Source organism: Micromonospora sp. LZ37 (assembly GCF_059359015.1).
In genome coordinates this window covers 111,892-168,446 of sequence record NZ_JCADBL010000009.1, presented here as the reverse complement: position 1 = coordinate 168,446, position 56,555 = coordinate 111,892, and the positions used below count along the sequence as shown (strand labels likewise).

General features: G+C 73.0%; 51 protein-coding genes and 1 pseudogene (2 of these 52 only partly in view). 29 read left to right on the top strand and 23 right to left on the bottom strand.

Features of this window, described 5'->3' with window-relative positions; translation table 11 throughout:
- From AC5L3Z_RS19630 to AC5L3Z_RS19610, 5 genes are all read right to left on the bottom strand, one after another.
- Positions 1-744, bottom strand: partial view of an AfsR/SARP family transcriptional regulator gene (locus tag AC5L3Z_RS19630; RefSeq protein ID WP_494843992.1) — the 5' portion only. It extends 2,079 nt beyond the left edge of the window; the window shows 744 of its 2,823 coding nt (coding positions 1-744); it begins with the start codon at positions 742-744; its stop codon lies off the left edge, out of view.
- Positions 745-871: 127 nt separating this feature from the next.
- The gene (locus tag AC5L3Z_RS19625) at positions 872-1,351 is read right to left on the bottom strand and encodes a sigma-70 family RNA polymerase sigma factor (RefSeq protein WP_494843990.1); all 480 of its coding nucleotides are present in this window, start codon (positions 1,349-1,351) and stop codon (positions 872-874) included.
- Positions 1,352-1,510: 159 nt separating this feature from the next.
- Positions 1,511-4,330 carry an AfsR/SARP family transcriptional regulator gene (locus tag AC5L3Z_RS19620; protein ID WP_494843988.1) on the bottom strand — a complete coding sequence of 940 codons (2,820 nt, stop codon included), beginning with the start codon at positions 4,328-4,330 and terminating at the stop codon, positions 1,511-1,513.
- 368 nt (positions 4,331-4,698) lie between these two features.
- Positions 4,699-5,454, bottom strand: coding sequence for a formylglycine-generating enzyme family protein (locus AC5L3Z_RS19615; protein WP_494843986.1), 756 nt, complete (start codon positions 5,452-5,454; stop codon positions 4,699-4,701).
- A gap of 61 nt (positions 5,455-5,515) precedes the next feature.
- Entirely contained in the window at positions 5,516-6,910 is a 1,395-nt protein-coding gene (locus AC5L3Z_RS19610) for an MFS transporter (protein WP_494843984.1), read from the bottom strand.
- 347 nt (positions 6,911-7,257) lie between these two features.
- On the opposite strand from AC5L3Z_RS19610, the gene AC5L3Z_RS19605 reads away from it, so the two are divergent.
- From AC5L3Z_RS19605 to AC5L3Z_RS19595, 3 genes are read left to right on the top strand one after another with little or no spacing between them, the layout of a single operon-like run.
- Complete coding sequence (locus AC5L3Z_RS19605; RefSeq protein WP_494843982.1) at positions 7,258-8,712, top strand: PQQ-dependent sugar dehydrogenase; 1,455 nt, start codon at positions 7,258-7,260, stop codon at positions 8,710-8,712.
- Positions 8,709-9,275: a hypothetical protein gene (locus AC5L3Z_RS19600; protein WP_494843980.1), complete on the top strand. Its 567-nt coding sequence runs from the start codon at positions 8,709-8,711 to the stop codon at positions 9,273-9,275. The genes AC5L3Z_RS19605 and AC5L3Z_RS19600 overlap by 4 nt, the downstream gene beginning before the upstream one ends.
- Entirely contained in the window at positions 9,272-10,060 is a 789-nt protein-coding gene (locus AC5L3Z_RS19595) for a TVP38/TMEM64 family protein (RefSeq protein WP_494843978.1), read from the top strand. Before AC5L3Z_RS19600 ends, AC5L3Z_RS19595 begins: the two co-directional genes overlap by 4 nt.
- Before the next feature lie 130 nt (positions 10,061-10,190).
- Here AC5L3Z_RS19595 and AC5L3Z_RS19590 read toward each other — a convergent pair whose 3' ends face one another.
- A complete protein-coding gene (locus AC5L3Z_RS19590; protein ID WP_494843976.1) occupies positions 10,191-10,676 on the bottom strand; it encodes a MarR family winged helix-turn-helix transcriptional regulator in 486 nt (161 codons plus the stop codon).
- A gap of 107 nt (positions 10,677-10,783) precedes the next feature.
- Here AC5L3Z_RS19590 and AC5L3Z_RS19585 point away from each other — a divergent pair, with 107 nt between their 5' ends.
- The 8 genes and pseudogenes from AC5L3Z_RS19585 (at position 10,784) to aceE (ending at position 17,515) form a co-directional block, all read left to right on the top strand.
- Positions 10,784-11,833 carry an LLM class flavin-dependent oxidoreductase gene (locus tag AC5L3Z_RS19585; protein ID WP_494843974.1) on the top strand — a complete coding sequence of 350 codons (1,050 nt, stop codon included), beginning with the start codon at positions 10,784-10,786 and terminating at the stop codon, positions 11,831-11,833.
- On the top strand, positions 11,826-12,071 hold the full coding sequence (locus tag AC5L3Z_RS19580; protein WP_494843972.1) for a hypothetical protein: 246 nt from the start codon (positions 11,826-11,828) through the stop codon (positions 12,069-12,071). Before AC5L3Z_RS19585 ends, AC5L3Z_RS19580 begins: the two co-directional genes overlap by 8 nt.
- A complete protein-coding gene (locus tag AC5L3Z_RS19575) occupies positions 12,064-12,360 on the top strand; it encodes a GNAT family N-acetyltransferase (RefSeq protein ID WP_494843970.1) in 297 nt (98 codons plus the stop codon). Before AC5L3Z_RS19580 ends, AC5L3Z_RS19575 begins: the two co-directional genes overlap by 8 nt.
- Positions 12,357-12,803: a (4Fe-4S)-binding protein gene (locus AC5L3Z_RS19570; RefSeq protein ID WP_494843968.1), complete on the top strand. Its 447-nt coding sequence runs from the start codon at positions 12,357-12,359 to the stop codon at positions 12,801-12,803. Before AC5L3Z_RS19575 ends, AC5L3Z_RS19570 begins: the two co-directional genes overlap by 4 nt.
- Positions 12,785-13,456, top strand: a pseudogene (locus AC5L3Z_RS19565) (hypothetical protein); the annotation flags it as partial. The gene AC5L3Z_RS19570 and the pseudogene AC5L3Z_RS19565, both read left to right, overlap by 19 nt.
- On the top strand, positions 13,362-13,886 hold the full coding sequence (locus AC5L3Z_RS19560) for a hypothetical protein (RefSeq protein ID WP_494844168.1): 525 nt from the start codon (positions 13,362-13,364) through the stop codon (positions 13,884-13,886). The pseudogene AC5L3Z_RS19565 and the gene AC5L3Z_RS19560, both read left to right, overlap by 95 nt.
- 122 nt (positions 13,887-14,008) lie before the next feature.
- Positions 14,009-14,632 carry a GntR family transcriptional regulator gene (locus AC5L3Z_RS19555; RefSeq protein WP_494843966.1) on the top strand — a complete coding sequence of 208 codons (624 nt, stop codon included), beginning with the start codon at positions 14,009-14,011 and terminating at the stop codon, positions 14,630-14,632.
- A gap of 189 nt (positions 14,633-14,821) precedes the next feature.
- Positions 14,822-17,515, top strand: a complete 2,694-nt coding sequence (gene aceE, locus AC5L3Z_RS19550; RefSeq protein WP_494843965.1) for a pyruvate dehydrogenase (acetyl-transferring), homodimeric type — start codon at positions 14,822-14,824, stop codon at positions 17,513-17,515.
- Between the two features lie 126 nt (positions 17,516-17,641).
- On the opposite strand, the gene AC5L3Z_RS19545 is transcribed toward aceE, so the two are convergent.
- Complete coding sequence (locus tag AC5L3Z_RS19545; RefSeq protein ID WP_494843963.1) at positions 17,642-18,094, bottom strand: VOC family protein; 453 nt, start codon at positions 18,092-18,094, stop codon at positions 17,642-17,644.
- Between the two features lie 459 nt (positions 18,095-18,553).
- On the opposite strand from AC5L3Z_RS19545, the gene AC5L3Z_RS19540 reads away from it, so the two are divergent.
- The 3 genes from AC5L3Z_RS19540 to AC5L3Z_RS19530 all read left to right on the top strand — a co-directional run bounded on the left by AC5L3Z_RS19540 (position 18,554) and on the right by AC5L3Z_RS19530 (position 21,758).
- On the top strand, positions 18,554-19,411 hold the full coding sequence (locus AC5L3Z_RS19540; protein ID WP_494843961.1) for a hypothetical protein: 858 nt from the start codon (positions 18,554-18,556) through the stop codon (positions 19,409-19,411).
- A 154-nt stretch (positions 19,412-19,565) separates the two neighbouring features.
- Complete coding sequence (locus tag AC5L3Z_RS19535; protein ID WP_494843960.1) at positions 19,566-21,119, top strand: PP2C family protein-serine/threonine phosphatase; 1,554 nt, start codon at positions 19,566-19,568, stop codon at positions 21,117-21,119.
- Positions 21,120-21,197: 78 nt separating this feature from the next.
- Complete coding sequence (locus tag AC5L3Z_RS19530) at positions 21,198-21,758, top strand: TetR/AcrR family transcriptional regulator (protein WP_494843958.1); 561 nt, start codon at positions 21,198-21,200, stop codon at positions 21,756-21,758.
- Here the strand turns inward: AC5L3Z_RS19530 and AC5L3Z_RS19525 are convergent.
- Positions 21,755-22,627: a diacylglycerol/lipid kinase family protein gene (locus AC5L3Z_RS19525; protein ID WP_494843956.1), complete on the bottom strand. Its 873-nt coding sequence runs from the start codon at positions 22,625-22,627 to the stop codon at positions 21,755-21,757. The two genes, AC5L3Z_RS19530 and AC5L3Z_RS19525, sit on opposite strands and share 4 nt — an antisense overlap.
- Position 22,628: 1 nt before the next feature.
- Positions 22,629-24,194 carry an FAD-binding oxidoreductase gene (locus tag AC5L3Z_RS19520; RefSeq protein ID WP_494843955.1) on the bottom strand — a complete coding sequence of 522 codons (1,566 nt, stop codon included), beginning with the start codon at positions 24,192-24,194 and terminating at the stop codon, positions 22,629-22,631.
- Between the two features lie 46 nt (positions 24,195-24,240).
- Between AC5L3Z_RS19520 and AC5L3Z_RS19515 the strand changes: the two genes are divergently transcribed.
- From AC5L3Z_RS19515 to AC5L3Z_RS19505, 3 genes are all read left to right on the top strand, one after another.
- On the top strand, positions 24,241-25,767 hold the full coding sequence (locus AC5L3Z_RS19515; protein WP_494843953.1) for a glycerol-3-phosphate dehydrogenase/oxidase: 1,527 nt from the start codon (positions 24,241-24,243) through the stop codon (positions 25,765-25,767).
- 105 nt (positions 25,768-25,872) lie between these two features.
- Entirely contained in the window at positions 25,873-26,262 is a 390-nt protein-coding gene (locus tag AC5L3Z_RS19510) for a RidA family protein (protein ID WP_494843951.1), read from the top strand.
- Between the two features lie 26 nt (positions 26,263-26,288).
- Positions 26,289-27,077 (top strand): SIR2 family NAD-dependent protein deacylase, encoded by a 789-nt coding sequence (locus AC5L3Z_RS19505; RefSeq protein ID WP_494843949.1) that lies wholly within the window; start codon positions 26,289-26,291, stop codon positions 27,075-27,077.
- A gap of 32 nt (positions 27,078-27,109) precedes the next feature.
- On the opposite strand, the gene AC5L3Z_RS19500 is transcribed toward AC5L3Z_RS19505, so the two are convergent.
- The 4 genes from AC5L3Z_RS19500 to AC5L3Z_RS19485 all read right to left on the bottom strand — a co-directional run bounded on the left by AC5L3Z_RS19500 (position 27,110) and on the right by AC5L3Z_RS19485 (position 31,315).
- Positions 27,110-28,042 (bottom strand): NAD-dependent epimerase/dehydratase family protein, encoded by a 933-nt coding sequence (locus AC5L3Z_RS19500; RefSeq protein ID WP_494843947.1) that lies wholly within the window; start codon positions 28,040-28,042, stop codon positions 27,110-27,112.
- A gap of 264 nt (positions 28,043-28,306) precedes the next feature.
- Positions 28,307-29,464 (bottom strand): low temperature requirement protein A, encoded by a 1,158-nt coding sequence (locus AC5L3Z_RS19495; protein ID WP_494843945.1) that lies wholly within the window; start codon positions 29,462-29,464, stop codon positions 28,307-28,309.
- Positions 29,465-29,571: 107 nt separating this feature from the next.
- Positions 29,572-30,147, bottom strand: coding sequence for a hypothetical protein (locus AC5L3Z_RS19490; protein ID WP_494843943.1), 576 nt, complete (start codon positions 30,145-30,147; stop codon positions 29,572-29,574).
- A 19-nt stretch (positions 30,148-30,166) separates the two neighbouring features.
- Positions 30,167-31,315, bottom strand: a complete 1,149-nt coding sequence (locus tag AC5L3Z_RS19485) for a zinc-dependent alcohol dehydrogenase (protein WP_494843941.1) — start codon at positions 31,313-31,315, stop codon at positions 30,167-30,169.
- Positions 31,316-31,650: 335 nt separating this feature from the next.
- Here AC5L3Z_RS19485 and AC5L3Z_RS19480 point away from each other — a divergent pair, with 335 nt between their 5' ends.
- Together AC5L3Z_RS19480 and AC5L3Z_RS19475 are read left to right on the top strand one after the other, a co-directional pair.
- A complete protein-coding gene (locus tag AC5L3Z_RS19480; RefSeq protein WP_494843940.1) occupies positions 31,651-32,364 on the top strand; it encodes a GAF and ANTAR domain-containing protein in 714 nt (237 codons plus the stop codon).
- 115 nt (positions 32,365-32,479) lie between these two features.
- Positions 32,480-33,196 carry a GAF and ANTAR domain-containing protein gene (locus AC5L3Z_RS19475; protein ID WP_494843939.1) on the top strand — a complete coding sequence of 239 codons (717 nt, stop codon included), beginning with the start codon at positions 32,480-32,482 and terminating at the stop codon, positions 33,194-33,196.
- Positions 33,197-33,208: 12 nt separating this feature from the next.
- Here the strand turns inward: AC5L3Z_RS19475 and AC5L3Z_RS19470 are convergent, their stop codons facing one another.
- A complete protein-coding gene (locus AC5L3Z_RS19470; protein ID WP_494843938.1) occupies positions 33,209-33,502 on the bottom strand; it encodes a hypothetical protein in 294 nt (97 codons plus the stop codon).
- A 154-nt stretch (positions 33,503-33,656) separates the two neighbouring features.
- Positions 33,657-34,055, bottom strand: a complete 399-nt coding sequence (locus AC5L3Z_RS19465; RefSeq protein WP_494843936.1) for an STAS domain-containing protein — start codon at positions 34,053-34,055, stop codon at positions 33,657-33,659.
- 148 nt (positions 34,056-34,203) lie between these two features.
- On the opposite strand from AC5L3Z_RS19465, the gene AC5L3Z_RS19460 reads away from it, so the two are divergent.
- A complete protein-coding gene (locus AC5L3Z_RS19460; RefSeq protein ID WP_494843934.1) occupies positions 34,204-35,667 on the top strand; it encodes a protein adenylyltransferase SelO in 1,464 nt (487 codons plus the stop codon).
- Positions 35,668-35,774: 107 nt separating this feature from the next.
- On the opposite strand, the gene AC5L3Z_RS19455 is transcribed toward AC5L3Z_RS19460, so the two are convergent.
- The 4 genes from AC5L3Z_RS19455 to AC5L3Z_RS19440 are packed head-to-tail and all read right to left on the bottom strand — an operon-like array spanning position 35,775 to position 39,244.
- Positions 35,775-37,007 (bottom strand): epoxide hydrolase family protein, encoded by a 1,233-nt coding sequence (locus tag AC5L3Z_RS19455; RefSeq protein ID WP_494843932.1) that lies wholly within the window; start codon positions 37,005-37,007, stop codon positions 35,775-35,777.
- Between the two features lie 54 nt (positions 37,008-37,061).
- Positions 37,062-37,571, bottom strand: coding sequence for a peptide-methionine (S)-S-oxide reductase MsrA (msrA, locus tag AC5L3Z_RS19450; RefSeq protein WP_494843931.1), 510 nt, complete (start codon positions 37,569-37,571; stop codon positions 37,062-37,064).
- A 42-nt stretch (positions 37,572-37,613) separates the two neighbouring features.
- Positions 37,614-38,501, bottom strand: a complete 888-nt coding sequence (locus AC5L3Z_RS19445; protein WP_494843930.1) for a redoxin — start codon at positions 38,499-38,501, stop codon at positions 37,614-37,616.
- Positions 38,498-39,244: a DUF1223 domain-containing protein gene (locus AC5L3Z_RS19440; RefSeq protein ID WP_494843928.1), complete on the bottom strand. Its 747-nt coding sequence runs from the start codon at positions 39,242-39,244 to the stop codon at positions 38,498-38,500. Before AC5L3Z_RS19440 ends, AC5L3Z_RS19445 begins: the two co-directional genes overlap by 4 nt.
- Positions 39,245-39,421: 177 nt before the next feature.
- On the opposite strand from AC5L3Z_RS19440, the gene AC5L3Z_RS19435 reads away from it, so the two are divergent.
- The 3 genes from AC5L3Z_RS19435 (at position 39,422) to pdxY (ending at position 44,177) form a co-directional block, all read left to right on the top strand.
- On the top strand, positions 39,422-40,657 hold the full coding sequence (locus AC5L3Z_RS19435; protein ID WP_494843927.1) for a low temperature requirement protein A: 1,236 nt from the start codon (positions 39,422-39,424) through the stop codon (positions 40,655-40,657).
- Between the two features lie 140 nt (positions 40,658-40,797).
- On the top strand, positions 40,798-43,191 hold the full coding sequence (locus tag AC5L3Z_RS19430; RefSeq protein ID WP_494843925.1) for an ATP-binding cassette domain-containing protein: 2,394 nt from the start codon (positions 40,798-40,800) through the stop codon (positions 43,189-43,191).
- 134 nt (positions 43,192-43,325) lie between these two features.
- On the top strand, positions 43,326-44,177 hold the full coding sequence (gene pdxY / locus AC5L3Z_RS19425) for a pyridoxal kinase PdxY (RefSeq protein WP_494843923.1): 852 nt from the start codon (positions 43,326-43,328) through the stop codon (positions 44,175-44,177).
- A 73-nt stretch (positions 44,178-44,250) separates the two neighbouring features.
- Here pdxY and AC5L3Z_RS19420 read toward each other — a convergent pair whose 3' ends face one another.
- On the bottom strand, positions 44,251-45,210 hold the full coding sequence (locus AC5L3Z_RS19420) for a DUF4034 domain-containing protein (protein WP_494843921.1): 960 nt from the start codon (positions 45,208-45,210) through the stop codon (positions 44,251-44,253).
- 236 nt (positions 45,211-45,446) lie between these two features.
- On the opposite strand from AC5L3Z_RS19420, the gene AC5L3Z_RS19415 reads away from it, so the two are divergent.
- The 3 genes from AC5L3Z_RS19415 (at position 45,447) to AC5L3Z_RS19405 (ending at position 52,604) form a co-directional block, all read left to right on the top strand.
- On the top strand, positions 45,447-48,233 hold the full coding sequence (locus AC5L3Z_RS19415; RefSeq protein WP_494843919.1) for an AfsR/SARP family transcriptional regulator: 2,787 nt from the start codon (positions 45,447-45,449) through the stop codon (positions 48,231-48,233).
- A 124-nt stretch (positions 48,234-48,357) separates the two neighbouring features.
- Positions 48,358-51,429, top strand: coding sequence for a hypothetical protein (locus AC5L3Z_RS19410; RefSeq protein ID WP_494843917.1), 3,072 nt, complete (start codon positions 48,358-48,360; stop codon positions 51,427-51,429).
- Between the two features lie 8 nt (positions 51,430-51,437).
- On the top strand, positions 51,438-52,604 hold the full coding sequence (locus AC5L3Z_RS19405; protein ID WP_494843915.1) for a cytochrome P450 family protein: 1,167 nt from the start codon (positions 51,438-51,440) through the stop codon (positions 52,602-52,604).
- Between the two features lie 81 nt (positions 52,605-52,685).
- Here AC5L3Z_RS19405 and AC5L3Z_RS19400 read toward each other — a convergent pair whose 3' ends face one another.
- Entirely contained in the window at positions 52,686-53,369 is a 684-nt protein-coding gene (locus tag AC5L3Z_RS19400; RefSeq protein ID WP_494843914.1) for a hemerythrin domain-containing protein, read from the bottom strand.
- A 157-nt stretch (positions 53,370-53,526) separates the two neighbouring features.
- Between AC5L3Z_RS19400 and AC5L3Z_RS19395 the strand changes: the two genes are divergently transcribed.
- Both AC5L3Z_RS19395 and AC5L3Z_RS19390 read left to right on the top strand, forming a co-directional pair.
- A complete protein-coding gene (locus AC5L3Z_RS19395) occupies positions 53,527-54,150 on the top strand; it encodes a TetR/AcrR family transcriptional regulator (RefSeq protein WP_494843912.1) in 624 nt (207 codons plus the stop codon).
- 179 nt (positions 54,151-54,329) lie between these two features.
- A complete protein-coding gene (locus AC5L3Z_RS19390; RefSeq protein ID WP_494843910.1) occupies positions 54,330-55,301 on the top strand; it encodes a quinone oxidoreductase family protein in 972 nt (323 codons plus the stop codon).
- A 26-nt stretch (positions 55,302-55,327) separates the two neighbouring features.
- Here the strand turns inward: AC5L3Z_RS19390 and AC5L3Z_RS19385 are convergent, their stop codons facing one another.
- Together AC5L3Z_RS19385 and AC5L3Z_RS19380 are read right to left on the bottom strand one after the other, a co-directional pair.
- A complete protein-coding gene (locus AC5L3Z_RS19385; RefSeq protein ID WP_494843908.1) occupies positions 55,328-56,089 on the bottom strand; it encodes an NmrA family NAD(P)-binding protein in 762 nt (253 codons plus the stop codon).
- Positions 56,065-56,232, bottom strand: coding sequence for a hypothetical protein (locus AC5L3Z_RS19380; RefSeq protein WP_494843906.1), 168 nt, complete (start codon positions 56,230-56,232; stop codon positions 56,065-56,067). Before AC5L3Z_RS19380 ends, AC5L3Z_RS19385 begins: the two co-directional genes overlap by 25 nt.
- A 187-nt stretch (positions 56,233-56,419) precedes the next feature.
- On the opposite strand from AC5L3Z_RS19380, the gene AC5L3Z_RS19375 reads away from it, so the two are divergent.
- On the top strand, positions 56,420-56,555 hold the 5' end (the start) of the coding sequence (locus AC5L3Z_RS19375) for a DMT family transporter (protein WP_494843905.1). Its footprint extends 524 nt past the window's final position; 136 of the gene's 660 nt are visible here — the first part of the coding sequence; its start codon is at positions 56,420-56,422; its stop codon lies beyond the right edge, outside the window.

The window sequence follows — 56,555 nt, the reverse complement described above, 5'->3', positions numbered from 1 at the left end:
CCGGGCCGCGCGCAGTTCGACGCCCGGCTGGATGCCGAGTTCCTCGGCGAGCCGGTGCTCGATGTCGGCATAAGCCGCGAGGGCCTCGGTCCGCCGGCCGTCCGCGGCGAGCGCGAGCAGCAGCCGCGCCTGTAGTGCCTCGTCCAGCGGCTCGTATTCGGCGGCCCGCCGGATCGCGGGCAGCACCACGTGGACGCACCCGGCCCACAGGGCGGCGTCGGTCGCCGCCCGGACGGCCGCGAACCGCTCGCCGTCGACAGCGAGGAACTCCGGATGGGCCCGGCCGTCGGCCGGCAGGCCGGCGGCGCACCGGTCCCGCCACAGCGCCAGCGCCTCCCGGTAGAGCTCGACGGCCGGCTCGCCGGAGCTGGCACCGGCCTGGGCGACCAGGCGCCGGAACCGCAGCAGGTCGAGCGACTCCCCGTCGACGCGCAGCCGGTACGCGGCGCCGTCGCGGATCAGCACCGAGCCCGGTGCCCGGGTCGGCAGGTCCGGCTCGAAGCGCCGCCGGAGCATCCCGACGTGCCGGTGCACCACATTGACCGCGCTGGGTGGGGGATCGGACTCCCAGAGCAGGTCGACGAGCTCGGCGACGCTGACCGCGCCGCCGGCGCGGGCGAGCAGCAACGCCAGGACCAGCCGCTGCTGCCGGGTGCCCAGGTCGATCTCGGACTCGCCGCGCCAGGCCCGCACCGGGCCGAGAACGGCGAAGGAGAGCGGGCTGGTCATGCTGCTGCGATCCATGCTGGGCTGGTTGCCACGATCGGGTCAGCATGGCAAAGCCCCGCGCCGCCGGGCGGGCGCGCGTCAGCGCGATGTGAGCTTCGACTCAGCGAATGGATCGGCGGGCCGGCGCAGTCGTCGTTCCTGCTCAGGCCGCCGTGAGACCGCTGCGCAGGGCGCGCAGCGCATGGTGGGTCCGGGACTTCACCGTGCCGATCGGCACTCCCAGCCGGCCCGCGACCTCCTTCGGTGACCTCCCCACCAGGTAGACCTCGGAGAGGAGACTGCGCTGCGCCGGCGTCAGCCGACCGAGCGCGTGCCGCATGGCGTGCGCCGCGAGCGCGCTGCCGATGGTGTCGTCCCCAGCGGGAATCCAGGTCATGTCGACGAGCTGGACCTCGGCCGGGCGGCCCCGCCGCAGCCGGACCCCGTCGATGACGAGCCGCCGGGCGACGGTGCAGAGCCACCGGCGGGCGGCATCGGGCTCGGCCGGCACCGAGTCGAGGTGCCGCCACGCCCGCAACATCGTCTCCTGGAGCAGATCCTCGGCGGCCTGGCGCTGGCCGCGGGTCAGCACGAGCAGGAGACGCAGCACGGCACGGGCGTGGTCCGCATGCAGCGCGGTCATGCGCTCGGTCCGGCCGTCCGGTGATTCGTCGGGTGCCCGCAGCACCATGTTTCCCCCACAGGCAGGAGCAACGGTGAATGAGGCAGGAGCCTAGGGGCGGCCGATGCGAATGGACTGACGCGGAAGTGAGAATCGAGTGCCGTCGCCGACCGCGACCGGTCACGGACCCGACGTGACCGCCGCGAGCAGGCCGGCCAGCCGCCGGCCGGTCCGGGTCCGCGGATACGGGATCAGGGCCAGCGCCTCCTGCCACGCCCCCACCGCGGCGTCCTGGTCGCCGGCGGCGGCGAGGGCGTCGCCGAGCAGCGCCAGCACCTCCGCGGCGGGCGCCGACGCCGAGGCCTCCTGGTAGGCGACGGCCGCCTCGCGCCAGCAGTCCACCGCCTTGTCGCGCTCCCGGCGGGTGGCATGCACCTGGCCGAGCACCTCCCAGGCCTCTGCGATGCCCAGCCCGTCCCGCGCTCCGCGCGACAGCGTCATGGCCTGCTCGGCGCAGCGCACGGCCTCTTCCCCCCGGCCCAGCTCGGCGTGGCTCGCGGCCATGATCACCAGGGCGCTCGCGAGCAGTCTGTCGTCTCCGGCCGCCAGGGCCGGCCCCAGCGCCGCGGGCAGCGCCCGGACGACCTCCTCGTGTCGCCCCTGGGCGCGCCGGATCATCGCCCGGTTGATCCGGGCCCGGGTCACCTCGCCGTGCAGGCCGAGCCGGACGAGCAGCTCGACTGCCCGGTCGAGGTGCCCGATCGCGGTCTCGTGCTCGCCTCGGAAGTAGGCCGCCCCGGCCAGGCTGCGGTGCATCCGGGCCTGCCCGACCAGGTCGCCGCCCGCCCGGGCGGCCTCGAGGGCCACCTCGCCGGTCGTCGTCCAGTCGGCCCACCGGCCGCTGCGTTCGAAGAAGTGCTGCATGCTCAGGGCGAGCTGCCAGGCCTCGGTGTGCCGGCCCTGCCGGGCGGCCCGGCCGACCAGCGCGATGAGGACCTGCCGCTCGGCGGTGAACCAGCGCATGGCGTCGCCGTGGCCGGCGAAGCGCAGCGGGGTCTCGCCCGGCCCCGGCTCGATCATCGGGTGGTACCCGGCGTGGGCCAGCAGCCGCCGGTGCGCCTGATAGCCGGTGGCCCGGTAGAACTCCAGGCAGCGCAGCTCCGCGGCGGCGCGCTCGGCCGGGCTGTCGTTCTCCTCACCGAGCTCCGTGGCGTAGGCCAGCAGCAGGTGGTGGGTGCGGTAGCGGCCCGGCAGGTCCTCGCTGATCAGGTGCGCGCGGCTCAGCTCGCCGATCAGCGCCCGCCCGCTGCGCGGCGGGACGCCGGCCAGGCACGCCGCCCCGGCGATCGAGATGTCGGGGCCGGGATGGATCGGCAGCAGCCGGAAGAGGCGGGCGGCCGGGGCGGAGAGTGCCTGGTAGGACCAGGAGAAGACGGCACGCAGCCCGGTCTGCGGGTCGTCGCCGTCGAAGCCGTCCAGACTGCCCGGCGCCCGGGTCAGCTCGGCGGCGATCTGCGCCAGTGGCATCCGCGGCAGGCTCGCCCCCCGGGCGGCCACCACGGCCAGCGCGAGCGGCAGCCGTCCGCAGCTGGCGATGATGGCGTCGATGGCGGCCGGGTCCGCCGCGACCCGGCCGGGACCGAGCGGTCGCAGCAGCGCCGCGCGGGCCTCGTCGACGCTCGGCAGGCCGACCGGCAACGGGTGGGCGCCGGCCGTGGTCAGCAGGGCGCTGAGCCGGCTGCGGCTGGTGACGATCACCAGACAGCCGGGGCTGCCCGGCAGCAGGTGCCGGATCTGCTCGGTGTCCCGGCAGTTGTCGAGCACGATCAGCAGGCGCCGGCCGGCGAGGCTGCTGCGGTACAGGCCCGCCTGGGCGTGCAGTTCGGCGGGGATGCCCTCCTGGGGAACCCCGAGCGAGCCGAGGAAACCGCGCAGCGCCTCGGCCGGGCTCATCGCCGGTTCCCGCCCGTCGTATCCGCGCAGGTCCACGTAGAGCTGCCCGTCCGGGTAGTCGGCGGCGAACTGGTGGGCGAGATGGACGGCGAGGGCGGTCTTGCCGATCCCGGGCATGCCGTCGATCGCGAGCACCGCCGGCCCGTCCGGGCGTGCGACCGCCGCGCGGGCCTCGGCGACGAGGTCCTCCCGGCCGCTGAAGAAGGGCAGGTCCGGCGGCAGCTGCGCGGGCCGGGGGAGTAGCGACGGCGAATCGGTGCGCGCCGGCTGGGTGCGCTGGTGCAGCAGCCGGTCGTACGCCTCCCGCAGTTCTTCGCCCGGATCGATGCCCAGGTCGTCGGCGAGCCGGCGACGCACCACCCGGTACGTCTCGACGGCTTCGGCCTGACGGCCGTCGGCGGCGAGCGCGAGCAGCAACCGGCTCTGCAGCGACTCGTCGAGCGGGTGTTGCTCGGCGGCCTGCCGCAACGGCGCCAGCACCGCGCTCAGCCGGCCGCAGCGCTCGGCGGCGTCGGCCGCCTCACGCACGGCCTGGGCGCGTTCGGCCTCCACGGCGAGGAACGTGGGATGCAGGCGGGAGGCCGGTTCCAGGCCCGCGGCGCACCGACCGCGCCACAGCCGCAGCCCGTCGAGGGAATGCCGGAGCGCCGACTCCGCGTCGCCGTCCTGCAGGCTCCGGCCGGCCAACCGGCTCAGCGACCGGAATTTCAGCAGGTCAAGGGAATCCTCGTCGGCGCGCAGCCGATAGCCCGAGACCTCCCGGAGGATGTGCCGGCCCGCCGAGCGGGTGGGCAGGCCGGGCTCGAGCAGCCGCCGGAGCACCCCGACGTGCCGGTGCACGACGTTCGCGGCGCTGGCCGGGGCGTCCACGCCCCACAGCAGCTCGACCAGCTCGGCCAGGGAGACCGGTGCACCGGACCGGGCCAGCAGCAACGCGAGCACCAGGCGTTGCTGGCGGGCGCCCAGCTGCAGCTCGGCACCGGCGCGGACGACCCTGATCGGGCCGAGCACCGAGAAGCCGATCGTTTCGCCCGCCTCCGCCCGCACGCCGGCAACGGTAACCGGTCGGTCAGCGGGCGGAGCGCTTCGCCGGGGGGAGGACGTCCGTCACCCGCGGCGCACGGGGTCCGTCCCGGGTGCAGTGGCGTGGATCGCCCCCGCGCTGCGTGAGGCCGTCGCGAAGGAACGTACCGGCACCGGACGGGCCGCCCGGGCGCCCTGGTCGGGCGTCAGCCAGGCCTCGACCACGACGCGCTGCCCGGGTCGCTGACCGCCAGGTCCGTCGAGCCCGGCGACCCGGAGTACGAGCACCTGCGCCACAGGTGCAGCGGCACGGTTCGCCGGCCCTGGTGATCCGCCCGCAGGTCGACTGTCGTACGCGCGGACGCAGAACGTGGCCCCCGTTGAGACGGCTTTCAGCGGGGTGGCAGCGGGGCGACCGGGCGAACCGCCGTGAAGTCGGCGTGCTCGTAGCGGGTGGCGGAGAGCAGCAGCAGCCACTCGTCGCAGCCCTGCCAGGGGTGGACGTCGGCAGCTCCGCCACGTACGGTCCGGGGCCCGTCACCGGTCCGTGGGCGCGCGTCGGCCGGCGCGCCCGCGAACCCGGGGATCCACACGTCGGCGCAGAGCTCGTTCGCCGACCCCATCGCCGTCAGCCCGAACGCGTTCTCCCCGGCGGCCGTCCGCGTCTCGTCGGCGAAGTCGTCGAGCAGTTGGTCCTCGCCGGGTTTCCCGTCACCGCGGAAGGTCAGCGTGGTGGTGCCGGCCCGGGCCGCGTACTCCCACTGCGCCTCGCTGGGCAGCCGGAACGGCAACAGCTCGAGCAGGTCGTCCAGGTCGTCCTCGACCCGGGCCGTGCCGCTGTCCGCCTCGGCGTACTCGTCCTCGTACTCGGGCAGCCAGTGCCGGACCTGCGCCACCGTCAGCGGGTGCCGGGCGATCAGGAACGGCTCGACCCGCACCTCGCGCACCGGCTGTGCGTCCCGAGCCGCGGCGAGGAACGGCTCGATGGTGTCCTCGACCCCGCCGCTGCGCTCGATGGCGCGTACCGCCTCCAGCTCCGCGTCGGACAGGCCCATCCGGAACGTGCCGCCCGGAACTTCGCGGAACACCACGCCCGACGGGGTGTGCCGCCAGGCCGGGCGCCCGGCCACGAGGTCCTCGATCCACATGGCGCCGAAGGCTAGCAGCCCGGTGGCCGGGCGGTCCTTCCCGACGGCGCCGCGGCAGCGGTCACGATCCCATCGAGGTGCGGCGCGTGGCCCGCCGGCTGCTCCGTGCGCTTCGCCGTCGACCGTCCGGCCGGGGGCAGGCGGGTCGCCGCCGCCGCCGTGCGGCGCGCGTCCGGCCGGTTGCCGGTGGTGCCTCGTCGCCCATCGGCCGCCGCGCCAGTTCCTCCAGCTCACGTGCGTGACGAAGGGGCGACAGCAGCAGCGGGACCGGTGCGAGGGTGAGCCCGGCCCCGATGACGAGCAGGGCGGCGCGGACGCCGAGCGCGTCACCGAGCACGCCGCCGAGCAGGCCCCCGAGCGGCATCGCGCCCATGACCAGGAAGCGCATGCTGGCGTTGATCCGGCACAGCAACCGGACGGGCACGACCGTCTGCCGGTAGGTGACCTGGGTGATCCCGTAGACGACCTGGCCGATCCCGCTGCCGGCGAGGCCGGCGACGAGGAGAACGGCGCCCCAGCCGGGGCCGGTCAGTGGGACCAGCAGGTTCGCCGGGCTGGTCACCGCCAGGGACAGCCAGATGATCCGGGCCGACCCGACCCGGCGGGCCAGCCGGGTGGCCGTGGCCGCGCCGAGCAGCGCGGCGGCCGGGGCGGCGGACAGCAGCATGCCGGCGGCGCCGGGCGCGAAGCCCACGGTGTCGACCACGAACAGGACGAGCAGCGCCGTGGCGGCGGTGAAGAGGAGGTTCGACAGGGCGCTGGTGGCGGCGATCGCGCGCAGGACGGGATGGGTCAGCACGAAGCGCAGCCCCTCGCGGGCGTCCGGCACCATCCGGGAGCGGTGGCCGGTCCGCCGGGGCGTCCGCTCGCGGGTCCTGATCCGCGCGAGGCAGGCGGCGCTGAGCAGGAAGCTCACCGCGTCGACCAGCAGCGTGTTCGTGGCGCCCACCAGTTGGGTGAGCCACCCGCCGAGGCTGGGACCGGCGACCTGCCCGGAGGAGCGGACCGTCTCCACGGCCGAGTTGCCCTGTAGGAGGTACCGGCGGCCCAGCACCATCGGCAGGTAGGACTGGTGGCCGATGTCGAACAGCACCCGCATGACGGCCATGACCGCGGCCGTCGTGATCAACAGCGGCAGGCTGAGCCAGGACAGCGCGGCCGCCGCGGTGACGGTCACCAGCGCGGCGCACCGGACGAGGTCGGTGGCGATCAGGACCGGCCGGAGCCGCCGCCGGTCGAGCCAGACCCCGGCCGGCACTGCCAGCAGCAGAAACGCGCCGTTCTGCACGGCCACGAGCACGCCCAGCTGCCACGGCGTGGCGTCCAGGAGCAGGACGGCGATCAGGGGGAAGGCGAATGTGGTGACGTCGGTGCCCAGTTGGGTCACGGTCTGGCCGGCGACCAGGAGCCGGAAATCTTGGGAACGCCAGGGCCGGTCCTGCCGCCGAGTGGTCATCTGCGCCCTTCGCACCAGCCGAGGAGTTCGGTGCCGCGGCGCCGGCGCCATGTCGGCGGCGGTAGCCACGGGTGTGTGCGAAGGGGCGACGCGATGCGTCCTCCCCGATTGCGAGGCTAGCCGAAGGGGGCGCGTCACCGTCGTCATACCGGGCCGTTCCGATCCGGGCTGGCGGATCGCCCGCCCGTCCGCCCTGCCGGGGCCGGGCGCGATCGCCGGCGGTGAGCCGGACCGGCCGCGACGTCCGCTTTCACCCGTTGGAGGGGATTGGCGTCGGGGGCCCGGGGAATGGGTGGGCGGCCACCGCCCGGCGGACACCGGGCCTCGATCCACTCGTAGGGACTGTCATGACCTCATTGATGCCGCTGACGGTGAGCGTGGCGGCACCCGAGGCGCTGAGCGAGCTCCCGACACCCGCGCGTGCGCGGGTCGACCCGGCGGACGTCGTGGTGCCGGACGGCTACCGCGTGGAGGTGGTGCTCGTCGGCCTGTCGATGCCCTGCGGCATGGGGTTCGCCGACGACGGCACCCTGTTCGTGCTCGAGGGCGGTAGTACCTGGCCCACCCGCCCTTATCTGCCCGCGCGGATCCTGCGGCTGGACCCCACCGGCCACCTGGACGTCGTCTCCGAGGAGACCCTTGGTGGGCCGCGGCACGTCGCCGTGCACGACGGGGCGCTGCTCGTGTCGTGCAAGGGCGGACGCCACGCCCGGATCGACCGGATCGACCTCGCCACAGGTGACCGCCAGGTGCTCATCGACGGACTGCCCAACGGCGGCTGGCACGAGCCCGGCGGGCCGGTGTTCGGCCCCGACGGTCTGATGTACTTCGCGCAAGGGTCGGTGTCCCAGCAGGGCGTGATGCTGCCGCAGGGGTTTCAGGTCGACGTGGCACGACACATCGGCGTGCACGACGTGCCCGGTGAGGATGTCGAACTGACCGGCAACAACGTGCAGAGCTACGACCCCACCGGGCCGTACCCGTATCTGGTGGAGACCGGGCCGTTCAAGCCGTTCGGCACCCCCGCGCGGCGGGGCGAGGTGATCCGTGGTGAGCTGAAGTGCAGCTCCGGGTTGTGGCGCGCGCAGCCCGACGGCAGCGAGATGGAGCTCGTGGCCTGGGGCCTGCGCAACCCCTACGGCATGGCCTTCGGGGAGGACGGCGAGCTGTACGTCTCCGACAACGACTTCGAGGAGACGGGCGATCGGGCGATCCGCGACGACCCGGATCGCATCTGGCGCATCGACGCCGCCCGCACGCCGCACGGCTCGATCGACCGCCCCGCCTGGTACGGCTTTCCCGACATCTGCGGCGACGGGTTGCCCGCCTGGCACGAATCACACCTGCCCCGGCGCGGACGGCCGGCCGAGCCGCTGCTCGCGGACCCGCCACCGTGGGCGGGGCCCGCGGTGTTCCTCGAGAAACCGCACTCGGCGATGACCGGCCTGGACGTCTCGCGCAGCGACGCCTTCGGCCACCGTGGGCGACTGTTCGTCTGCGAGTGGGGCACCCTCGCGCCGATGAACTCGCCCGACCCGCGCGACCTCGAACACGGATTCCGCGTGCTGACGGTGGACCCCTCCGACGGCAGCAGCGAGCCGTTCATGCGCAACGACCGGCCCGGCCCGGCGTCGGCGCTGGGCACCGGCGGTGTCGAGCGACCGGTGGATGCCAAGTTCGCCCCCGACGGCAGCCTCTACGTGCTCGACTTCGGAGTCTCCCGCGTGCTGGAGAAGACCCAGATGTCCTACGGCCACACGGGTGTGCTGTGGCGCGTCGTGCGCGACGGGAGCGGGTCGTGAACCGCCCACTGCTGGTGGAACTCGACGACGCCACCGTCACCGCTCACCTGGACCGGGTGGCACCGTGGCTCGTCACCACCCGCACGCTGCAGTCGGCCTACCGCAAGATCCTGGAGGACACCGCCGACGCTGTCGGCGAGCCGCACATCCGCGGCTGGCTCCGCGAGATCGCGGCACCGGCTCGGCAGCACGAAGAAGCCGTCTCGGACCTGTACCGCGCGTTCGGCCGCGCGGCGCCGGCGGCGGGTGGAGCGGCGGGCAAGCTGGTCCCCGTCGTCGCGACGGTGCTGGGCGCGGCCCGTGAGCTGGTCGGCGAGGCGGAGGGTCGGCTCGCGGGCGTACGCGGCTCGGCGTGGCGGCACATGCGGATGCTGCTGCTGAGCAACCTTGACGCGATCAACGGGTACGCCGTGACCGAGCAGCTCGGCCTGGCCCTGGGCCGTCCGGACGCCGTCGACATCGCCTTCCCCATCGTGGCCGAGAAGACCCGCCACCAACTGCTGATCCGCGAGTGCTACCTGGAGATGGCGGCGAACGCGATCCTGTACCGGCGGGACGTGTGAGCACCGTGCGCCGCTGGGCGTACCCGGTCGTCCTCGCCGGGATACCCGCCGCGCTGGTGGCGGTCTTCCTGGTGGTGGAGGCGCTGGACGTGCCGGTGCTGACCGGTCCGACGCCGATGCCGCAGGAGGCGGGTCCGGCCGCGGCCGCAGCCGGGGTGGGGCTCCTGCTCGTCGACGTGGCGCTGCCCGTGCCGTCCAGTCTGGTGATGACCGCCAATGGAGCGCTGTTCGGCGTACTCGCCGGCACCCTGCTGTCCCTGATCGGCGGGCTGGGGGCCACGCTCGTCGCGTTCGGCATCGGCGCCAACAGCCGCCATCTCATCGCGCGCGCCACGACGCCGACGCAACACGCCCGCGCCGAGGCGCTGCTCCGGCGCTACGGGCTGATGGCGGTGCTGCTGACCCGACCGGTACCGGTGCTCGCCGAGACTGTCGCCCTGCTCGCCGGCACCTACCGACTCGGCTGGCGCCGGGTCGCGCTGGCCGGAGCCGGGGGAGTGCTGCCGACCGCACTGCTCTGTGCGACGGCGGGCGCTGCGGCGCGGACCGCGCGGAGCGCCACCATCGCGGTGGTGGTGCTGCTCGGCGTCGTGGCGCTCGTCGGATGGCTGGTCCGGCGCAGGGCCGCCCCCGAGGCGTCGCGTCCTGCGGGGCGCTCCGGTGGATCAGCCGGCGAACCGCCATCGTGCCAGGACAACCGGGATCTGGATGGCCCGGGCGGCCGCCCCGCCAGCCGGAGCATCGGCGGTCACGTATCGCGTGAGGTCGTTGACCGTGCCCGGTAGGTCCGTCGCGGGGCGGACCTGACCCGACGAGGCGTGGCGACCCCGGGCGGCCTGCACCCTACCGCGTACGCCGGGCCTTTCGTCGTACCCGGGAGGCTCTCGTCGTACGTGGGAGGTCAGCCGCGGATCGTCACCGTGGGCGGGACAGGCCGAGATGCGCGCGGAGGCTCGCAGCCAACTCGCCTGCCGCGGTGAGTTGATCGGGCGTGAGCGCGTCGACGAAGATCTCGCGGATGGCGCGCAGGTGCGGGACCGTGGCGCCTTGGAACGCCTCGGCGCCGGCCGGGGCGAGCACGATCTCAGCTCCCCGGTTGTCGGAGACGCACTCCTGGCGGCTGATGAGCGCGCGCCGCTCCATGCGGCCGAGGTGGTGGGAGAGTCGGCTGCGCTCCCAGCCGATGACGGCCGCGAGCTCGGAGGAGCGCATCCGTCCCCCCTCGGCTTCGGTCAGAGCGAGGAGAACCACGTAGTCGCCGGGCGACAGCGAGGTCTCGCTCTGCAGCCGGGTGCTGATCTCGGCCTTCAGTACCTCCGCCGTCTCGATGAATTCGCGCCAGATCCGCAGCTGCTCCGTGGTCGGGAGCTGGCGCCCCCGCCGCTGTGTGTTCTCCGTCATCCGTCCTCCAATTGACGTGTCAATCATATCGTGGGCATGATTGACACGTCAATCAGTCGGCGGGGCTGACCGCCGCACCGCCGGGACCGGAGCAGGAGGAGGAACTTATGACGGCCGAACGCTTCGAGCTCGGACTCAACTCATTCGGGGAAGTGGCCACCGACGGCGATCGCGTCCTCAGCGACGCCGAGACCGTGCGGCTGATCGTCGAGGAGGCGAGACTCGCGGAGTCGGTCGGCCTGGACGTGTTCAGCGTGGGCGAGCACTACCGCGAGGGCCACAACGACTCCGCCACGCCCGTGCTGCTCGCGGCGATCGCGACGGCGACCGAGCGGATCAAGCTCGGCACCTCCGTCACGGTGCTCAGCACGAACGACCCGGTACGGCTCTACCACGAGTTCTCGACCCTCGACGCGGTGTCGAACGGCCGCGCCCAGCTCGTCCTCGGCCGGGCCTCGGCGACCGAGTCGTTCCCGCTGTTCGGCTACGACCTGACCGACTACCAGCGGTTGTTCGAGGAGAAGCTCGACCTGTTCATGCGGCTCCAGCGGGAGGACCCGGTCAGCTGGTCGGGCACCGTCCGTAGCCCGCTGGTCGAGCAGCGGCTGCATCCCCGGATGCGGCCGGGAGGCATCCCGACCTGGATCGGCGTGGGCGGTAGCCCGAACTCCGTGATCCGCGCCGCCCGCTACGGGCTTCCTCTCATGCTCGCGATCATCGGTGGGCGTCCGCAACGGTTCGCGGGCCACGTCGACCTCTACCACCGCGCGCTCGCACAGTTCGGGCACTCCGCGCGGCCGATCGGGCAGCACTCGCTCGGACTGATCGCCGACACGGACGACGAGGCCGCGGAGACCTGGTGGCGCTACTGGGAGCCGGTCATGCAGCAGGCCGCCCGGGAGCGCGGTTTCCACAAGCCGACCCGCGAACGGTACGCGGCCGAGATCGACTCCGGGGCGCTCTTCGTGGGCTCGCCCGAGACGGTCGCTCGGAAGATCGCCCGGACGGTCCGCGACCTGGGGCTCAGCCGCTTCGACCTCAAGTACGACATCATGCACCTGCCCCGCCAGGCCCGCGCCCGCACCATCGAGCTGCTCGGCCGTGAGGTCGCACCGCGGGTGCGGGAACTACTCACCCAGGAGCCCGCCGATGCCTGATCTCGTGTTCGGCCTCGACACCTTCGGTGACGTGCCGCAGGACGACTCCGGTACACCGACCTCCCATGCCGCCGCCATCCCGCAGGTCGTCGACGAGCCAATTCAGGTGTTCCAGCGCTTCGGCGCGGAGACGCCGGGCTTCGGAACGAACGGCACCGGCATGAAGGTGGCGCAGCACGAACGACCGCTCCGGGCGCACCCGGCGGGGCCGATCAACCAGGAGGCGGAGAGTGAGTGACGTGGACATGATCGTCATCCGGAACAATCCGGAACTGGACAGGTACGAGGTGCTGGTCGACGGCACTTTCGCCGGCGCCTCCGAGTATCGGCTCGTCGGCGACCGGGTGGTGTTCACCCACACCGAGGTGAACGTCGCCCACCAGGGGCGCGGACTGGGTTCGCGGCTGGTCGGAGCGGCGCTGGACGACGTGCGACGGCAGGGCCGGTTCGCCACCCCGCTCTGCCCGCTGGTCGCCTCCTACATCCGCCGTCATCCCGAGTACGCCGACCTGGTCAGGTTCCCGTGACCGAGCCGGCCGCGCACGACCCCTTCGAGGACGGAAAGCGGTACTCCGGCCCGGAGATCCTGGTCAGCTTCGACGCTCGCCGGTGCCGGCACGCCCGCGAGTGCGTCCGGGGTCTGCCGCAGGTGTTCGACGTCGGACGACGCCCCTGGATCCTGCCCGGGGCCGCACCGGGAGACGAGGTCGCCGCCGTCGTCCGGCGGTGCCCGACCGGGGCTCTGCAGTACCGCCCGACAAGCGGTGCCGACACCGAGCAACCTGATCCGGTGACGACCGTACGAGCGGTGCCCGGTGGTCCCCTCCTCCTGCGGGGCGACCTGCGGGTCGGGACGGACCAGCCCGAGGACGGTGTCGGAACGCGCCGCGAAACCCGGATGGCGGCCTGTGCCTGTGGCGCCACCGGGCTCGCGCCGTACTGCGACGGATCGTGTGGGGTGGACCTCTAGTTCCCTGCCGGGAGTTCCGGTACCCGGTCCTGCGGGTCAGTTCGTGGGCACCTGAGCGTCCGACCCGGGGCGAGGCGGCGCGTCACCTGAACGTCCGAGCACTGCCGTCAACTGGTCGGCTGCGTGTTCCCGCCACAGCGCCGCGAGCATCTCGTGGTCGCGTCGGCCCGGGTGTACGCCGTACGACTTCCTCACGTTCGACGGCGTCGGGCCGGGCTCGTTTCGCAGCGGCGACAACTACAACAACATCCCGGACGTCGCCGCCTGGCACGCGGCCATCGGCAAGACCGGACGCCCGATCGAGTTCCTCCTGTCCGGCGGCCCCGCTCTACATCGGTGACGACCTCACCAAGCTCGACGCGTACGGCCTCTCTTTGCTCACCAACCGCAAGGTGATCGCGATCGACCAGCAGGGCGTCCCGGCCCGGCCGGTGACGCCGACCGGCCCCGCGCAGGTCTGGGGGATGAAGAACGTTGACGGCTCGTACACCGTGGCGCTGTTCAACCTGGGCAGCTTCCCCGCCCAGGTCACCGCCAACTGGAGCAGCTTCGGCTTCGGTGGCAACGCCACCGTGCGGGACCTGTGCAAGCAGGAGGAGTTGGGCGTGCACAACGGCGCCATCTCGGCGACCCTGCCGTCGCACGGTTCCCGGCTGTTCAAGGTCACCCCGAAGGGCGACGCCCCCAAGGTGGCCAGCTACGAGGCGGAGGCAAGCACGAACACCCTCGTACGCGGCGCCTCGGTCGGCGGCTGTGCCAACTGCTCCGGCGGCGCGAAGGTCGGCAACCTCTACAACGGCGGCGCGCTGCGCCTCAACGGGGTCACCGTGCCGAAGACGGACGGGCACCTACCAAGTGAACATCCGCTACGCCACGAACGACCCACGCTCGGCGACCGTCTCAGCCAACGGCCAGAACCCTGTCACCCTGGCCTTCCCGCCCAGCGGTGGCTGGGACATCCCGGCCACGGTGACCGTGGCCGTGCAGTTGCGCGCCGGCGCCAGCACGATCGAGATCGACAGCACGACGCCGGTCTACTCACCCGACATCGACAAGATCGAGGTGCCGCTGACCGTACGGTAGGCGCGGCTCGTCCCAGGGCCGGAGCGGCGACGCCGCTCCGGCCCCCGCCGTCCCGGCTCCCGTCGCGCCCCGGGTGGCCTGCGTATTGTCTGAGTAGCCACCAACCTCCCGAGGAGTGACCCATGGCCCCGCCCGTCGTCCACTCGCTGCCTCGCCAGATCCGCGAGTACATCGTCGAGGGGATCGTCGGCGGGCGTTGGAAGCCGGGGGAGCGGATCGTGGAACGGCGGATCGCGGTGGAGCTGGAGGTCAGCCAGACGCCGATCCGGGAGGCGCTGCGCGAGTTGGAGGCGCTGCGACTGATCGAATCCGCCCCCAACAAGGGCGTACGGGTACGGAATCTCTCCGCCGCCGACCTGGAGGAGATCTATCCCGTGCGGGCGGGCCTGGAGCAGGTCGCCGCCGCGCTCGCCTCGCCACGGCTCAACGATGACGTCTCCGTCCTGGAGCCCGAGGTCGCCGCGCTCCGCGAGGCCGACCGCAGGAGTGACGCCGCGGCCCAGGTACGTCACACGGTCGCCTTCCACCGGGAGTTGGTGCGCGCGTCCGGGAACAGCGTGCTGCTGCACACCTGGGAGTCGCTCGGCATCGAGGTGTGGACCACCCTCGCCATCCGGTGGCTGGGCACCCGCCAGCAGTCGTACGCGGAGGAGCACGAGGCCATCGTCGAGGCCTTCCGGCGGCGGGATCCGCGGGTCGACGAGTTGGTCAAGGAGCACGTGCTCGGCTGCGCCCCGCAAGTCTGATTCCGCGACTGAGACGCCACTTACACCACCAGCGCGGACGGCCTTGGCGAAGTTTGATCGATCATCGATCAGAGCTATCGTTGGCCCCGGACCACCGGCGCGAGCTGCGGCGGACAGGTCCTCCTGCCTCACCGTCTCGACCTCCGTCCTGAGGACAACGAGGTCCCGGACCGTCGGAAGGCGGCCATCATGACCGACATCGGGCGAAACACCCCAAGCCCCCTCGATCAGCTCCCGGACCGTGATCCCGAGGAGACCGCCGAGTGGGCGGCGTCGCTCGACGCCGTCGCCGCGGCGGCCGGGCCGCACCGTGCCTCGTACCTGCTGCGCCGCACGCTCGAACACGCCGAGGGCTCGGGTCTCGCGCTGCCGAAGCTGGTGGAGACCGACTACCTGAACACCATCCCGACCGCCGCCGAACCGGAGTTCCCCGGCGACGAGGAGATGGAACGGCGCGTCACCGCCTGGAACCGCTGGAACGCCGCCGCGATGGTGACCCGCGGCAGCCGCTACGGGCTGGGCGGCCACATCGCCACCTACGCCTCCGCCGCCTGGCTCTACGAGACCGGCTTCCAGCACTTCTTCCGCGGGAAGGAGGCCGACGGCTCCGGCGACCAGCTCTACCTCCAGGGCCATGCCGCCCCCGGCGTCTACGCCCGGGCCTTCCTCGAGGGACGGCTCACCGAGGGCCACCTCGACCGGTTCCGGCAGGAGGCGGGCGGCGACGGCCTCCCCTCCTACCCGCACCCGCGCCGGCTGCCGTGGCTGTGGGAATTCCCCACCGTGTCGATGGGCCTGGGCCCGCTGTCGGCGATCTACCAGGCCCGGTTCAACCGCTACCTGCAGCACCGTGGCATCAAGGACACCTCCGCCTCCCGGGTGTGGGCGTTCCTCGGCGACGGCGAGATGGACGAGCCCGAGTCGACCGCCGCGCTCGCCCTGGCCGGTCGCGAGGGCCTGGACAACCTCACCTTCGTGATCAACTGCAACCTCCAGCGGCTCGACGGGCCGGTGCGCGCCAACTCCAAGATCGTCCAGGAGCTGGAGGCGCAGTTCCGCGCCGCGGGCTGGAACGTCGTCAAGTCGCTGTGGGGCTCGGCCTGGGACGACCTGTTCGCCCTCGACACCACCGGCGCGCTCGTACGCCGGCTGCGCGAGGTCCCCGACGGGCAGTTCCAGACCTACGCGGCCCGGGACGTCCACTACATCCGCGAGCACTTCTTCGGCGCCGACCCGGCGCTCGTCGAGATGGCGAAGGTGCTGACCGACGCGCAGATCGCCGAGTGCTTCCACACCTCGCGGGCGGGCCACGAACCCCGCAAGGTCTACGCCGCCTACCGGGCCGCCGTCACGCACCGCGGCGCGCCGACCGTGATCCTCGCCCAGACCGTCAAGGGCTACACGCTCGGCCCGAACTTCGAGTCGCGCAACGCCAACCACCAGATGAAGAAGCTGACCGGCACCGAGTTCCGCGCGCTGCGAGACCTCCTCGAACTCCCCATCCCGGACAGCCAGCTCAACGGTGACGTGGTCCCGTACGTCCACCCCGGCGCCGACTCGCCGGAGGTCCGCTACCTCCACGAGCGCCGGGCCGCGCTGGGCGGCCCCGCCCCGGCCCGTCGGGTCCACCCGGTGGTGCTGCCCGCGCCGCCGGCCAAGCCCTTCGACACCCTGGCCAAGGGCTCCGGTACCCAGGAGATCGCGACGACCATGGCCTTCGTCCGCCTGGTCAAGGATCTGCTGCGCGACCCGGAGACCGGCAGGCGTTGGGTGCCGATCGTCCCGGACGAGGCGCGTACCTTCGGCATGGAGTCGCTCTTCCCGTCCGCCGGGATCTACTCGCCGCACGGCCAGACCTACGACCCGGTCGACCGCGACACGCTCCTGTACTACAAGGAGGCCAGCGACGGGCAGATCCTGAACGAGGGCATCACCGAGGCCGGCTCGATGGCCGACTTCACCGCCGCCGCCACGTCGTACGCCACCCACGGCGAGCCGATGATCCCCTTCTACATCTTCTACTCGATGTTCGGTTGGCAGCGGACGGCCGACCAGATGTGGGCGCTCGCCGACCAGCTCGGCCGCGGCTTCCTCATCGGTGCCACCGCCGGCCGTACGACGATGACCGGCGAGGGCCTGCAACACGCCGACGGGCACTCCCACCTGATCGCGTCCACCAACCCCGCGGCGATCGCCTACGACCCGGCCTTCGCGTACGAGATCGCCGTGATCGTCCGCGACGGTCTGCGCCGGATGTACGGGCCGGACGCCGAGGACGTCTTCTACTACCTGACGGTCTACAACGAGGCGAAGGTCCAACCGCCGATGCCGTCGGGTGCCGACGTCGAGCAGGGCATCCTCAAGGGCCTCTACCGGTACCGGGAAGCCGACGCCCACCAGGTGACGGCGGATGCGCCGCGCCTGCAGCTGCTCGCCTCCGGCACCGCGATGCACTGGGCCCTCGAGGCCCAGCGGCTCCTGGCCGCGGACTGGAACGTGGCGGCCGACGTGTGGTCGGCCACCTCCTGGAGCGAGTTGCGCCGCGACGCCCTGGACTGCGACGCCGCGCTGCTCAAGGGCGAGGACCGGATCCCGTACGTCACCCGGGCGCTGGATGGCGCTCCCGGCCCGGTGCTCGCCGTGAGCGACTGGATGCGGGCCGTCCCGGACCAGATCAGCCAATGGGTGCCGCAGGACTGGCACTCGATCGGCACGGATGGCTTCGGCCTCTCCGACACCCGCGAGGCGGTTCGCCGTCACTTCGGGGTCGACCCGCAGTCGGTCGTGGTCGCGGCGCTCGCGGCCCTGGCCCGGCGCGGCGAGGTCAAGCCGGAGACCGTCCAGGAGGCGCGTAGGCGTTACGGACTCACCGACGACAACTGAATCCTGGTGGATGTGGGGTCGAAGGGCGGCGGCCGGTCGCCCTTCGGCCCCTTCCGCCGTCATCCCCCCTGTCGGCCAGGTGTGGTCGTCGGGGCTGCTACCGGCGATCGCCGAGCGGGAAGGGAGTCACGTCGATTTGGCCGGCCGGTCGGCGAAGACGCCGTGCAGCATTCCGGTGGCCTGCCCGACCTCGATGAGATAGCCGTCCGGGTCGCGTAGGTAGCAGCGCACCTCCGCCTTGCGGTCGAGCGGTTCGGTCAGAAACCGCGCGCCCTTCGCCCGGGCGTCGGCGTGGAACGCGGCGATGTCGGCGACCCGGACGTTCAGGAACGCGGAAACCGGGTCGCCCGGCTCGGGCGGGGCCAGGGTGATGCCGGGCTTGTCGGGGGTGGGCCCGCCGCCGGGGTTCATGATGATCCAACTGTTGGCGATCCGGACGATCGCGGGGTTTTCGGCCAGGACGACCTGTCCGCCGAAGATGTCGGCGTAGAACTCCCGCGAGACCGCGACGTCGCGCACCGTCAGAAAATGCGTGACCACCAGGCCGTGCTGTGGCGCGGGAAGGTCGTCGCGGTCCACCATCGGTGCTCCTCACAGTTGTCCGGTCCTGCCGGCTCGGGTGGCCTCAGCCGGTCCTCCACGCCGCGCGGTCCCAGCCTCCCAGCTCCGCCGCTGCCGGGTGGGCGCTCCGCGGGAAAAGGCGCTCCCGCCGCTGCACGTCCGCCGGTCTCGGCGGACGTGCGCGTCTGGCACCATGCGCAGGCATGGTCCCGCCGGCGCTGCCGGGTGTTCGGCCGCGCCACGGCGCGCCGTTTCTGGTCAGGGTGCGGGTCGAAGGCTGTGGCCGGCAGTCCCTGGAGCGCCTGGGCCCATGGGTGGGCGTCCTGGCCCGGGCAGCCGATGCGTGAATGGCTATCGTGTCGGAACGGCCGGCACGCCTACCCGGCGACGCGGCGCGGTCGTGAACGCAGGGACCGTACTGCGGACGAGCGATGACTCAGGCAGCCGGGTCCGACGGCTGCGGGGGAGGATGCCGCAGTGACCGATGGGCGCCTCGGAAGGACCCTCGACCTCGGCTCGCGCGCCTGGTGGCGGCTGGTCGGCCGCCGGGTGGACCTGGACGGCCGCCACCGGTGGCTGGACGCGCCGACCTGCGGTCCCGGGCCGGTCGGGGCCTCCTGGCTCACGGCCGAGGCGAAGCGGGTCGGCGGTGTCGTGCGTGAGGATGTCGCCGGCGGCGGGCTGTTGTCCTCGATGTCCCTGCTGGACGGTTCCGGCTTTCGCGCCGCCGATCTGGACCGGACGGTCCGGCACTTCTACGAGCGCACCGCGGGCTGGCGGATGGAGGTCTGGGCGCAGTGGTCGGCGCTGTTCCAGCCGGGTGGTGAGCTGGTCAGTCGGCTTTTCGGCCGCCGCGTCCAGCAGCTCGCCCTGCCCACCCGCCCACTCGACGTCGCCCACGGCATGGATTCCCGCGTCGTGCACATCGTCGACGCCCACGGTGAGCAGCACGCCGCCGGCTGGCTACGAACGCTCTCCGCCACCGGCGAGTTCGTCTACAGCGGCTGCTACTCGGCCCGGCGGTTGCCCGGCTCGGACCAGCCCTCGGTCCATGTGGCATTCCCACTGGAGTCCGGCAACGTGCAGGTCTTCCTGCGCCCCAGCATCCAGGACGACGGTTCGTTGGTGCTGTCCTCGCCGCCCGGGGTCTTCGGCGACGACGGGGCCTATGTCGTCGTCCGGGACGGCGGCGGCGGAGCCTGGGCCGCGCGTGTTCCCCTCCACGAACGCTTCCACGTCTACCGGGATCACCGCGGTGTGCTGCGCACCGACCATGAGTTGCGGGTCTACCGGTCCCTCGCGCTTCGCCTGCACTACCGGCTGGACCCGGCCTGACTCGCGCCGCGAACCATGTCGGCTCCGCGCTCGCGAGTCGTCATGACGCTCTGCCACGCCCCGAGGTTGGCGGGGGAAGAGGCCTCCGGGCAGCGGGGGCACCGGCGCGGGGCGGATGCCCCGGAGTCGCCGCGACGATGACTAGGCTGCTCGCATGGTTCACGAGGGCCTGCCGGTTCCGCATGCCGCCGCGTCGTCGCCGGATGCCTCCACCGTGGCCGCGGTGCGTGAGGTGCTGTCCGCGATCCCGGCCAACTGCACGTGGCTGCTGCCGGTCACGTCGGCCGACGGGGAGGTCGTCGACTTCCGGATCGCGGCGACGAGCGAACAGGCCGGCGACGTCTACGGTCGGGGCGCCGGGCGGATCGGTGGGCTGCTCAGCGAGCTGTACCCCGGTATCGTCGACGGCCCACTCTGGCTGACCTACCACCAGGTGCTGGCGAGCGGAGAGCCGCGCCGGCTGCCCGACTTCCGCTACGTGGGCAGCCGGGCGGGCGTCGTCGCGGACTCCCTGTTCGACGTGACGGCCCACCGGGTCCTCGGCGGCCTGCTGGTCTGGTGGCAGCGCCTGGACGAGGACCGGCGCCGACTGGAGCACACCGAGCTGCTGGGGAGCCTCGGTTGGGCCGAGTACGACCTCGTCACCGGGCGCAGCGAGTGGTCGCCCGGCATGTTCCGGATCTTCGAACGGGACCCCGCTCTGGGCCCCATGTCGCGCGCCGAGCAGGCCGCGGCGCTCGTCCCCGACGACTACGGACTGCGCGAGGCGGCCTGGCAGACGCTGGACAGCGGGACGTCCTCGGACGTTACGGTGCGCTTCCGGGCCGGCACGTCGGTCAAGTACCTGCGGATCCTCTCCGATGTCGCGTGGGACGGCGACGGGGCGCCGATGAAGGTCTACGCCGTGGTGCAGGACGTGACGGCGCGGGTGGACTCGCGGACGGCCATCGAGCGGCTCAGCGACCAGTTGCGGACGCGCGAGATGACCGCGTTGGCGGAGCACCGGCTCGCCGGGCAGTTGCAGAACCTGATCCAGCCGGTGCCCCGCGACCCCCTGTCACTCGCGGGGCTCGAGGTGCTGGTCGGCTACCTGCCGGCGGAACGCGTCCTTCAGGTCGGCGGTGACTGGTACCACGCGCAGACCCTGCCGGACGGCCTGGTCGCGCTCGCCGTCGGAGACGTCGCCGGGCACGGCCTGGGGGCGGCCAGCGGCATGGCCCACCTCCGGTTCGCGCTGGTCGCGTGGCTGTCGATCGGCATCCGGGATCCGGGCGTGCTGCTCGGCCACCTGAACCGGCTCTGCGCGCAGTTGGGCGTCACCGGGACCGCGGTGGCCGCCCTCTACGACGCCTCGACCCGGTCGCTGTGCTGGGCCCAGGCCGGCCATCCGGCCCCGCTGCTGGCCCGAGCCGGGGCGACCACCACGCTCGACCGGCCGTCGGGCGTCCTCCTCGGCGTCGACCAGACCGTCACCTACCCGGTCGCCGCGCAGCCGCTGCGCGTCGGCGACCTGCTCCTCTTCTACACCGACGGGCTCGTGGAGAGACGCTCGGCCGACGTCGACGACCTGCTGGTCCCGGTGATGCGAGGGTTGTCGACCCTGTCCCGCGAACCGGGGAAGCAGACCCTGCCGCGGCTCCGGGACCTCCTGCACCACCCCAGCCCGGACGACGACACCTGCACGCTGGCGGTGCGCGTACTGCCGTGAGCGGTCGACGCTGTCGCGCGATCGGCGGCGGGTCGGGTGTGCACAGGCGCCGCCGGGCGGGCGTGGTAGACATGCCGCGTGGACGACCTGGTGCTGGACGCCGCCCGGGACTGCGTGCTGGCCTACGGCGTGCGCCGTACGACGTTGACGGACGTGGCGCGCCGGGCCGGGGTCTCGCGGATGACCGTCTACCGGCGCTGGCCGGACGTGCAGTCACTGATCGGGGACCTGATGAGCCGGGAGTGGCATCAGGTGCTGGTGGCCACCGGGGAGGACGAGCCGACCGGGCCGGCCCGGTCCCGCCTGGTGGCGCGGGTGACGGCGGGGGCGCGGCTGCTGCGGGAGCACCCGCTGCTGTGCAAGATTCGTGACGTCGACCCGGAGGTGCTGCTGCCGTACCTTCTGGACCGGCGCGGCGGCGGTCAGGACGAGATGCTGCGGTTCCTCGCGGCGGCGGTGGCCGGCGGCCAGGCCGACGGCTCGGTCCGGCCCGGCGACGCCGAGCTGATGGCCCGTGCCGTCTTCCTGACCACGCAGTCCTTCGTGCTTTCCGTCCGTACGGTCGCCGACGGCGCGCCGGTCGCCGAGTTCGACCGCGAGCTGGCCCGCCTGGTCGACGGCTACCTGCGCCCGGACTAGGACCCCTGGCCGGCGATGATCCGCAGCGCTCCCGGCCGTACCTCGACGTGCACCTCCGTGTCCCGGCCGACGGGGTCCCCGTCGCCGTACACCGCGACCGGACGGTCGGCGCGTACGGTGACCGAGCTGCCGCGCCGGGAGGTGACCTGCGGCAGCCGCAGGTGCGAGCCGGTACGCATGCGCCACAGCGCGACCGGGAACAGCAGCCGGCTGGCGTGTCGGACGACCACCACCTCCAGGGCCCCGTCGTCGGGCCGCGCGGTCGGGGCGATGTGGAGCCCACCGCCGTAGTACCCGCAGTTCGCGACGACGACGGTGTACGCGTGCACCTGCTCCGTCCGGCCGTCGAGCGTGATCGTGTACCGGGTGCGGGGCCAGCGCAGCAGCGCGCGCAGCCCGGTGGTGGGGTACACCAGCGACGCGGGCAGGCGTGACCGGTTGGCCAGTTCGTTGGCGGCGGCGTCGATGCCGGCGTAGACGCTTCCGATGATCGTGTGCTCGGCGACGCGCAGCACGTCCAGGTGCCGTGGTCGACCGTGCAGCAGCAGGTCGGCGACCTCGGTGGGGGAGTGCGGCAGCTCCAGCTGGCGGGCCAGGTCGTTGCCGCGGCCGGCGGGGACGATGCCGAGCAGGCCACCGGCGTCGACGACGGCACCGGCGAGCAGCCGGATGGTGCCGTCGCCCCCGGCGGCGACGACGACCTCGCCGGCCCGCACCGCCTCGGCGGCGCACCGGCGGGCCTGCTCGGCGGTTTGCGTGTACTCGACCCGGATCCGCGCGCCGGCGGCGCGGAGGTGGTGGGCCACCGGCATCAGGCGGGACAGTCCCCGGCGCGCGGCCGGCCCGAGGATCACGGCGAAGGCGCGCACCTCACGGCACCAGGATGCCGGGGTTGAGGATGCCGGCCGGATCCAGGTGCCGCTTCACCGCCCGGAGCAGGTCCACGCCGACCTCCCCGACCTCGGTGGCGTACCACCTCCGGTGGTCGGCGCCGACCCCGTGGTGGTGGGTGATGGTGGCGCCCACGGCGGCGATCGCGTCGCTGGCGGCGGCCTTCGCGGTGTGCCAACGGCCGATCGGGTCCGGCCCGGGGGAGCAGATCACCGTGAAGTACAGCGAGGCGCCGGTCTCGTAGACGTGGGAGACGTGACCCAGCACCAGCGCCCCGTCCGGCAGCGCGTCGAGGATGGCCTGCCGGACGCGGTGGTGCACCTGCGGCACCGTCGACCAGTACGCCGCGGTCTCCAGGGTCTCGGCGAACGCCCCCGCGTCCAGCAGCGCGTCGCGCAGGTACGGGGCGTCGAAGCGGTGCCGGGCCCACTGCTGCCCCGCCTCCGCGCCGAGGGGCACACCGCCGTGTGCGGCCAGCACGCCGCCGGCCGCGTCGGCGGTGGCACGGACCTCGCCGCCCTCGTATCCGGCGATCAGCAGGCATCCGCCGTCGGAGCGGCCGGAACCGGCAGCCCCGATCATCGTCTCGACCTCGTCGGAGAGCCGCAGCACCGTGGGTCGCGGCCCGTCCTGCGCCAACCGGCGTACGGCCTCCAGGCCGGCGGCGAACGACTCGAACCGCCAGCCCTCGTAGTGGGACCGCGCCGGCAGCGGTCGTACCCGCACGGTGACGTCGGTGATGATGCCGAGCGTCCCCTCGCTGCCCAGGAAGAGCTGCCGCAGGTCGGGACCGGCGGCGGAGGCGGGAGCGCGACCGATCCGCAGGGTGCCGCGGGGCGTGGCGACGGTCAACGCCGTCACCATGTCCTCGAAGCGGCCGTAGCCGGCCGATGCCTGGCCGGAGGAGCGGGTGGCGGCGAACCCGCCGATGGTCGCGTACTCGTAGGACTGGGGAACGTGGCCGAGCGTGAGCCCGTGCGCGGCGAGCAGCTCCGCGGCCCGGGGGGTGGGCAGCCCCGCCTGGAGGGTCGCGGTCCGGGACACCGGGTCGACGGCGACGAGGTGGTCGAGCCGGCTGAGGTCGACGGTGACGTGCCGGGCCGCGGCGGGTGTCAGGCCACCCACGACGGAGGTGCCGCCACCGAAGGGGACCACCGCCACGCCGTGCCGGGAGCAGACGTCGAGTACGGCCAGCACCTCGGCATGGTCGGCCGGGCGGAGGACCGCCTGCGGGGCGAGGGTCGGCCGGCCGAGCCGGTCGCGCAGCAGGTCGGGCGTCGACATGCCGGCCGCGTGTCGCGCCCGGGCCGCCGCGGTGGTGACCACGTGCCCGTCGCCGACCACCCGTCGCAGCTCCTCGAGGACCGCGCCGTCGAGTTCGCAGTCCGGCAGGGTGACCTCGGCCAGCGGCACGGTCGTCGGCGGGGGCGTCAGGTCGAGCACCTGCGCCAGCAGTTTCCTCGCGGCGTCCGGTAGCCCCTTCGCGGCCTCCGCCGTCCCCCAGCGGGCCCAACCGGCGCTCGACGCTTCCCCTCGTTCATTCATGTGTGACAGAGTTACATCCAATGTCACTCAGAAGCAAGGAGGCCGGGTGGAGACATCGCTGACCGGCGCCCGCCGTGACCGTGACCTGAACGAGCTGGCCGCGGGCCTCGCCGTCGACGTGCTCGTGGTCGGGCTGGGCGTCACCGGCGCGGGGGTGGCGCTCGACGCCGCCAGCCGTGGGCTCTCCGTGGTCGCCGTCGACGCCCACGACCTCGCGCACGGCACTTCCCGGTGGAGCTCCAAGCTCGTCCACGGTGGCCTGCGCTACCTCGCCCACGGCCAGGTCGGCGTGGCCTACGAGAGCGCGGCCGAACGCCACCTGCTGCTGACCCGTACCGCCCCGCACCTCACGCGCCCCCTGCCGATGCTGCTCCCGTCGACCGGGTTCACCACCGGTTGGCAGGACCGCGCCGCGGCGGCGGGGCTGCGCGCCGGAGACCTGCTGCGTACCTGCGCCGGGACCTCCCGCCGCACCCTCCCCGGCACCCGCCGGCTGGGCGCGGCCGAGGCCGGCGCGATGGCACCGGCGCTGCGCCGGGCGGGACTGCGCGGGGCGCACCTGTCCTGGGACGGCCAGCTCTGCGACGACGCCCGGCTCGTCGTCGGCCTCGCTCGCGCGGCCGCGGCCCGGCGCGCCCGCATCCTGCCCCGCTGCCGGGCCGTCGAACTGCACCGGAACGGTGCCACCATCGAGGACACCCGCACCGGTGGCCGGCTGCACGTCTCCGCCCGAGCCGTGGTCAACGCCACCGGCGTCTGGGCCAGCGAACTCACCCCACACGTCCGGCTACGCCCGTCGCGGGGCACCCACATCGTCCTGTCCGCCGCCCGCCTGGGCGGGCTCTGGGCGGGGCTGACGATCCCGGTGCCCGGCGAGTTCACCCGCTACGTCTTCGCCCTGCCCCAGACCGACGGCCTGGTCTACGCCGGCCTCACCGACGAGGCGGTGGACGGGCCCGTACCCGACGTGCCGGAACCCACCGAGGCCGACATCGCGTTCCTGCTCGACGTGCTCAACAGTGTCCTCGACGCGCCCCTGCGACCCGCCGACGTCCTCGGCGCCTACGCCGGGTTCCGCCCGCTGCTGGCCGACGGCGGTTCCCGGACCGCCGACATCTCCCGGCGGCACGCGGTCATCGACGACCCGGACGGCATCATCAGCGTGGTCGGCGGCAAGCTCACCACCTACCGGCGGATGGCGCAGGACGCGGTGGACACCGCGGTGCGCGGGCGCGGGCTCACCGCCGGCTCCTGCCGTACCCGGCGGCTTCCGCTTCCCGGGGCCGCGAGCCGCGCGCAACTGGCCCGGGTTCCGGCGCCGCGCCGGCTGGTCCAGCGCTACGGCACCGAGGCGGTCGACGTCCTGGCCGGGGCGCCGGCCGGACTCCGCCGGCCGATCGGGCCCGACATCCCGGTCACCGGCGCCGAGCTGCTCTGGGCCGCCCGGCACGAACTCGCGCTCACCGTCGACGACCTGCTCGACCGGCGCACCCGCATCGGGCTCGTCCCGGCGCACCGGGAGGCCGCGCTGCCCGTGGCGCGGGACATCCTCGCCCTCGCCGCCGAGGGGTGACCGCGCCGTTCCGCCGGAGCGGTGAGGAGGACGGCGGTTTCGTCGGTCACCCCGGATCCACATCTTTCTGCGATGCTCTCGACCGTGACTTCGCTTCGCCGTTCGGTGACGTCAGGATCACCGCTGGAACCGGAGATCGGCTTCTCCCGCGCCGTGCGGATAGGGCCGTACGTGTCCGTGGCGGGCACCGCGCCGATCGCGGGCGACGGGACCACCGCCGGACCGGGAGACGTGTACGCGCAGTCCGTGCGTTGCCTGGACATCGCCGAGCAGGCACTGCGCGAGGCCGGTGCGACGCTGGCAGACGTGATCAGGACCAGGGTCATGCTGGTCGACATCGCCCGGTGGCGGGAGGCGGCGCGCGCACACGGCGAACGGTTCGCTCAGGTACGACCGGCGTGCACGTTCGTGGAAGTGTCGCGCTTCATCGACCCGGAGTGGTTGGTGGAGTTCGAGGTCGACGCCGTGGTGGGACCGGACGACCGGAGCGGCTGAACCCCGTGCTGGCAGGATCTCCACACATGGAAGCTGAACTGCTCCGTCGCGCCGCCCGACTCCTCCGCGACGCGCGCCGTGTCGTCGTCCTCACCGGCGCCGGTGTCTCCGCCGAGAGCGGGGTGCCCACCTTCCGTGACGCCCTCACCGGCCTGTGGGCGCGGTTCGACGCCCAGCGGCTCGCCACGGCCGAGGCGTTCCACGCCGAACCGGACCTGGTCTGGGGCTGGTACGAATGGCGGCGCGCGCGGGTGGCCCGAGCCGAGCCCAACCCCGGTCATCGGGCGATCGCCGCCCTCCAGACCCGGGTCCTCGACTGCACCGTCATCACCCAGAACGTCGACGACCTGCACGAACGGGCGGGCACCCAGGCCGTGATCCACCTGCACGGGAGCCTGTTCGCACCCCGCTGCACCGCGGCGGCCGCCCACCCCGCGCCCCTCGGGGACACCTCGGGCGGCCCCGGTCAGCCGCACGAAGGCTGCCGGGTGCCACCGCCGCGGTGCGCGTCCTGCACCGCGCTCGTCCGCCCGGGGGTGGTGTGGTTCGGTGAGCAGCTGCCCGAGGCGGCGTTGACCGCGGCGGTCGAAGCGGCCGCCGCCTGCGACCTGCTGCTGACCGTCGGCACCGCCGGCGTCGTGTACCCGGCCGCCGAGATCCCGCAGGTCGCGGCCCGCTCGGGCGCCACCGTGATCCAGGTCAACCCGCAGCCGACCCCCCTCGATCCGGTCTGCGCGATCAACCTGCGCGGCACCGCGGCGCAGGTCCTCCCGGCCCTGGTCACCGCCGCGTGGGGGGAGAGCGACGGGAGCTGACCGGTTTGCGGACCGGATGCGCCCACCGCGAGCTATCCGAAGAGCGCTCGGAAGCCCTCCCGCCACGACGGGTACTCCAGGGTCCATCCCAACTCGGCCTTGGCCTTGGCGTTGCTGGCCGCGCGGAGCTGGCTGCCGTAGTACACGGCCTGCACGCCGATCTGCTCCTCGGCCTCCGCCTCCGACACGCGCCCCGGCGCGGGGGCGTGCAGGATGTCGGCCAGGTACGGCAGCCACTCGGCCTGGGGGGCGGGCTCGTCGTCCACGATGTTGTAGATGCCGGGGCTTCCCCGGTCGACCGCTGTCACGGTGGCCGCCGCGGCGTCGCGCACGTGCACGAACGGATACTGGCCGGTGCCCTCGCCGACGATCGGCGCCGCGCCGGACCCGACCCCGGTGGCCCATTCGCCATCCGGACCGACCGCGGTGCCCTCGCCGTAGAGGAAGCCGTACCGGAGGACGACGCCGTCGATCCCCGGTGTCTCCAACACCAGCGTCTCGGCCGCGATGTTCGCCTGTACGTGGCTCCGGAGCGGCTCCGGGGCGTCCAGGTACAGCGGTGACGCCTCGTCCGTGGGGCCGGACCCGGCCGGCTGGGTCATGAAGCTGGCGCTCTGGGCGACGACCCGACGGGTGCCGGCTTCGCGAGCCGCCGCCATCAGGGTCCTCGTGCCCTCGGCGCGCAGCCGGTTGGTCACCGCCAGCCAGGTGGCGTAGTCGCGGGACGGCGCGGAGAGCGCGGTCATCTGGTTGACGATGACCTCCGGTTCGGTCCGGCCGATCGCCTGGCGCACGGTGGCCTCGTCGAGTCCGTTCATCAGTTCCGGCCGCGCCCCGAGCGCCTCTATGACGGAGAAGTTCTCCGGTCGGTGGCTGGTGGCCACCACCTCGTGGCCCTGGTCCACCAGCGCCTCGACGATCGGCCGACCCAGCACCCCGGTTCCTCCCGCGACGAAAATCCGCACTGTCGTCTCCCCGCTCTCGCGTCCCGGTCCGAGTCATCGTGACCCGCGCAGCCGGTCGACGCGGCCGAATCGGTCAAGCTCGGCGCGGTCGTGGCGGCGGGCCCCGCCGCGAGGGCCCCAGGAGCGGCTGCGGGACACCCGCGTGAGGCTGGAGAGCGAGATGCTGATCTCGACGCCGCGCGCCTCGGTCACCGGCCGCAACCTGCTGGCGGACGGCCGGGTGCGATCCGGCCGCTGGTTGGCTGAGGTGGCACGGCCCACCGATCACGCCGGCGCGGTCTCCCGGCCTTTGGAGCGGCCGTCGAGGACCCCCACGGTGATCAGGACGGCGACGGTCGCCGCGGCGACGCCGAGCAGCGGCATCGCGGGTCCGGCGAGCGCGATGACCGCCAGGGCGGGCAGCCCGAGGAGCCGGGGCCGGGAGACCCGGCGGTAGATGACGGCGGACAGGCCGACCCGGCCGGCGAGGAAGAGCGCGGGGCCGGCGATGGTGATGGCGACCGCCGCGCCGGACGCCCGTTCGGTGGGGTGGGCGATCACCAGGTCGGCGGCGACCGAGGTGGCCACCACGCCGGCGATCATGACCAGGTGCAGATTGCCCGCGAGGGTGCCGAACCGGATGGGGTCCCGTTCGTCGATGGCGGCGCCCAGGTACCGGCCGGCCGGCGTGACGTACAGCCGGCCGGTCACCGCCGCCAGGGCGAAGGCGAGCAGGAACGCGGCGGAGTGCGCGCCGCCCAGACCGGCCGCGGAGTACGCCAGGCCTGCGGTAATGATCAGCTCGCCGAGCGCGATGATGAAGATCTGCTGGAACCGCTCGGTGAGGTGCGTGCCCCGCAGCCGCAGCTCGCCCGGCTGGGCGCGACCCAGCCCGGGGGTCGGCCAGCCCAGCGGCGCCGCCGCGTAGTCCAGCGCCACGGCCACGGTCCAGGCCGGCACCCGTACCGCCGGCCACACCACCCCGGCCAACCAGAAGAGCGCGGACGCGCCGAACCAGACCAGGATCCGCAGCGTACGGGTGCGGAGGGCGTGCCCACGTAGTGTCACCGAGGTGACGATGCTGCGGCCGAGGTGCAGCGCGACGTACGCCCCCGCGAAGAGAGCGGCGCGGTCCCCGGTCGCCTCCGGTATGGCGACGCCCATCAGCAGCACCCCGAGCGTGGTGCCGATGAGCAGGGCCTGCACCCGAGGGTTCGCGCGGTCGTACCAGTCGGTGAACCAGGTCGTCACCACCCAGACCCACCACAGGGGCAGCAGGAGGAGGGCGGTCCGGGCCACCCCGGCGACCGAGACGTCGGCGAGCAGGGCGAGCGAGAGCTGCCGCAGCGCGAGGACGAAGGCGAGGTCGAAGAAGAGCTCCAGGAACGATGCCTGGAGCGGTTCGTCGCGGCGTCGCAGCAGCGCGTCCGGGCTGCTCGACATCGCGGCTCCTCCCGGACTCCCCGCCTCCCTCCGCCTTCATACCACCGCCCGCCCCGGCCCGGGGCGAGGTCGGACCGCACGGCAGTCGCCGGGGGGTAGCTGGAACGCTAGCCCCGGCGGCGTCGGGCGATCCGCCTCAGGGCCAGGTAGGTGGCCCCACCCGCCAGCAACCAGGGCGCCGCGACGACCACCGCGTCCAGCGGATGGTGTACGCGATCCACCCGCCGGCTGTGGGCGCGGGAGGCCAGCCCGTGGTGGGAGAGCTCGCTGCGGACACCGGTCTCGGCGAGCGGGTTGTCCGGGCGGCGGGTCAGGAACGACCCGAGGGTGCTCTCCACCGCGTCCACCCGGTCCGCGGCCAGCAGGAGCAGCCAGTGTGCGGCGCGTGCCTCGCTGTACGTGCGGTAGGCGTACCTGCGCAGCACCCCGGAGAGCCCCTTGGGCGGGCACGACGTGCCGAACACGGGGGTGAGGAACTGGTGCTCGATCGACCTCTCCCGGGGCCACTTCTCGGGCTGCCGCTCCGGGAACCGCCAGTGTGCCCCGTTGAGGTCCGGGTCGAACCGCTCCCGGGGCACCGACGGGCGGTCCTTCGGGTCGAGGTCGGCACCCCAGCCGGGGATGCTGGCGCGCAGTTCCTCGCTGGATCGGGCCAGCTTCGGCTTCTCGGGCGTGTAGGCCATGGTCCGGCTCCCGGTCTTCTCAGGCGGCGTTCGGAACGATCAGCGGCTTGATGCAGCCGTCGAGCTTGGCGGAGAAGATGTGGTAGGCCTCGGCGATGTGCTCCAGCGGGATGCGGTGGGTCACGATGTCGCTGGGCTTGAGGTAGCCGTTGCGGACGTGGTCGAACAGGCGCGGCCACTGCCGCTTCACCGGACACTGGTTCATCCGCAGGGTGAGCCCCTTGTTCATGGCGTCGCCGAACTTCACGGCGCTGAACATCGGCCCGTAGGCGCCCATCACCGAGATCGTGCCGCCCTTGCGCACCGAGTCGATCGCCCAGTTGAGTGCGACCGGCGACCCGCCCTGCAGCTTCAGCTTGGCGGCGGCCACGTGCTGGAGGAGGTTGCCGTCCGCCTCGGCGCCCACCGCGTCGATGACCACGTCGGCGCCGAGATGATCGGTGATCTTCTTGAGGTGTACGACGATGTCGTCGTACTCGGCGAAGTTGCAGGTCTCGGCGTGGGCGAACGACTCCGCCTTCTCCAGCCGGTACTGGAGATGGTCGATGACGATGACCCGGCCGGCGCCCATGAGCCAGGCCGACTTCGCCGCGTAGAGGCCCACCGGCCCGGCCCCGAAGACCACCACCACGTCACCCTCGACGATGTCGCCGAGCTGCGCCCCGAAGTAGCCGGTGGCGAGCGCGTCGGTGAGCAGGACGGCGTCGTCGTCGTCCATCCACTCCGGGATGAGGCTCGGGCCGACGTCGGCGAACGGTACACGGACGTACTCGGCCTGGCCGCCGTCGTATCCGCCGCAGGTGTGCGAGTAGCCGTAGATGCCGCCCACGGCCGTGGCGTTCGGGTTGACGTTGTGGCAGTTGCCGAAGAGGCCTCGGGCGCAGAAGAAGCACGACCCGCAGAAGACGTTGAACGGCACCATCACCCGGTCGCCGGGCTTCACGTTCCGGACCGACGGCCCCACCTCGTCGACCACGCCGACGAACTCGTGACCGAAGGTCGTCCCGACGCGCGTGTCGGGCATCATGCCGTGGTAGAGGTGGAGGTCCGATCCGCAGATCGCCGCCCGGGTCACCCGCACGATCGCGTCGTTGGGGTGCTCGATCGCGGGACGATCCTTCTCCTGCACCCGCACCCGGTACGGGCCGCGGTAGACCATTGCCTGCATCAGATGCCTCCTGGACCAGCGGGCCGGCGGACGTCTCGCCCCGGCTCCCGTCCGAAGCACCGCAGGTGGTACCCCTGCCTTCGGCCGACAAACCGCAGCCGGGCCGCAACGGCGAATCAGGGGCGATTCCGACGACGGCAGCGGCGCCCCCCGCCGCGTGCCGTCGGCCGGGGCGCGTCCCCGGGCAGCGCGGCCACCGCGCGGTGTGAGCAGCACGGGGACCGGGTACGGCACCGGAGGCGGTTCGCGGGGCATCGACGGGGCATCGACGTCAGCCGCGGACCCGCTGCCGGGGCCGAGTACGAGGGGCCACGCCCGGAGGACGAGGAGACGCCATGGGACCGTCGTCGGTCAGCCCGCAGAGCGCCTTCGCCGAGCTGGGAGGGATCAGGCTGGACCAGGTCGGTCTCGATGAGATGTTGCAGCGGATCGCGGACCTGGCCAACCGGGCCATCCCCGGAACCCGGGACGTCTCGGTGACGCTGATCCGGGGCGGCGACACGCGAACCGTGGTGTTCACCAGCGACCTGGCTCGTGACCTCGACGACTGGCAGTATCAGCGGGGTTTCGGTCCCTGCCTGGACGCTTCGCCGAGCGGTGACTCCGTCAGCGTGCCGGACATGGCGACCGACAGGCGGTGGCCGGAATGGGCGGAGTACGCCCACAGCCGGGCGGTCGGTAGCTCGCTCTCGGTCGGCCTGCCGATCCAGGAGGCCGTCGTGGGGGCCCTCAACGTCTACGGCTGGCAGGCCCAGGCCTTCGACGCGGCGGCGATCGACGTCGCCGAGCGGTTCGCCGCGTACGCCGCCGTCGCCCTGGCCAATGCCCACCTCTACGACACCACCGCCACGCTCGCGGAGCAGATGCGGGAGGCGATGCGGAGCCGGGCCGTGATCGAACAGGCCAAGGGAATCATCATGGGCGAGCGGCGCTGCTCGCCGGACGAGGCGTTCGCGCTGTTGTCGAAGATCTCGCAGGACACCAACCGCAAGGTCCGGGACGTCGCCGCGGCACTCGTCTCCCGCGCCGTCGGCACGGCGCGCGACTGAATTTACTCCGCCACGGTGGTTTCCTCGCCGCTCAAGCCGGGCACCGGATCGCTGGTACGTCCGCAGACGGATCGGGTGTGCGGCCTCGGTCGACCCCTGTGGAGCAAGGAGGAACGTGAGAGCTGCGTCCTGGCTCGAGCCCGCGTCCGGTGATCTCACCGACGACCTCGTGGCCCTGGCCGGTCTCCCGGACGAATCCCCGTCGGTGCCGGTCCTGCTCGCCCGGGTCGTCCGGTCCTGCGCCGCCCTGGTCGACCCGGCCGACCACGTCTCCGTCACCGTCGACCGGCACGGCGACCACCTGACGCAGGCCGCCAGCGACCGGACGGCCGAGGCCGTGGACCTGGCACAGTACGCACAGGACGACGGGCCCTGCCTGACGGCGTTGCGCTCGGGCGAGCCCGTGGCGGTGCCCGACATGGCCGGTGCCGTGGTCTGGCCACGGTTCCGTGACGTCGCATGGCAGAACGGCGTGCGGGCGTCGCTGTCCGTTCCGCTCTTCGCCGGCAGCGGTGCAACGGTCGGCGCGCTCAACCTCTACGCCCGTGACGCCGTCGCGATGGCGGCCCTGGTACGGCACGTACAGGCCTGTTACCAGCCGGCCGGTGACCTGCCACCCCTGCCACCGGTGGACGCCGGAAGCCGGCAGCTCGTCGCCGGCCTACGTGGCGCCCTGCACTGCCGGGACCTGATCCAGCGCGCCCTGGGCGTCCTGATCGGACAGCACGGGCTTCCCGTCGTCGAGGCCTATCAGCGGCTGGTGGAGTCCACTCCGCCGGGAGCGCCACTGACCGCGACGGCCTCGACCGTCCTGCGCCAACTCCAGCATTGAGGCGGCCCCGGGTCATTCCGCAGTGGTGCGGGAGTGCGGGCGGACCACGAGGGGTCCGGTCGGTCTCCTGATCGTGCCGGGTGCTTCGACGCCGTCGACGGCGAGGACATACCGGACACACGGTGCCGCGTCCCGAAGGGTGAGTCGCCCACCGGCCCCGGCCGCCGCGTCCCGGGCCTGGAGCAGCGCGCCGACGGCGATCTCCACCAGTTCGATGAGAAGGTGGGCGTTGTTCCTGTCGAGCTCGCCGCTGACGGTGATCAGCTTCGCCGCTGTCCTGCCGGCGTCGGTGCCGCTCAACGTCATCGACATGATCGGTGGGCCCGAACGGGCGGAAGGTACGGCTGGTCGCCGGGAGCGAGCGACGAGAGTGGGGACCGACATGACTGGGGCGACTCACACCGTCCGGCGGCGGATGCTCGACCCTCTCGAGTCGCGACCTGGGGAGCTGCCCCTCACCTCACGCAGCGCTGACGACCTCCGGTGGCTGCCCGAGATCGGGTGTCGCTGACCGATCGGGCGGTCGTGTCCCCTGCTGCCCCGGCCACCGCGCGCTCCCGCCGCCGGTCAGGAGGACGCCCGCGCCGGTGATGTCGAGGACCCGGGCGGTTCCGCCGCGGGCGCCGCGGACGTCGAACCGGTGCCCTACGCGGGCCGCCTCGTTCGCGACCTCGATCAGGACGTTCACGCCGGCCGCGCAGCAGAAGGTGACGCCGCTCAGGTCACAGCGGACCCAGGGGTGTTCCCGGACGGCGGCGGTCAACGCCGCTCTCAACGCGGGAGCCGTCTCGAGGTCGATCTCGCCCGTGGCGTTGACCACACGTACGTCACGGGCGGGCGGCGGCTGCGGATTCGTCATCGAGGAATGGGGCATGGCGAGCCGACCTCCCGGTGTGGATGAGGTGGGCGCGTGGCTTGACCCACAGGCGAGCCTAGAGCCGGATCGGCGGTTGCGCCACTGTTCGCGTGCCGGGCGGTCGAGGCGGTGAAGCACGTACTGTCGATGAGTGAGCATCGAACCGTCACTGACCGTAACTTTCGATGACCGCTTCGCGCGCGAGCTGGCGGAGATGGCGGTGCCCTGGCAGGCCGACGAGCCACCGGACCCGCGGCTGCTCGTGCTCGACGAGGCGCTGGCCGCCACGCTGGGCCTGGATCCCGCCTGGCTGCGGAGCCCCGACGGCGTGCGCCTGCTGGTCGGCGCCGGCGTGCCCGACGGCGCCAGGCCGGTGGCGCAGGCCTACGCCGGACACCAGTTCGGCCACTTCGTCCCGCTTCTCGGCGACGGGCGGGCGCTGCTGCTCGGCGAGCTCGTCGACGCCGACGGCCAGCTCCGCGACCTGCACCTGAAGGGCTCCGGGCGCACCCCGTTCGCGCGGGGCGGCGACGGCCTGGCCGTGGTCGGTCCGATGCTGCGCGAGTACGTCGTCAGCCAGGCCATGCACGCGCTCGGCATCCCCACGACCCGCTCCCTGGCCGTGGTGGCCACCGGGCGCACGGTGCAGCGCGAGACCCCGCTGCCGGGCGCGGTGCTCGCCCGGGTCGCCAGCAGCCACCTGCGCGTCGGAAGCTTCCAGTACGCGCGGGCCACGGGCGACGTGGACCTCCTGCGCCGCCTCGCCGACCACGCCATCGCCCGGCACCACCCGGGGGCCGCCGAGACGGAGCAGCCGTACCTGGCGCTCCTGGAGGCGGTCATCGCCGCTCAGGCGTCGCTGGTGGCCCGCTGGATGCTCGTCGGGTTCGTCCACGGGGTGATGAACACCGACAACATGACGATCTCGGGCGAGACCATCGACTACGGACCGTGCGCCTTCATGGAGGCGTTCGACCCGGCCGCCGTCTACAGCTCCATCGACCAGACCGGGCGCTACGCCTACGGCAAGCAGCCGCTCGCGGCCCAGTGGAATCTCGCCCGGCTCGCCGAGTCACTCCTGCCCCTCCTGCACGAGGATCAGGAGCAGGCGGTCGCCCTCGCGACGGCCGCGCTCGACCGGTTCCCCGATCGGTACCGCGCCGCCTGGTCGGTCGGGATCCGGGCCAAGCTCGGCCTGCCGGCCGCCCTCGATCCCACCCGCGTCGTACCGCTGGCCGATGAGCTGCTCACCCTGCTGCACCGCGGCCAGGTCGATCACACGTCGTTCTTCCGCGCGCTGGCCGGCGCCGCTCGCGACGACGCCGAGCCCGCGCGTCGCCTCTTCCCCGACCCGGTGGCGATCGACGACTGGCTGGCGCGCTGGCGTGCCCTACGCCCGGACGCCGACGCGATGGACCGGGTCAACCCGATCTACATCCCTCGCAACCATCTGGTCGAGGAAGCCCTCGCCGCCGCCACGGACGGAGACCTGCGCCCGCTCGAACGGCTGGTGGAGGCCGTGACCGCCCCCTACGACGAGCGCCCCGGCCTGGAGCGCTACGCCGCTGCCGCTCCGCCCGACTTCGGCTCCTACCGCACGTACTGCGGCACCTGATGCTCCGGGCGCGACCGTGACCGCGGGTCGTGCGAGCAGGATGAGCTGCTGGCACGACCCGCGGTCAGCCCGCGCGCCGGTCGGCGCGCGATCCGGTCACGGCGGACTCACTGGCGCAGCGACCGGAAGGCGGTGCGCAGCTCCCCGGTCAGCAGCTCCGGCTGCTCGAAGGCCGCGAAGTGCCCGCCCTGGTCGAGCTTGTTGTAGTGGATGAGGTTGGCATACGCCTGCTCCGCCCAGCTCCTGGGCGTCTCGTACATCTCGTTCGGGAAGACGCTCACGGCGGCCGGGACGGAGACGCCCTTGGCGGCGAAGAAGGAGAGCTTGTTCTCCCAGTAGATGCGCGCCGCGGAGACTCCGGTGTTCGTCAGCCAGAAGAGCGTGACATTGTCGAGGACGTCGTCCCGCGTGAGGCCGACGGGTTCACCGGCGAAGGCCTGGCAGATCAGGTCCAGGCTGGCCGCGTCATGGTCGATCATGTAGCTCGCCAGGGCGATGGGCGAATCCGCGAATCCGGTCAGCGTCTCCGGGCGGGTGCCCATCATCAGCGCGTAGGCGGAATGCTTCCAGAAGAAGTCCAGCTGCTCGCACGTTCGCCGCTCCTCGGCCGAGAGGCCGGCCGGCAGCTCGGCCAGCGCGTTGCCTGCTCCGGTGATGTCGGACTGGAGCAACGTGTCGATCTCGGGAGGGACGACGCCCGGCATGTTGGTGTGGATGCCGATCAGCTTCTCAGGCGCCTGCAGAGCCATGACGTCCGTGATGAGTGCACCCCAGTCGCCGCCCTGCGCGGCGAACCGCGGATAGCCGAGCCGACTCATCAGCTCGATCCAGGCGCTGGCGATGCGCTCCGGGCCCCAGCCGGGCTCGGTCGGCTGGCCGGAGAAGCCGAAGCCGGGCATCGAGGGGATCACCAGGTGGAAGGCGTCCGACGCGTCCGCGCCGTGCGCCGTCGGGTCGGTGAGTGGGCCGACGATCTTCAGCTGCTCGATGATCGAGCCCGGCCACCCGTGCGTGACGATGAGCGGCAGCGCGTCGTCATGCTTCGACCGGATGTGGAGGAAGTGGATGTCGAGCCCGTCGATCTCGGTCATGAAGTTCGGCACGGAGTTCAGCCGCGCCTCGACCTTGCGCCAGTCGTACTCCTGCTCCCAGTAGCGGGCGAGCGCCTGGCTCGTCTCCAGCGGCACGCCCTGCGACTGGTCGTCGACGGTCTGCTTCTCGGGCCAGCGGGTGGCCGCGATGCGCGCCCGCAGCGCCTCGAGGTCCGACTCCGGGAACTCCACGCGGAACGGCCGGACATCGGTGGTGGTACGGGTCAGCGTCTGCGTCTTGGCAGCCACGTGGGCCTCCTTCTCGTTCGGTTCGTCGAAGATCCATCTGCCCCGGGCCGGGTACTAGGTGGCGCTCTCACTGCGGCGGGGGAGCTTCCAGTCCGGCCGGACGTAGTGACAGGTGTAACCACCGGGGTTCTTCTCCAGGTAGTCCTGGTGCTCCGGCTCGGCCTCCCAGAAGGGGCCGGCCGGGCTGACCTCGGTGACCACCTTGCCGGGCCACAGGCCGGAGGCGTCCACGTCGGCGATCGTGTCCTCCGCGACCCGCCGCTGCTCCTCGTCCAGGTAGAAGATGGCCGACCGGTAGCTGACCCCCACGTCGTTTCCCTGACGGTTCTTCGTGGTCGGGTCGTGGGCCTGGAAGAAGAACTCGAGCAGGTCCCGGTAGGACAACTGTTCGGGTTCGTAGACGATCTCCACCGCCTCGGCGTGGGTGCCGTGGTTGCGGTAGGTCGCGTTCGGCACCTCCCCGCCGGTGTATCCCACCCTGGTGGTGACCACGCCAGGGCGCTTCCGGATGAGATCCTGCATCCCCCAGAAGCAACCGCCGGCAAGAATCGCTTTCTCAGTCATCGCTCCGCTCCCGTCCCCGGTGCTCGAACATCAGGACACGCCCTATGGGCCGAAGGTGAAGACGTACGCGCGAAAGCCCGGTTGGTCGGTGACGAGGGTGAGCCGGTGGTCGTCGCGGCGCGCACCGGCGACGAGCCGGAACATGGCCGCCCTGTCGATCCGCGCCACGCCGTCCGGGTCGACGTCGGGGCCGCGCTCGTCGCCGATCGCATTCCCGTCCAGCAGCACCTGAACCGTGGCCTTTCCGGCGGGGCCCGGGTCGACCACGAGGTTCACCTCGCCGGCGTCGAAGGGCAGGGTGAGCTCGCCGGTGCCGCTGGCGAGCTCGACGTACTCGCCCCCGTGCAGCCAGTCCCCGGCCAGCGCGAAGGACCCCGGCGCGCCCCGGTCGGCGCCGAGGTACGTCTCGGGGGTGATGCCGACGTAGGTCGGTTGCCCCGTCCTGGCGAAGGTCATCGCCTCGGGGCTGACCGGCGGTAGTCGGGTCCCGGGCGCCCGGATCTCGATCAGACGCCGGATCTCCGACTCCACCCGCTCGTAGCTGCCCTCGCCGACCCACCGGTCGACGAGCCGACCATCCGGGTCGAAGAGGTACTTCGCCGGCCAGGCCTCGTTGCGCAGGGCCCGCCAGAAGGTGAAGTCGTTGTCGATGGCGATGGGATGGATGAGCCCGTGGTCGCGGATCGCCCGGTCGATGTTCTCGGCGTGCCGGCCGAACACGAACTCGGGGGCGTGGACGCCGACGACGGTCAGGCCCAGGTCCGCGTAGTCACGGTGCCACGCCTTCACGTAGGGCGCGGTGCGGATCCAGTTGACGCAGGTGTACTCCCAGATGTCGACCAGGACCACCCGGCCGTGCAGGTCGTCGGGGGTCAGCGGGGGCGAGTTCACCCACCGCTCGACCGTGACGGCCGGCAGCCGCACGGTCACGCCCGTGGCCCCGCCGGCACATCGACGGCCGCGGCGCCGGCGATGGTCTTCGCGCCCTCGTCCTGCACGTACCCGACCACCGAGGCGTGTCGTGGGTCGAGGTCCGGCGGCACCGCGAGTTCGACCCGCCCGCGTCCCAGGTCCAGTCTCGCGGCGTTGAAGGCACGCACCACGCCGTCCTGCCGCAGCCGCCGCCCGGCGTTCTCTCCCCGGGGGACCTCGTTCTCCAGGCCACGTTCCACCACCGCCACGTTCAACACCGCGCGCGGGGGCGGTCGTTCGGCCTGGTAGTCCACCACCACCCGGCGCCCGCCGCCGGTCTCCTCGACGACGTCCGCGACCGACAGCTCCAGCGACGTCGCGGCGGGCTCCGTGAGGGCGGACGCGATCGCCGAGGACGCCGCCTGACGGTTGGAGCCGACGAACTCGACGGTGCCGTTGACGACCATCTGCGGCGTGTACAGGCCCCGGGTGCCGAAGGCCCGGGCGTACGCCTCCTGCCGGAGGGTGTGCGCCGGGTCGCCGTACGGGTCGGCCCAGCCCAGGTGGTCCCAGTAGTCGACGTGGAAGCCCAGGGCGTAGACGGCCTGTCCCCGCTCCCGCGCGTCGTGGTCGATCCCGGACAGCACCTCCTCCGCGGGCGGGCAGCTGTTGCAGCCCTGGGAGGTGAACAGCTCCACGACGGCGAAGCCGCCGCCCGTCGGCCGCCCGCTAACCGACCCTGTGCGCGATCTGTCCGTCATGGCAGCGCCTCCTCGGTCGTCCCGCTGGCCGCACTGCCCTTCCCGTTACCACCGCGACCATGCCCACGGCGGTCCGTCGCCCGGGGCGGCGGTCGCTCCCTTCCATCCGCGACGATCGAGCGGGCGGACCGCTGCCGTGATCCACTGACCGGGGACGTGGAGGCTGGGGAGAGCGGGATGGGCGACGTGCGGCAGGACCGGGACGACGAGGAGCGCCGACGCCTCGACGAGGAGGAGGCCGAGCAGATCGAGCCGGTCCGCCCGCCCGGCCTCAACCGGGCGTCCAACCGCTCGGCCACCAAGCTGGAGCTCTTCTTCGACCTGGCGTTCGTGCTCTTCGTGGCGCGCTGCGCCGACCTGCTGGCCGCGGACGAGACGTGGACCGGCGGGCTGCAGTTCGCCGCGGTGCTCACCATCGGCTGGTGGGCCTGGGCCAGCACCACCCTCTACGCGAACCGCTTCGACACCGACGACGCGGTGTTCCGGCTGCTCACCCTGACCGCGATGGCCGGGGTGGTGGGGATGGCGGCCTCGGTGGACGGCATCGACGAGCAGACCGGGCGGTGGTTCGCCCTGGCGTACGCGCTGGTCCGGCTGGTGCTCATCGTCGGCTACCTGCGGGCCTGGCGGCACGTCGTCGACTCCCGCTCCACCATCCGGCCGTACCTGCTCTCCCACGGGGTGGGCGCGCTGATCTGGCTGGCCTCGGTGGCCGTAGCGGCGCCCGGCCGGTACGTGCTGTGGGGCGTCGGCGTCCTGGTCGACCAGGTGGGGCCGCTCGCCGTCTCCTGGCTGCGCGACGCCGCGCCGCTGCACCTGGAGCACCTGCCGGAGCGCTTCGCCCTCTTCGTCATCCTGGTGCTCGGGGAGTCCGTCGGCGCCGCCGTGGCCGGCGTGCACGACGGGGGTTGGCGGCCCCCGGTGGTGCTCACCGCGACTCTCGCGTTCATCGTGGTCGCCGGCCTGTGGTGGTCCTACTTCGACCTCTCCGGCGGCGCCGCGAAACGGCGCCTGGTGGAGGAGGGCGGCGAGCCCACCCGGCAGGGCGTCCACGACGTCTACGTCTACCTCCACCTGCCGATCGCCATCTCGTTGGCCGCCGTGGCGGTCGGGCTGGAACACGCGATCGGGCACGCCGCCGACGAGCACCTGTCGGCCGGCACGCGCGGGGTCCTCGCGGTGGGCCTGGGCGGCTACCTGCTCAGCGCCGCCGTCATGCAGGCGTCGCTGAGCCGGCGGATCCGGGCGGCGGTGATCTGGCCCGGACTGGGGGTGCCGGCCGTGATCGCGGTCCTGCTGCCCGCCCTGCCCCCGGGCGTGACGTTCGCGCTGCTCACCGTGATCGTCGCCGTGGGAGTGGTCACCGCCTTCGTCCTGCACCGCGCGGGTGAGGTGCGCACCGCCAAGGTGTGAGGGCAGCCACAGCCGGGGGAGTGTTCGCCGACGTGGCCTCGGCCGCAGAGTGCACGCGATCCCGCGCGAAGCTGGTTAGATCGAGCCCGGCGACGCCGACGGAGACCGCGGGGGCGGCCCCGCCTCACAGGGGGAGACAGATGAGCATGGCCACGAGGACGGGCACCGGGTCGCCCGCGCCGCACGGTGCCGACAGCCACGACGTGATCCGCGTGCAGGGCGCGCGGGTGAACAACCTCAAGGACGTCAGCGTCGAGATCCCGAAGCGCCGGCTGACGGTCTTCACCGGCGTCTCCGGCTCGGGCAAGAGCTCGCTGGTGTTCGGCACGATCGCCGCGGAGTCGCAGCGGTTGATCAACGAGACCTACAGCGCCTTCGTGCAGGGCTTCATGCCGACGCTGGCGCGGCCCGAGGTCGACGTGCTGGACGGCCTGACCACCGCGATCATCGTCGACCAGGAGCGGATGGGCGCCAACCCGCGCTCCACCGTCGGCACCGCCACCGACGCCAACGCGATGCTGCGCATCCTCTTCAGCAGGCTCGGGGAGCCGCACATCGGCTCGCCCAACGCGTACTCGTTCAACGTCCCCTCGGTGAAGGCCAGCGGCGCGATCACCATCGAGCGCGGCGCCGGCCGGACGAAGACCGAGAAGGCGAGCTTCACCCGGCTCGGCGGCATGTGTCCGCGCTGCGAGGGCATGGGCTCGGTCACCGACTTCGACCTGTCCGCGCTCTACGACGACAGCCTGTCGCTCAACGAGGGCGCGCTGACGATCCCCGGCTACACCATGGACGGCTGGTACGGCCGGATCTACCGCGGCGCCGGCTTCTTCGACCCGGACAAGCCGATCCGGAAGTACACGAAGAAGGAACTGCACGACCTGCTCCACAAGGAGCCAACCAAGATCAAGGTCGACGGGATCAACCTCACGTACGAGGGGCTGATCCCGAAGATCCAGAAGTCGTTCCTGTCCAAGGACGTCGAAGCGTTGCAGCCGCACATTCGCGCCTTCGTGGAGCGGGCGGTGACCTTCACGACGTGCCCCGACTGCGACGGCACCCGACTCGGCGCGGAGGCCCGGTCCTCGAAGATCGAGGGGAGGAACATCGCCGACGTCTGCGCGATGCAGATCAGCGACCTGGCCGACTGGGTCCGGGGCCTCGACGAGCCGTCGGTGGCCCCGCTGCTGACCGGGCTGCAACACCTCCTCGACTCGTTCGTGGAGATCGGGCTGGGCTATCTCTCCCTCGACCGGCCGTCGGGCACCCTGTCCGGCGGCGAGGCGCAGCGCACCAAGATGATCCGCCACCTCGGGTCGTCACTGACCGACGTCACCTACGTCTTCGACGAGCCGACCATCGGCCTGCACCCCCACGACATCCAGCGGATGAACAACCTGCTGCTGCGGCTGCGGGACAAGGGCAACACGGTGCTCGTGGTGGAACACAAGCCGGAGGCGATCGCGATCGCCGACCACGTCGTCGACCTCGGCCCCGCCGCCGGCACCGCCGGTGGCGAGGTGGTGTTCCAGGGCAGCGTCGACGGGCTGCGGACCAGCGGCACCCTGACCGGGCGGCACCTGGACGACCGGGCCGCCCTGAAGCCGTCGGTGCGCACCGCGTCGGGGGTGCTGGAGGTGCGCGGCGCCCGCACCCACAACCTGCGCGACGTCGACGTCGACATCCCGCTCGGCGTGCTGGTGGTGCTCACCGGCGTGGCGGGATCGGGGAAGAGCTCGCTGATCCAGGGCTCGGTCTCGGGCCGGGCCGGGGTGGTCTCGGTCGACCAGGGAGCGATCAAGGGCTCGCGGCGCAGCAACCCGGCGACGTACACCGGCCTGCTCGACCCGATCCGCAAGGCGTTCGCCAAGGCCAACGGCGTGAAGCCGGCGCTGTTCAGCCCCAACTCCGAGGGCGCCTGCCCCAGTTGCAACGGCGCCGGCGTCATCTACACCGACCTGGCGATGATGGCCGGCGTCGCCATCACCTGCGAGGAGTGCGAGGGGCGCCGGTTCCAGGCCTCGGTGCTCGACTACCACCTCGGCGGCCGGAACATCAGCGAGGTGCTCGCGATGTCGGTGACCGAGGCCGAGGAGTTCTTCGGTGCCGGCGAGGCGCGTACGCCGGCCGCGCACGCCATCCTCCACCGGCTCGCCGACGTCGGGCTCGGCTACCTCAGCCTCGGCCAGCCGCTCACCACGCTCTCCGGCGGCGAGCGGCAGCGGCTCAAGCTGGCCACCCACATGGCCACCGACGGCGGGGTCTACGTCCTCGACGAGCCGACCACCGGCCTGCACCTGGCCGACGTCGAGCACCTGCTCGGCCTGCTCGACCGGCTCGTCGACTCCGGCAAGTCGGTCATCGTCATCGAGCACCACCAGGCGGTCATGGCGCACGCCGACTGGATCATCGACCTGGGCCCCGGCGCCGGTCACGACGGCGGCCGGATCGTCTTCGAGGGCACTCCGGCCGACCTGGTCGCCGCCCGCTCCACCCTCACCGGCGAGCACCTCGCCGCCTACGTCGGCGCCTGACCGGGGCCGGCCCGGGATCCGGGGCCACCACCGTGAGGTGCGTGGCCCCGGCCCGGTGGGGGCGCGGAGTGGGTGACCCGACAGAAACGGCGGGCGGCACGCGCGGCCCCGGCGGTTACCGCCATGATGGGCCGGTGAAGATCCTGTCCATCCAGTCCTCGGTCGCCTACGGCCACGTCGGCAACTCGGCGGCCGCCTTCCCCCTCCAGCGACTCGGGCACGAGGTCTGGCCGGTACTGACCGTGCACTTCTCCAACCACACCGGGTACGGCGCGTGGCGCGGGCCGCTGCTGGCGCCGGCCGATGTCGCCGAGGTGATCGCGGGCATCGCGGACCGTGGGGTCCTCGGCAGCGCCGACGCGGTGCTGTCGGGCTACCAGGGTGACCCGGCGATGGGAGCGGTGATCCTCGACGCGGTGGCGAAGGTCAAGGCGGCCAACCCCGACGCGGTGTACTGCTGTGACCCGGTGATGGGCGACGTCGGCCGCGGGATGTTCGTCCGGCCGGGCATCCCCGAGTACCTGCGGGACGTCGTCGTGCCACGCGCCGACATCATCACGCCGAACCACTTCGAGCTGGACTTCCTCGCCGGCCGTACGACGAACTCGTTGCCGGAGGTGCTGGCGGCGGTCGACGCGGTGCGCGGGACGGGACCGCGGCACGTCCTGGTCACCAGCGTGCTGCACGGCGACGTGCCGGCGGGCTCCCTGGAGGTGGTGGCCGTCTCGGACGAGGGCGCCTGGGCGGTGACCACGCCGCTGCTGCCGATCAACCCCAACGGCGGTGGCGACATCACCGCGGCGCTGTACCTGGCGCACCTGCGGACGACGGGCTCGCCGGCGACCGCGCTGGAGCGCACCGTCGGCAGCGTCTTCGCCGTCCTGGAGGCGACCCTCGCGGCGGGCACCCGGGAGCTCCAGCTGATCGCGGCCCAGGACGCGATCGCCGCGCCGCCGGCCCGGTTCGCCGCCCGGCGGCTGCGCTGACGGACGTCCGCCGGTCTCCGGTGTGGGGCCCGGCCCACGGCGCGCGCCGTGGGGCCGGGCCCGAGGTACGGGGTCAGGACAGGTTCTCGTACACCCAGTCCCGTGACCTCGTGAAGGCCATGACGGGTTCGCCCACGTAGTTCCACGGCCACCGGCTGACGTGGTCACCGAGCAGCTCGAACACCCGCGCCGCGGCCTCGAACTCGTGGGCCAGCTCCAGGCTCAGCGCGAACACGCTCGCGCGGGGGACCCAGCCGAAGGTGGGCCGGAACGCCGGATTGAAGATCGACTTCTCCGCCGCGGCCAACAGGTCCGCACACACCTCGTCGGACTGCATGTACGCGTCGCTCTCCTCGACCGGCATCCGCAGCCACTTCTCGACGTGCGCGACGGCCAGCAGCTCCGGCAGCAGGCTGCCCTCGGGGGCGGCCGCGGTGGCCTCCCGGGCGAAGCCGAACATCTGCTCCTCGTCGCCGAACCACTTGGGGCACAGGTACTGCAGCCGCTGTTCGTGCGCGACGACGTGACCCGGGTGCCGCTTCACCACCTCGTCGAAGCGGGCGCGGGCCTCTTCGTGGTCGACCTGCCGGCCCCGCGAGGAGGTGACCAGCCAGGTCCGGGCGGTGACATCGTCCGGGTCCCGGTCGACGACCTCGTCCAGCGAGTTCTCGGCGATCCGCAGCCGGCGGCGGAACTCCCGGAACTGGTCCTGGCTGGTGTGCTCGGCGCCCTTGCCGCCCCGCGCCTCCCAGGCCCAGAAGACCGCGTGGCAGCCGCGGACCAGCACCGGAAGCGTCGAGTGCGGTTCGGCGGAGACCCACTCGTCGATCCAGTCCTGCACGCCGTCGACGCCGGCCACGGCCTCCATCAGGTAGGCGCGGCTGTCCGGATCGGTGGTGGCGGCGAGCATGTCCCGGGTGGTACGCCAGTCCCGGGCCTCCAGCGCGTCGATGATCGCCCGCGCCTGCGGGTCACCGTACGCCGGGTCGATCACCAGGCCGGCGGGCTGCCGGCGCTTCTTGAACGGCCACATGTCGATCTCCTCCCGAGCCAGATCGGAGAGCATATCGGCGGGATCACCGCGCCCTCGGCACCGGGCGCGGTTCCGGTCCGGAAGTGTGTCCACTGTGCCGCGACGCGTGCGTCGAACGGCCAGATGATCACCCGTACGGCCGATACGTGGCGGCACCGCGCTGGGTAGCGTGGTCGCCGCTGTCGGGGGTGAAGGGGTCGATCGTGCCGAGTGTGTCCGTCCAGGTTCTCGGACCGATGACCGCGGCCGTCGCCGGTGAACCGGTCGACCTCGGCGGGCCCCGCCAGCGGGCGGTGCTCGCCGCCCTGCTCCTGGCGCGGCGACGCGTGCTACCGGAGGCGCGCATCCTCGACCTCGTCTGGGCGGGTGAGGCGCCGCCGGCGCCGACCACACTGCACGGCTACGTCAAGCAGTTGCGTCGGGCGCTGGAACCGCACCGGGCGCCCCGGGCGGCCTCGCAGCTGCTGGTCCGGCAGGGCCCGGGGTACGTGCTACGGCTCGGCGGGGACGACGTGGACGCGGAGCGTTTCGCCGGGCTGGTCGCCCGCGGCGTGACGGCGATGCGGGAACAGGACCCGGCCACCGCCCTCCAGCAGCTCGACGAGGCGCTCGCGCTGTGGCGTGGCCCGGCCTACGCCGATTTCACCGGGTACGCCTTCGCCCGCCCCGAGGCCGCCCGCCTGGCCGGCCTGCGGCTCGACGCCACGGAGGAGCGGTACGCCGCGCTGCTGGCGCTGGGCGAGCACGCGGCGACGGTCGGCAGCCTGGAACGGCACGTCGCCGAGCATCCGTTCCGGGAACGGCCCCGGCAGCTGCTGGCCCTCGCCCTCTACCGCGCCGGCCGGCAGCGCGACGCCCTGGCCGCCCTGCGGGAGGCCCGCGAGGTGTTCGCCGACGAGCTGGGGATCGACCCCGGCCCGGCGTTGCGGCAGCTGGAGACGGACATCCTGCGGCAGGATCCGGCCCTGACCGGCCCGGCCGCCCCGACCGGGGTGAGCACGACCCGGGTCGCCGAGGTGCCGGAGCGTCGGCACAACGTGCCCTTCGCGGTCTCGGCGCTCGTCGGGCGGTCCCGGGACCTGCGCGTCCTCGACGACCTGCTGGCCGGCGCCCGGCTGGTCACCGTGACCGGCTCCGGCGGGATCGGCAAGACCACGCTGGCGCTGGAGGTGGCCCGCCGCCGGCGGGACCCCGACGGGCCGTGGGTCGTCGAACTGGCCGGGCTCACCAGCCCGGAGCTGCTCGTGGAGACCGTCGCCGCGGCCCTGGAGATGCCCGCCGTGGCGACGGTGGACCAGCTCGCAACCGTGCTGGCGCCCCGGGAACTGCTGCTCGTCGTCGACAACTGCGAGCATCTGCTCGCCGCGACCGCGCAGACCGTGGCCACGCTGCTGGCCCGCTGCGGCGGGCTGCGGGTGCTGGCCACCAGCCGCGAGCCGCTGCGGCTGCCGGGCGAGGTGGTCTTCGAGGTGCCGGTGCTGCCCAGCGACCACGCCGTCGAGCTGTTCGACCAGCGGGCGGCGGCGTCGCCGCACTGGGCGCCGACGGCGGCGCAGCGGGAGACGATCCGGGTCATCTGCGCCGAGCTGGACGGGCTGCCGCTCGCCGTCGAACTGGCCGCCGCGCACTGCCAGGTCCTCTCGGTCGAACAGATCGCGGCCGGGCTCGACGACCGGTTCGCCCTCCTGGCCGACGGTCCGGCCACCGCGCCGGCCCGGCACCGTGGCCTGGCCGAGGCGATCGACTGGAGCTACCACCTGCTCAGCGCCGACGAGCGGGCGCTGTTCGGCCGACTGAGTGTCTTCTCCGGCGGCTTCGACCTCGACGCGGCCCAGGCGGTCGCCGGTCCGGCCGTGTTCGCGCCGCTCGCGGCGCTGGTCCGCAAGTCGCTGGTGAGCGTGGAACCCGCCACGACGCCCCGGCGGTACCGGATGCTGGAGACGCTGCGCCAGTACGCCCGGGGCCGGCTCGACCCGACGGAACGCGCGGCCGGCGAGGCCGCGCACCGGGAGTGGATGCTGCGCTACGCCGAGGAGGCCGAGCGGCACGTCCGCGGACCGGAGTCGGCGACCGTGCTGCTCGGCCTCGCCCAGCGGCAGGCCGAGATCCGCGCCGCGTTCACCTCGGCCCTGGCGGCCGGGGACGGCGAGTACGCGCTGCGGCTCGGCGCCGCCCTCGCCCTGTACTGGTACCGAACGGGGCAGATCGCCGAGGGGGACGGCTGGCTGCGCGCCGCCTTCGCGGCGGCGCCGCAGGCCGAGCCGGCGGTACGCGCGCGGGCGCTGCTGGGCACCGGTGGCCTGGCGTACCTGGCGGGAGACTTCGCGGCCGCCGGGGCGGCGATGCGGGAGGCGGTCGAGGAGGCCGAGCGGGCCGGTGAGGTCGCCGTCGGAGCGCTGGCGTTGGCGTACCGCGCCCTGTTCGGGGGCATCGCCGCCCCGGTGGAGGCGATCCCCGACGCGCAGGCGGCCGTCGCCGCCGCCCGGGCCGCGGCGCAGCCGTCCGTCGAGGCCGAGGCGCTGATGGCCCTGGGCATGCTGCGCCGGCTCGCCGGCCAGATCCGGCAGGCGCGCGCCGACCTGGCCGAGTCGGTCCGGGTGGCCCGGCAGTGTGGGCACGGTTTCGTCGAGGTGTCCTCGACGTGGCTGGGGATGAAGGCCGCCCTGGACGGCGACGACCCGGTGGGGGCGCTGACGACCGGCGTCCGGGTGCTGGAGCTGCTGGACCGCGACGGCGACGTGACCTCGTGGCTGGTCATCGTGCACACCGCCGCGGCCGCGCTGGCGATGACGGGTCGGGCCCCGGACGGCGCGGCGCTGCTCGCCGCGGTGGAGCGGCACGGCGCGCGGCACGGCTTCGCGCCGACGGTGATGGACCCGCTCGACGCGCCCGGCCACGCCGCGCTGGTCCGCGCCGCCCTCACCGACAGCCAGTGGGCCGACGCCCGGGCGCGGGGCCGGCACCTGTCCCGCGGCCAGGTCAACGACGTGCTCACCGGGCACCTCCCGGCGGCGGGGGAGTAGCCGCACCGACAGGCTCGCCCGGCCCACTGGGAAACCAGTGGGAGAGGCGGTCACGGCGGTACCGGTCGCTTCCCGTTGGCCGGCCCGACGATCGTTTCGTCCACGACAGATGGAGGAAACGACAGTGCGACTTCTCAGGCGCCGGCCCAGACCGGGCCGGCGGTTCTCGACCGGGCTGGTGGCCCTGGCGACCGCCGTGGCCGTCACCCTCGGCATGGCGCAGCCCGTCCAGGCGGCCACCGCCGTCGACGTCAACAACCCGCAGTTGCAGAACCGCCTCTTCTCGGCGTACATGCGGCTGCACAGCCCCGGTCAGAACGGGCTGCGGGACATGGTCCTCAGCGCCGACCTGGTCGGGTGGCGGCAGAAGAACCCCACCGCGACCGCCGAGCAGATGTTGCAGCACACCGCCCGGATGCGCAGCTGGTTCGAGGAGAAGCTGACCGCGCAGGATCTCGCCCGCCCCGGCTACGAGTACACGCTGCGGCTGCTGAACGTGCTCGCCGCGCACCCGGAGGGCGCCATCGCGGCGACCGCCGTGCGGGAGCTGCTGGAGAGCACGGTCGGCAAGGACATCAAGTCGTACGGCGCGATGAGCGACTACGTCGCCGGCAGCCAGTTCCAGTACGCCTGGTTCCGGGAGATCTACGCCATCCAGGACCTGGTCTGGGGCGGAGTGACCCGTACCGGGCAGGCGGACAGCGCCTTCCGGCAGGCCTGGGACGGCGCGATCGGCGCGGGCCTCAACGTCAGCGCGAACGCCACCACCGACCAGCTGCTGGCCGACCCCATGATCGCCACGTACGTCAACGTCGAGGCGCTGCTGGCCATGGTGACCGACCAGAACGCCTACCTCACCGAGGGGCAGCGGCAGCTCAGCACCGCGCTGAAGCTGATCAGCGACCAGAACGACACCACGCTGGAACGGCTGCGGCTGCTCAACGAGAAGTTCCCGGTCTCGGCCAACGGGCCGCGTCCGACGGAGGCCGTCCAGCAGGAGGAGCGGGCGGCTGCCGCGGAGCGGCAGAAGGTGCTCGACGGCGCGGCCACCGCGGTCGAACTCCTGGCCACGCTGCTCGGGTTCGCGGACCCGCGGGCCGGCAAGGTCGCTGCCGGGGTGGGCAAGGCGGCCATCCAGGTCGCCACGGCGATCAACAACTTCCTCCCGGCCGTGGCCGGCCTGTCCCTGAAGGACGCCATCTTCTCGATGAGCACGCTGACCCTCACCGGCAACCTGGTCGGCGCCATCGCCTCCCTGTTGCCGCTGTTCAGCGGGGTGCAGACGCCGGAGGCGGCGATGCTCGAGGAGCTCAGGGCGATCCGGGCGGACATCGTCGGGCTGCGGACCAACATGAACGAGCGGTTCGACCGGATCGAGCAGGGCCTCACCACCATCTACAGCGACATGATCAGCAAGTTCGACGACATCCTGGAGCTGCAGAACGCGACCAACGCCCAGTTGCAGAATCTCGAGACGCAGCTGCTGCGGCTCTCCCCGCAACTCGACATGTGGGGCGCCGAGCTGGTCAAGGGCCAGCAGGAGCAGATCATGTACGACACCAACGTCGGCGTGAACAAGTACATCGACTACCACGACCGGTACGGCCAGCCGATCCCCAGCTACAACAGCACCGGTGACCGGTACACCGAGCCGGAGGCCCTGCTGCGCACCACCGCCACCACCCTGGCCAACCGGGCGCCGTTGACCGGCCCGAGCACCACGTGGGGCTCGGCGGACCCGGTGGCCGCCCTCAACACCTGGGAGGCCAACGGCACCCTGGGCTACCTGGAGTGGCTGGCAAGCAGCGCCTACGGGCTGCCGACCAGCACCACCCTCACCAAGCCGAACCCGGCGACCTGGGCCTACTCGGCGCGGGCATACGGCCTGCTCCAGATCCAGAACCCGCAGTACGCGAGCCAGGTATCGGCGACCGAGCCGGCGAAGATCATCTCCGTCGGGCAGGACATTCTGACCGTCAATCGGGCACTGAGCAGGCCGAAGGCGGCCGGCACCGACGGCCGGCGGACGAACGTGCTCTTCACCGGCCTGGCCAGGGACTACCTGAGCGCGGCCGACGACCTCAAGGGAAAGCTGGAGGCGGTCCGCAAGCGGCACAGCGACAACAAGGAATACAACCTGTTCGGCTCGATCGACCAGGCGATGCCGGACGTCGCGAAGCTTCAGGAGCCGGCCAACGTCCAGTCCTGCACCAACCAGTACAGCTGGCTGAGCCGTCCGAGCAACGTCTCGCTGGCCGGGGCGCCGACGGTGTTCGCGTTCGCCCAGTACGCCCATTCGGACGCGCCGAAGGTGTCCCTGTGCTTCGACGCCGGCCTGGTCAACATCCGGCGCTCGTCCACGACCAAGTTCTACATCACCCGGGCCGACCTGCGGGTGCAGATGCGACTGCGGGTCCAGTGGGGCACCGAGGTCCGCGACTTCCGGACCTGGACGACGACCACCCCGCTCGGCGAGACCTGCCGGGAGTACCGCGACTCGGGTGAGACGGCCTTCTGCTACACCCTCGAGGACTACCTCGCCAACTGGGACTCCACGTACAAAGGGCCGTTCCAGACGAGCGCCACGTACGGCTCCAACCCGCAGGTCGAGACCGACGTTCGCAGCCGCATGACCAACTTCCTGGCGGGCCGGCGGTCGGCGTACTACGGCCAGGTCCACGACGACCTGCGCAACGGCGCGACGGACCTGTACCGGAGCAACGCGCAGCTCACCAAGATGGCAAAGCTGATCAAGGCGTACACGGCGCTCGGCTTCGGCCGCTCGCTTCAGCACGACGACCTGCTCCGCGGCCTGATCCACGGCTCGGGCCGGATCGTCGCCGACGACGGCGACGGCGACATCGTCAAGGACACCTTCGCCGTCGCCTCCCAGGCGTACGCGAACTGCAACGCGCCGAGTCGCGGGGCGCCCTGCACCGCCGGCAACGGCGCCTTCGACCCGCTGACCGGTCAGCCCCACCTGTCGGACTGCGCGGCGGGCGGCTGGTCGGAGGAGTCGTGGGACCCGGTCGGCAACTGCGTGCTCGGCAAGGCGAAGATCCGCCACGGACTGCTGACCCAGCGGTACGAGGCCGCCTCGGTGGCCATCGCCGGCGGCGCCTACGTGGAGGGCATGCCGGAGGTCGAGGACCTGATCACGTCGCTGAACACCATCGACGCCTCGGTACGAGGGTGACCAGGCCGATGAGCCCATCCGTCGGCGGCGATCTGGTCACCGGATGCTCCGCCGGTCTGCGGGAGCGGGGGCCGGTCAGCCGGGTCCGTTACCGCGGGCTGGACGGCTGGCTGGTGACCGGTCACGAGGCGGTACGCCGGGCCCTGGTCGACTCACGCCTGACGGCCAACCAGGCGTACGCCACGTCCGCCAGCCAGCTGGGGTGGGCGGCCGGTGGCCAGGTGCTTGACCCGGACGACGCCCGGCTGCTCGCCGACGCGCCGGCGTACGGCGGGGCGGGGGGCGCGGTGGGGGAGTCGGCGACCACCGGCCGGATCGAGGCGTTGCGGCCGGCGGTCGAGGGGGCCGCCGCGCTGCTCATCGACCGGTTCGCCGGTCATGGCCACGCCGACCTGGTGGCGCAGTTCACCGTCCCGCTGGCCGGCGCCGCGGTCATGGAGCTGCTCGGGGTGCCGCCGGGCCGCCGGTCCAGGTTCGACACCTGGATCCGGCGGGCCGGCCGCCCGGAGCCGGACCAGCTGCACCTCGTACCGCGCGCCTGGGCGCGGCTGTCGACGCTGATGGTGGAGGTGATCCGGGAGCAGGGGGTGGACCCGAGCGACAACCTGCTCTCCGCGCCGGCCGGCGCGGGCTCCGGCGACGACGAGCGGGGCGTCGCCGCCGCGCGGCTGCTGATAATGGGGCACCTCGCGACGACGGACCTGCTCGGCAGGGGGATGCACGCCCTGCTGCGCGACCCGGACCGGCGGGCCGCGGTGGCCGCCGACGCGTCGCTGATCCCGGCGGTGGTGGAGGAGCTGCTGCGCTCCGCCGGGCCGGCGTCGAACGTCCTGATCCGGTACGCGGCCGAGGATCTGCCGATCGGCGGGGTCACCGTGGCCGCGGGGGAGGCCGTCGTCCTGGTGCTCGGCGCGGCCGCCCTGGACCCGGCGGGCTGGGCCGAGGGGGGCCGGCCCGACCCGTGGTGGGCGGGCGGGGCGGTGTGGGTCGACCAGGCTGCGCGGCATCCGCTCACGGCGTCGCTGGCGCGGCTGGTCGCGCAGGTGGGGTTCGCCGCGCTGCTGCGGCGGTTGCCCGGTCTGGCGTTCGGGTGCGACCCGGACGACCTGGTCTGGCGGCAGGGGCGGATGACGCACGGGCTGCTCGCGCTGCCCGTCACCTTCCGGCCGGGGTAGCGGGTCACGGCCGGGGTGGTCCCGCGGGGCGACCCCGGCCGCGGCCGGTTCGTCCCGCGCGCGGGTGACGGGAACGTCGGGTCACGCGGCGGCGGGGCCGCGCGTCCTGCGGAGGTGGTCGCGGTACAGGGTGTCGCCGAGCAGCCGCCACATGAGCCGGGCCGGACCGGGCAGCTCGTTGAGGAACCACCGCCGCTCGGCGGGGGTGGAGTCCTCCAGCACCGCCCCGGCCAGCAGCAGCCCGGACCGGGGATTCTTCGGGAGGTGTTTCTCGGCGTCCTTGACCGTGGCGGTCCACTCGGCCACGGTCAGGTGCCGCTGGATGAGGGGCAGGACCGTGGTCTCCTCGACGTCCAGGTGTTCCTCGAGCGCCGTGTGCAGGGTCTCCAGCACCGCGATGATCCGCTGCTGCGTGGGGGCGTCGGCCCGGCGGGCCCAGTCGGCCAGCAGGGGCCGCAGCTCGGTGACGAGTTCGTCGACGGCGTGGTGCTGTCGTTGCATGACGTCGAGGATGTCCTCGGTCACCGTCGTCCGCTGCGCGAGGATCGGCCAGATCAGCCGGTCCTCGCTGTCGTGGTGGGCGTGCAGGAACATCAACTGGAGGCGGGCGTGGGCGGCGACGAAGGCCGCCCGACTCCGGTCGCCGGCGCGGACCCCTGCCACGATGCCCGGCAGCAGCCGGAACTCCCGACGCAGCGCCTTGTGGATGACGATCATCTGCGCCACCTCGGGCCGGTCCCGCGGCGCTGTCTCGTCGATCTGCATCGGGCGTGCCCCTATCCGAGCGTCGGTATTTGGGGTAAGGATACATGCAATGAAAGCAGAGGATCTGATCTCAACCGGGGCTGGCACCCGGCGCCGGCCGACCGGCCCGGCTGTCCAGGGCACCGGCGCCGCACGGCGGGTGCGGTAGCTTCCCGTCATGTCCGAGAAGCGCAACTATGTCTCCCCGTACCGGGACCGGGCAGCGGCGGCGACCCGCGAGACGATCCTGCGCTGCGCGACCGCGCTCTTCGCCGAGCACGGGTACGCCCGGATCACGGTGGCCGACATAGCCGCCTCCGCCGGAGTCGCCGTCCGGACGGTGTACGCGAGCGCCGGCAACAAGGCCGAGATCCTCGACCGGATCGTCGACGAGGCCGTGGCGGCCTCGGGCTACCGCCGCACCGTCGAGGAGATCTCGCGCACCGACTCGCCGGAGGCGGCGCTACGCCTCCTCGCGCGGGGCACGGGTGCGGGCAACCGGAGTCAGGAGACCGCCCTGACCGCCGTCCGTCAGGCCCTCCCGGTCCACGAGTCGGGCGAGGACCTCTGGCGCCGGGCCACCGAGGTCTACCGCGAGGCCCTGCGCGCGGTCGCCGGACACCTGCACGCCCTCGGTCAGCTCCCGCCCGGGCTCGACCCGGAGCAGACAGCCGACCTGCTCTGGCTGCTCTTCGGGCCGAACAGCTGGCACACCCTGGTGCACGAGTCGGGCTGGAGCTGGGAGGCGGCGGAGGAGACGCTCCACCGGCTGGCGGTGGCCGCCTTCGCCCGACCGGCCTGACCGGCGCGGGCCGCCGCCGCGATCACCCGCGCCGCGTCCGGCGCCGCACCGGTGGGTTCGCGGCCGGTAGCCCGACCGGGTGAACGGTGCTCCGGCCGGGACCGGCGGCGACGGGGGCACGGCATGCTGCCTTCGACGCCGCCGGTGCCCGCACGACACCGGGGCAGGGAGGAATTCCGATGGCAGACGGCGACGTGCCCGAGCGGATGCAGGCCGCGGCCTTCGACGAGTTCGGCGGCCCGGAGGTGATCACCCTGCGGATCCTGCCGGTGCCCAAGATCGCCACCAGCGAGGTCCTGATCAAGGTGTGGAGCGCCGGCGTGGGCGTGTGGGACGCCCTCGAACGGGAGGGCACGCTGGTGCCCGAGGGGAGCTCGTTCCCGATCGTGCCCGGTGCCGAGGCCGTCGGCAGCGTCGTCGCCGTCGGCCAGCAGGTGACCAACGTCGCCGTGGGCGACGTGGTCTACGTGTACGGCTACACCCGGCCGAAGGGCGGGTTCTACGCGGAGTACGCCGCGACGAAGGCGGAGTACGTCGCGAAGCTGCCGGCGGGGTTGCCGGTGGAGCACGCGGGGGCCATGCCCACCGACGCGCTGACCGCCCTGTCCGGCCTGGACACGCTCGGCCTGCCCGCCGGCGCGTGGGTGCTGATCCTCGGCGCGAGCGGCGGACAGGGACACCTGGCGCTGCAGCTGGCCAAGCGGCAGGGACTCAACGTGATCGCGGTGGCGTCCCGGGCGGAGGGAGTGGCCCTGGTGACCCGGCTCGGCGCCGACCTGGCCCTCGAGGGCCACGGTGACCCCGACGAGGTGCTCGGGCGGATCCGGGAGGTGGCGCCGGAGGGCGTCGACGGGCTGTTGGCGATGGTCGGTGGCCGGACGCTGGACAAGCTCGCCGAGGCGCTGCGCGACGGTGGTGTGCTCGCGTACCCGCACGGGGTGCAACCGGAACCGGGCGAGCGGCCCGGCGTGACGGTCCGGGCGTACGACGGCGAGACCGGCCCCCGGCAGTTGCAGCGGCTCAACGAACTCATCGAGGCGGGACCGTTCGAGGTGCACGTCGCCGAGAAGTTCCCGCTGGGGCAGGCGGCGGAGGCGCACCGTCGGCTGCAGACCTCCTTCACGGGCCGGTTGCTGCTCACGGTGGTCTGACCGGCGGCCCGGGCGAGAGGCGCGGCTCAGCCCAGGTAGAAGTCCCGGCGGGCGGCCACGAACGCCTCGACCGTCTGGGCGGGCACGCCGGTCAGGCGTTCGACGTCGTCGGTCGCGCGGTCGTAGTGGTTCTCCTGGTGCAGGCGGGCCATGGTGGCGATGTGCTTCTCGGTGTGCGACGGCAGGCCGGCCTTCGCGAGCGTCTCGGACTCCCACCGGTCCAGTGGCACGTCCACGTAGGACACCGGGCGTCCCAGTGCCCGGGAGAACTCCTCGACCATCTGCGTCATGTCGATCGCGCGTGGCCCGGTCAGCTCGTAGACGTGACCGATGTGCGGAGCCGGGTCGCTGAGCACCGTGGCGACCACCCGGGCGACGTCCGCCACGGCGACCGGCGAGGTGCGTCCGGTGCCGAACGGCAGCGCGATCGTGCCGTTGGCCCGGATCGAGTGCGCCGCCAGGGTGGTGAACAGCGGGTTGTCCAGGAACGACGTGGGCCGGATGTGCACCACCGGCAGACCCGACCAGTTCAGCACCTGCTCGGCCAGCCAGTGCAACCGCTGCTGGTGCGACTCGGCGGTGCTGGTGGCGGTCATCTGGGACACGGTCATCTGCGACATGGCCACCAGGGCCGCCAGCCGCCCGTGCTCCCGCGCCACGGTGGCCACCACGGTCGCCGCCAGCAGATGGTCCGGTGACACCGGCATCGCGAAGTACATCCGTCCGACCCCCTCCAGCGCGGCCGCGACGCTCTCGGGTCGGGTCAGGTCGCCGAGGACGACATCCACCCCAGCGCGCGCAGTTCGGCCGAGCGGTCGTCCTCGCGGCGGACCATCACGCGCACCGGCACGTCCTGCGCCCGCAGGTGGTCGAGGACCGCGCGGCCCACCCCACCGGCCCCGGGGATGAGGACGAGTTCGCTGTCAGCCATGGTGGTTCTCCTTCTGAACGCGGGGCACCCCGCGCGGATGGGTGTTCGCAGCGGGGGCACCGGCCGGGCACCGACCGGGGGAGCGAAGGTCGGGGGCGGCTGCGCCGGGTCCGCCGCCGCGCCGCGCAGGGCGCGGGAGAGGCGACGGACGGCCTCGTCCATGAGGTCGGCCGGGGCGGCGGCGTAGGTGAGGCGCAGGTGCGGGGCCGGGGGTTCGGCGGCGTACCAGGGGCGGCCGGGGAAGACGACGACGCCCTCGGCGGCCGCGGCGGCGGCCAGCGTCGGCGCCAGCGGTGCGGTACGCGGCGCCCTCGCCCCGGCCG

What these genes read in the sequence shown, in the direction of transcription:
- AC5L3Z_RS19625 (WP_494843990.1), bottom strand. Translation starts at nt 1,351, where the DNA reads ATGACCGCGCTGCATGCGGACCACGCCCGTGCCGTGCTGCGTCTCCTG.
- AC5L3Z_RS19615 (WP_494843986.1), bottom strand. Translation starts at nt 5,454, where the DNA reads ATGTGGATCGAGGACCTCGTGGCCGGGCGCCCGGCCTGGCGGCACACC.
- AC5L3Z_RS19610 (WP_494843984.1), bottom strand. Translation starts at nt 6,910, where the DNA reads ATGACCACTCGGCGGCAGGACCGGCCCTGGCGTTCCCAAGATTTCCGG.
- AC5L3Z_RS19605 (WP_494843982.1), top strand. Translation starts at nt 7,258, where the DNA reads ATGACCTCATTGATGCCGCTGACGGTGAGCGTGGCGGCACCCGAGGCG.
- AC5L3Z_RS19590 (WP_494843976.1), bottom strand. Translation starts at nt 10,676, where the DNA reads ATGACGGAGAACACACAGCGGCGGGGGCGCCAGCTCCCGACCACGGAG.
- AC5L3Z_RS19585 (WP_494843974.1), top strand. Translation starts at nt 10,784, where the DNA reads ATGACGGCCGAACGCTTCGAGCTCGGACTCAACTCATTCGGGGAAGTG.
- AC5L3Z_RS19580 (WP_494843972.1), top strand. Translation starts at nt 11,826, where the DNA reads ATGCCTGATCTCGTGTTCGGCCTCGACACCTTCGGTGACGTGCCGCAG.
- AC5L3Z_RS19555 (WP_494843966.1), top strand. Translation starts at nt 14,009, where the DNA reads ATGGCCCCGCCCGTCGTCCACTCGCTGCCTCGCCAGATCCGCGAGTAC.
- aceE (WP_494843965.1), top strand. Translation starts at nt 14,822, where the DNA reads ATGACCGACATCGGGCGAAACACCCCAAGCCCCCTCGATCAGCTCCCG.
- AC5L3Z_RS19535 (WP_494843960.1), top strand. Translation starts at nt 19,566, where the DNA reads ATGGTTCACGAGGGCCTGCCGGTTCCGCATGCCGCCGCGTCGTCGCCG.
- AC5L3Z_RS19520 (WP_494843955.1), bottom strand. Translation starts at nt 24,194, where the DNA reads ATGAATGAACGAGGGGAAGCGTCGAGCGCCGGTTGGGCCCGCTGGGGG.
- AC5L3Z_RS19505 (WP_494843949.1), top strand. Translation starts at nt 26,289, where the DNA reads ATGGAAGCTGAACTGCTCCGTCGCGCCGCCCGACTCCTCCGCGACGCG.
- AC5L3Z_RS19495 (WP_494843945.1), bottom strand. Translation starts at nt 29,464, where the DNA reads ATGTCGAGCAGCCCGGACGCGCTGCTGCGACGCCGCGACGAACCGCTC.
- AC5L3Z_RS19490 (WP_494843943.1), bottom strand. Translation starts at nt 30,147, where the DNA reads ATGGCCTACACGCCCGAGAAGCCGAAGCTGGCCCGATCCAGCGAGGAA.
- AC5L3Z_RS19485 (WP_494843941.1), bottom strand. Translation starts at nt 31,315, where the DNA reads ATGCAGGCAATGGTCTACCGCGGCCCGTACCGGGTGCGGGTGCAGGAG.
- AC5L3Z_RS19480 (WP_494843940.1), top strand. Translation starts at nt 31,651, where the DNA reads ATGGGACCGTCGTCGGTCAGCCCGCAGAGCGCCTTCGCCGAGCTGGGA.
- AC5L3Z_RS19470 (WP_494843938.1), bottom strand. Translation starts at nt 33,502, where the DNA reads ATGACGTTGAGCGGCACCGACGCCGGCAGGACAGCGGCGAAGCTGATC.
- AC5L3Z_RS19465 (WP_494843936.1), bottom strand. Translation starts at nt 34,055, where the DNA reads ATGACGAATCCGCAGCCGCCGCCCGCCCGTGACGTACGTGTGGTCAAC.
- msrA (WP_494843931.1), bottom strand. Translation starts at nt 37,571, where the DNA reads ATGACTGAGAAAGCGATTCTTGCCGGCGGTTGCTTCTGGGGGATGCAG.
- AC5L3Z_RS19440 (WP_494843928.1), bottom strand. Translation starts at nt 39,244, where the DNA reads ATGACGGACAGATCGCGCACAGGGTCGGTTAGCGGGCGGCCGACGGGC.
- AC5L3Z_RS19435 (WP_494843927.1), top strand. Translation starts at nt 39,422, where the DNA reads ATGGGCGACGTGCGGCAGGACCGGGACGACGAGGAGCGCCGACGCCTC.
- AC5L3Z_RS19430 (WP_494843925.1), top strand. Translation starts at nt 40,798, where the DNA reads ATGAGCATGGCCACGAGGACGGGCACCGGGTCGCCCGCGCCGCACGGT.
- AC5L3Z_RS19420 (WP_494843921.1), bottom strand. Translation starts at nt 45,210, where the DNA reads ATGTGGCCGTTCAAGAAGCGCCGGCAGCCCGCCGGCCTGGTGATCGAC.
- AC5L3Z_RS19415 (WP_494843919.1), top strand. Translation starts at nt 45,447, where the DNA reads ATGACCGCGGCCGTCGCCGGTGAACCGGTCGACCTCGGCGGGCCCCGC.
- AC5L3Z_RS19405 (WP_494843915.1), top strand. Translation starts at nt 51,438, where the DNA reads ATGAGCCCATCCGTCGGCGGCGATCTGGTCACCGGATGCTCCGCCGGT.
- AC5L3Z_RS19400 (WP_494843914.1), bottom strand. Translation starts at nt 53,369, where the DNA reads ATGCAGATCGACGAGACAGCGCCGCGGGACCGGCCCGAGGTGGCGCAG.
- AC5L3Z_RS19395 (WP_494843912.1), top strand. Translation starts at nt 53,527, where the DNA reads ATGTCCGAGAAGCGCAACTATGTCTCCCCGTACCGGGACCGGGCAGCG.
- AC5L3Z_RS19390 (WP_494843910.1), top strand. Translation starts at nt 54,330, where the DNA reads ATGGCAGACGGCGACGTGCCCGAGCGGATGCAGGCCGCGGCCTTCGAC.
- AC5L3Z_RS19380 (WP_494843906.1), bottom strand. Translation starts at nt 56,232, where the DNA reads ATGGCTGACAGCGAACTCGTCCTCATCCCCGGGGCCGGTGGGGTGGGC.